The 56,415-nt window shown below is 71.6% G+C and carries 52 protein-coding genes, 2 tRNA genes and 3 pseudogenes (1 of these 57 only partly in view); 27 read left to right on the top strand and 30 right to left on the bottom strand.

The annotated features are described in order from the left end of the window. On the bottom strand, positions 1 to 220 hold the beginning of the coding sequence (locus ABD198_RS18120) for a flavin-containing monooxygenase (RefSeq protein WP_344002588.1). Its footprint begins 1,316 nt before the window's first position; the window shows 220 of its 1,536 coding nt (coding positions 1-220); its start codon is at positions 218 to 220; its stop codon lies beyond the left edge, outside the window. Positions 221 to 397: 177 nt separating this feature from the next. Here ABD198_RS18120 and ABD198_RS18115 point away from each other — a divergent pair, with 177 nt between their 5' ends. Next, positions 398 to 1,063, top strand: a complete 666-nt coding sequence (locus ABD198_RS18115; RefSeq protein WP_344002649.1) for a MerR family transcriptional regulator — start codon at positions 398 to 400, stop codon at positions 1,061 to 1,063. Positions 1,064 to 1,147: 84 nt separating this feature from the next. Here ABD198_RS18115 and ABD198_RS18110 read toward each other — a convergent pair whose 3' ends face one another. Further along, on the bottom strand, positions 1,148 to 1,951 hold the full coding sequence (locus tag ABD198_RS18110; RefSeq protein WP_344002585.1) for an exodeoxyribonuclease III: 804 nt from the start codon (positions 1,949 to 1,951) through the stop codon (positions 1,148 to 1,150). Between the two features lie 69 nt (positions 1,952 to 2,020). On the opposite strand from ABD198_RS18110, the gene ABD198_RS18105 reads away from it, so the two are divergent. Further along, positions 2,021 to 2,512 carry a GNAT family N-acetyltransferase gene (locus ABD198_RS18105; RefSeq protein ID WP_344002583.1) on the top strand — a complete coding sequence of 164 codons (492 nt, stop codon included), beginning with the start codon at positions 2,021 to 2,023 and terminating at the stop codon, positions 2,510 to 2,512. Positions 2,513 to 2,753: 241 nt separating this feature from the next. Further along, complete coding sequence (locus ABD198_RS18100; protein ID WP_344002580.1) at positions 2,754 to 3,050, top strand: GYD domain-containing protein; 297 nt, start codon at positions 2,754 to 2,756, stop codon at positions 3,048 to 3,050. Between the two features lie 77 nt (positions 3,051 to 3,127). On the opposite strand, the gene ABD198_RS18095 is transcribed toward ABD198_RS18100, so the two are convergent. From ABD198_RS18095 to galU, 7 genes are all read right to left on the bottom strand, one after another. Next, positions 3,128 to 3,201: transfer RNA gene (locus ABD198_RS18095), tRNA-Ala, on the bottom strand. Positions 3,202 to 3,271: 70 nt separating this feature from the next. Then, on the bottom strand, positions 3,272 to 4,480 hold the full coding sequence (gene sepX / locus ABD198_RS18090; protein WP_344002577.1) for a divisome protein SepX/GlpR: 1,209 nt from the start codon (positions 4,478 to 4,480) through the stop codon (positions 3,272 to 3,274). Between the two features lie 172 nt (positions 4,481 to 4,652). Further along, positions 4,653 to 5,288 (bottom strand): GNAT family N-acetyltransferase, encoded by a 636-nt coding sequence (locus ABD198_RS18085; RefSeq protein WP_344002575.1) that lies wholly within the window; start codon positions 5,286 to 5,288, stop codon positions 4,653 to 4,655. A gap of 17 nt (positions 5,289 to 5,305) precedes the next feature. Next, positions 5,306 to 5,812, bottom strand: a complete 507-nt coding sequence (locus tag ABD198_RS18080) for a MogA/MoaB family molybdenum cofactor biosynthesis protein (RefSeq protein ID WP_344002573.1) — start codon at positions 5,810 to 5,812, stop codon at positions 5,306 to 5,308. Next, on the bottom strand, positions 5,809 to 6,333 hold the full coding sequence (gene moaC / locus ABD198_RS18075; RefSeq protein WP_344002571.1) for a cyclic pyranopterin monophosphate synthase MoaC: 525 nt from the start codon (positions 6,331 to 6,333) through the stop codon (positions 5,809 to 5,811). Before moaC ends, ABD198_RS18080 begins: the two co-directional genes overlap by 4 nt. An 85-nt stretch (positions 6,334 to 6,418) precedes the next feature. Then, on the bottom strand, positions 6,419 to 7,741 hold the full coding sequence (gene glp / locus ABD198_RS18070; protein WP_344002568.1) for a molybdotransferase-like divisome protein Glp: 1,323 nt from the start codon (positions 7,739 to 7,741) through the stop codon (positions 6,419 to 6,421). Next, positions 7,738 to 8,649 (bottom strand): UTP--glucose-1-phosphate uridylyltransferase GalU, encoded by a 912-nt coding sequence (galU, locus tag ABD198_RS18065; protein WP_344002565.1) that lies wholly within the window; start codon positions 8,647 to 8,649, stop codon positions 7,738 to 7,740. The genes glp and galU overlap by 4 nt, the downstream gene beginning before the upstream one ends. 92 nt (positions 8,650 to 8,741) lie before the next feature. Here galU and ABD198_RS18060 point away from each other — a divergent pair, with 92 nt between their 5' ends. Next, positions 8,742 to 9,356 (top strand): 5-formyltetrahydrofolate cyclo-ligase, encoded by a 615-nt coding sequence (locus ABD198_RS18060; RefSeq protein ID WP_344002562.1) that lies wholly within the window; start codon positions 8,742 to 8,744, stop codon positions 9,354 to 9,356. A gap of 112 nt (positions 9,357 to 9,468) precedes the next feature. Here the strand turns inward: ABD198_RS18060 and ABD198_RS18055 are convergent, their stop codons facing one another. Beyond that, positions 9,469 to 12,321, bottom strand: coding sequence for a penicillin acylase family protein (locus ABD198_RS18055; RefSeq protein WP_344002558.1), 2,853 nt, complete (start codon positions 12,319 to 12,321; stop codon positions 9,469 to 9,471). Between the two features lie 211 nt (positions 12,322 to 12,532). On the opposite strand from ABD198_RS18055, the gene ABD198_RS18050 reads away from it, so the two are divergent. The 9 genes and pseudogenes from ABD198_RS18050 (at position 12,533) to ABD198_RS18010 (ending at position 22,413) form a co-directional block, all read left to right on the top strand. Continuing rightward, complete coding sequence (locus ABD198_RS18050; RefSeq protein WP_344002647.1) at positions 12,533 to 14,044, top strand: potassium/proton antiporter; 1,512 nt, start codon at positions 12,533 to 12,535, stop codon at positions 14,042 to 14,044. Positions 14,045 to 14,354: 310 nt separating this feature from the next. Further along, the gene (locus tag ABD198_RS18045) at positions 14,355 to 15,659 is read left to right on the top strand and encodes an MFS transporter (RefSeq protein WP_344002555.1); all 1,305 of its coding nucleotides are present in this window, start codon (positions 14,355 to 14,357) and stop codon (positions 15,657 to 15,659) included. A 67-nt stretch (positions 15,660 to 15,726) separates the two neighbouring features. Further along, positions 15,727 to 16,029, top strand: a complete 303-nt coding sequence (locus ABD198_RS18040) for an FmdB family zinc ribbon protein (RefSeq protein ID WP_344002551.1) — start codon at positions 15,727 to 15,729, stop codon at positions 16,027 to 16,029. A 91-nt stretch (positions 16,030 to 16,120) separates the two neighbouring features. Further along, positions 16,121 to 16,978, top strand: a complete 858-nt coding sequence (locus ABD198_RS18035) for an S-methyl-5'-thioadenosine phosphorylase (RefSeq protein ID WP_344002548.1) — start codon at positions 16,121 to 16,123, stop codon at positions 16,976 to 16,978. 522 nt (positions 16,979 to 17,500) lie between these two features. After that, on the top strand, positions 17,501 to 18,016 hold the full coding sequence (locus ABD198_RS18030) for a CpaB family protein (RefSeq protein ID WP_344002544.1): 516 nt from the start codon (positions 17,501 to 17,503) through the stop codon (positions 18,014 to 18,016). Between the two features lie 153 nt (positions 18,017 to 18,169). Further along, positions 18,170 to 18,638: pseudogene (mscL, locus tag ABD198_RS18025) on the top strand (large conductance mechanosensitive channel protein MscL). A 285-nt stretch (positions 18,639 to 18,923) separates the two neighbouring features. Then, entirely contained in the window at positions 18,924 to 19,952 is a 1,029-nt protein-coding gene (locus ABD198_RS18020) for a P1 family peptidase (RefSeq protein WP_344002541.1), read from the top strand. Between the two features lie 304 nt (positions 19,953 to 20,256). Next, entirely contained in the window at positions 20,257 to 21,468 is a 1,212-nt protein-coding gene (locus tag ABD198_RS18015) for a L,D-transpeptidase (protein WP_344002538.1), read from the top strand. Between the two features lie 198 nt (positions 21,469 to 21,666). Beyond that, complete coding sequence (locus ABD198_RS18010; RefSeq protein ID WP_344002535.1) at positions 21,667 to 22,413, top strand: DUF6227 family protein; 747 nt, start codon at positions 21,667 to 21,669, stop codon at positions 22,411 to 22,413. Between the two features lie 93 nt (positions 22,414 to 22,506). Here the strand turns inward: ABD198_RS18010 and ABD198_RS18005 are convergent, their stop codons facing one another. Beyond that, positions 22,507 to 22,833, bottom strand: coding sequence for a hypothetical protein (locus tag ABD198_RS18005; protein WP_344002533.1), 327 nt, complete (start codon positions 22,831 to 22,833; stop codon positions 22,507 to 22,509). A 121-nt stretch (positions 22,834 to 22,954) separates the two neighbouring features. Next, entirely contained in the window at positions 22,955 to 24,484 is a 1,530-nt protein-coding gene (locus ABD198_RS18000; RefSeq protein WP_425580502.1) for an MFS transporter, read from the bottom strand. A 42-nt stretch (positions 24,485 to 24,526) separates the two neighbouring features. Between ABD198_RS18000 and ABD198_RS17995 the strand changes: the two genes are divergently transcribed. Continuing rightward, on the top strand, positions 24,527 to 25,504 hold the full coding sequence (locus ABD198_RS17995; RefSeq protein WP_344002531.1) for a helix-turn-helix transcriptional regulator: 978 nt from the start codon (positions 24,527 to 24,529) through the stop codon (positions 25,502 to 25,504). A gap of 170 nt (positions 25,505 to 25,674) precedes the next feature. Here ABD198_RS17995 and ABD198_RS17990 read toward each other — a convergent pair whose 3' ends face one another. Both ABD198_RS17990 and ABD198_RS17985 read right to left on the bottom strand, forming a co-directional pair. Beyond that, positions 25,675 to 26,379 (bottom strand): TetR/AcrR family transcriptional regulator, encoded by a 705-nt coding sequence (locus tag ABD198_RS17990; RefSeq protein WP_425580501.1) that lies wholly within the window; start codon positions 26,377 to 26,379, stop codon positions 25,675 to 25,677. Positions 26,380 to 26,858: 479 nt separating this feature from the next. Next, on the bottom strand, positions 26,859 to 27,857 hold the full coding sequence (locus ABD198_RS17985) for a sigma-70 family RNA polymerase sigma factor (protein ID WP_344002528.1): 999 nt from the start codon (positions 27,855 to 27,857) through the stop codon (positions 26,859 to 26,861). Between the two features lie 192 nt (positions 27,858 to 28,049). Here ABD198_RS17985 and ABD198_RS17980 point away from each other — a divergent pair, with 192 nt between their 5' ends. Further along, complete coding sequence (locus ABD198_RS17980; protein ID WP_344002525.1) at positions 28,050 to 28,571, top strand: GNAT family N-acetyltransferase; 522 nt, start codon at positions 28,050 to 28,052, stop codon at positions 28,569 to 28,571. A gap of 112 nt (positions 28,572 to 28,683) precedes the next feature. Here ABD198_RS17980 and ABD198_RS17975 read toward each other — a convergent pair whose 3' ends face one another. Beyond that, positions 28,684 to 29,445: a dioxygenase family protein gene (locus tag ABD198_RS17975; RefSeq protein WP_344002638.1), complete on the bottom strand. Its 762-nt coding sequence runs from the start codon at positions 29,443 to 29,445 to the stop codon at positions 28,684 to 28,686. Between the two features lie 167 nt (positions 29,446 to 29,612). On the opposite strand from ABD198_RS17975, the gene ABD198_RS17970 reads away from it, so the two are divergent. Continuing rightward, positions 29,613 to 30,128, top strand: coding sequence for a MarR family winged helix-turn-helix transcriptional regulator (locus ABD198_RS17970; protein ID WP_344002522.1), 516 nt, complete (start codon positions 29,613 to 29,615; stop codon positions 30,126 to 30,128). 205 nt (positions 30,129 to 30,333) lie between these two features. On the opposite strand, the gene ABD198_RS17965 is transcribed toward ABD198_RS17970, so the two are convergent. Continuing rightward, a complete protein-coding gene (locus ABD198_RS17965; protein ID WP_344002519.1) occupies positions 30,334 to 31,887 on the bottom strand; it encodes an MFS transporter in 1,554 nt (517 codons plus the stop codon). A gap of 255 nt (positions 31,888 to 32,142) precedes the next feature. Further along, complete coding sequence (locus ABD198_RS17960) at positions 32,143 to 32,796, bottom strand: TetR/AcrR family transcriptional regulator (RefSeq protein WP_344002516.1); 654 nt, start codon at positions 32,794 to 32,796, stop codon at positions 32,143 to 32,145. Between the two features lie 349 nt (positions 32,797 to 33,145). Here ABD198_RS17960 and ABD198_RS17955 point away from each other — a divergent pair, with 349 nt between their 5' ends. Next, positions 33,146 to 34,546 carry a M6 family metalloprotease domain-containing protein gene (locus ABD198_RS17955; protein ID WP_344002513.1) on the top strand — a complete coding sequence of 467 codons (1,401 nt, stop codon included), beginning with the start codon at positions 33,146 to 33,148 and terminating at the stop codon, positions 34,544 to 34,546. Positions 34,547 to 34,667: 121 nt separating this feature from the next. Further along, a tRNA-Arg gene (locus ABD198_RS17950) sits at positions 34,668 to 34,743 on the top strand. A gap of 15 nt (positions 34,744 to 34,758) precedes the next feature. Here ABD198_RS17950 and ABD198_RS17945 read toward each other — a convergent pair. Next, positions 34,759 to 34,926: pseudogene (locus ABD198_RS17945) on the bottom strand (site-specific integrase); the annotation flags it as partial. Positions 34,927 to 35,053: 127 nt separating this feature from the next. On the opposite strand from ABD198_RS17945, the gene ABD198_RS17940 reads away from it, so the two are divergent. The 7 genes and pseudogenes from ABD198_RS17940 to ABD198_RS17910 all read left to right on the top strand — a co-directional run bounded on the left by ABD198_RS17940 (position 35,054) and on the right by ABD198_RS17910 (position 39,646). Further along, positions 35,054 to 35,191 (top strand): hypothetical protein, encoded by a 138-nt coding sequence (locus ABD198_RS17940; protein WP_344002510.1) that lies wholly within the window; start codon positions 35,054 to 35,056, stop codon positions 35,189 to 35,191. A gap of 483 nt (positions 35,192 to 35,674) precedes the next feature. Next, positions 35,675 to 36,319, top strand: a complete 645-nt coding sequence (locus tag ABD198_RS17935; RefSeq protein WP_344002507.1) for a hypothetical protein — start codon at positions 35,675 to 35,677, stop codon at positions 36,317 to 36,319. 27 nt (positions 36,320 to 36,346) lie between these two features. After that, entirely contained in the window at positions 36,347 to 36,736 is a 390-nt protein-coding gene (locus tag ABD198_RS17930) for a hypothetical protein (RefSeq protein ID WP_344002504.1), read from the top strand. A 240-nt stretch (positions 36,737 to 36,976) separates the two neighbouring features. Next, positions 36,977 to 37,795 carry an SAM-dependent methyltransferase gene (locus ABD198_RS17925; protein WP_344002501.1) on the top strand — a complete coding sequence of 273 codons (819 nt, stop codon included), beginning with the start codon at positions 36,977 to 36,979 and terminating at the stop codon, positions 37,793 to 37,795. Between the two features lie 111 nt (positions 37,796 to 37,906). Then, on the top strand, positions 37,907 to 38,638 hold the full coding sequence (locus ABD198_RS17920) for a nucleotidyl transferase AbiEii/AbiGii toxin family protein (protein WP_344002498.1): 732 nt from the start codon (positions 37,907 to 37,909) through the stop codon (positions 38,636 to 38,638). Positions 38,639 to 38,909: 271 nt separating this feature from the next. Beyond that, positions 38,910 to 39,071 (top strand): annotated as a pseudogene (locus ABD198_RS17915) (transcriptional regulator); the annotation flags it as partial. Positions 39,072 to 39,115: 44 nt separating this feature from the next. Then, positions 39,116 to 39,646: a glutathione peroxidase gene (locus ABD198_RS17910; protein ID WP_425580500.1), complete on the top strand. Its 531-nt coding sequence runs from the start codon at positions 39,116 to 39,118 to the stop codon at positions 39,644 to 39,646. 219 nt (positions 39,647 to 39,865) lie between these two features. Here the strand turns inward: ABD198_RS17910 and ABD198_RS17905 are convergent, their stop codons facing one another. The 3 genes from ABD198_RS17905 to ABD198_RS17895 form a co-directional block, all read right to left on the bottom strand. Then, positions 39,866 to 40,057 carry a DUF397 domain-containing protein gene (locus ABD198_RS17905; RefSeq protein WP_167996147.1) on the bottom strand — a complete coding sequence of 64 codons (192 nt, stop codon included), beginning with the start codon at positions 40,055 to 40,057 and terminating at the stop codon, positions 39,866 to 39,868. Positions 40,058 to 40,327: 270 nt separating this feature from the next. Further along, the gene (locus ABD198_RS17900; RefSeq protein WP_167996148.1) at positions 40,328 to 41,185 is read right to left on the bottom strand and encodes a Scr1 family TA system antitoxin-like transcriptional regulator; all 858 of its coding nucleotides are present in this window, start codon (positions 41,183 to 41,185) and stop codon (positions 40,328 to 40,330) included. Between the two features lie 302 nt (positions 41,186 to 41,487). Next, positions 41,488 to 42,243, bottom strand: a complete 756-nt coding sequence (locus tag ABD198_RS17895; RefSeq protein ID WP_344002493.1) for a GOLPH3/VPS74 family protein — start codon at positions 42,241 to 42,243, stop codon at positions 41,488 to 41,490. 235 nt (positions 42,244 to 42,478) lie between these two features. Between ABD198_RS17895 and ABD198_RS17890 the strand changes: the two genes are divergently transcribed. Together ABD198_RS17890 and ABD198_RS17885 are read left to right on the top strand one after the other, a co-directional pair. Further along, on the top strand, positions 42,479 to 45,403 hold the full coding sequence (locus ABD198_RS17890; RefSeq protein WP_344002488.1) for a serine hydrolase: 2,925 nt from the start codon (positions 42,479 to 42,481) through the stop codon (positions 45,401 to 45,403). A 178-nt stretch (positions 45,404 to 45,581) separates the two neighbouring features. Continuing rightward, positions 45,582 to 47,534, top strand: coding sequence for a DUF2062 domain-containing protein (locus ABD198_RS17885; protein WP_344002485.1), 1,953 nt, complete (start codon positions 45,582 to 45,584; stop codon positions 47,532 to 47,534). Positions 47,535 to 47,903: 369 nt separating this feature from the next. Here the strand turns inward: ABD198_RS17885 and ABD198_RS17880 are convergent, their stop codons facing one another. From ABD198_RS17880 to ABD198_RS17840, 9 genes are all read right to left on the bottom strand, one after another. Beyond that, positions 47,904 to 49,022 carry an ADP-ribosylglycohydrolase family protein gene (locus ABD198_RS17880; RefSeq protein WP_344002482.1) on the bottom strand — a complete coding sequence of 373 codons (1,119 nt, stop codon included), beginning with the start codon at positions 49,020 to 49,022 and terminating at the stop codon, positions 47,904 to 47,906. Positions 49,023 to 49,099: 77 nt separating this feature from the next. Next, complete coding sequence (locus ABD198_RS17875; RefSeq protein WP_344002479.1) at positions 49,100 to 49,819, bottom strand: tetratricopeptide repeat protein; 720 nt, start codon at positions 49,817 to 49,819, stop codon at positions 49,100 to 49,102. 195 nt (positions 49,820 to 50,014) lie between these two features. Then, positions 50,015 to 50,566 (bottom strand): hypothetical protein, encoded by a 552-nt coding sequence (locus ABD198_RS17870; protein ID WP_344002476.1) that lies wholly within the window; start codon positions 50,564 to 50,566, stop codon positions 50,015 to 50,017. A 244-nt stretch (positions 50,567 to 50,810) separates the two neighbouring features. Then, positions 50,811 to 51,371 (bottom strand): L,D-transpeptidase, encoded by a 561-nt coding sequence (locus ABD198_RS17865; protein ID WP_344002473.1) that lies wholly within the window; start codon positions 51,369 to 51,371, stop codon positions 50,811 to 50,813. Positions 51,372 to 51,533: 162 nt separating this feature from the next. Then, the gene (locus ABD198_RS17860) at positions 51,534 to 54,119 is read right to left on the bottom strand and encodes a bifunctional FO biosynthesis protein CofGH (RefSeq protein ID WP_344002469.1); all 2,586 of its coding nucleotides are present in this window, start codon (positions 54,117 to 54,119) and stop codon (positions 51,534 to 51,536) included. Positions 54,120 to 54,217: 98 nt separating this feature from the next. Next, positions 54,218 to 54,418 (bottom strand): hypothetical protein, encoded by a 201-nt coding sequence (locus ABD198_RS17855; protein ID WP_344002467.1) that lies wholly within the window; start codon positions 54,416 to 54,418, stop codon positions 54,218 to 54,220. A gap of 190 nt (positions 54,419 to 54,608) precedes the next feature. Then, positions 54,609 to 54,923 carry a DUF6087 family protein gene (locus ABD198_RS17850; RefSeq protein WP_344002464.1) on the bottom strand — a complete coding sequence of 105 codons (315 nt, stop codon included), beginning with the start codon at positions 54,921 to 54,923 and terminating at the stop codon, positions 54,609 to 54,611. 13 nt (positions 54,924 to 54,936) lie between these two features. Further along, the gene (locus ABD198_RS17845; protein WP_344002462.1) at positions 54,937 to 55,185 is read right to left on the bottom strand and encodes a hypothetical protein; all 249 of its coding nucleotides are present in this window, start codon (positions 55,183 to 55,185) and stop codon (positions 54,937 to 54,939) included. Positions 55,186 to 55,329: 144 nt separating this feature from the next. Continuing rightward, entirely contained in the window at positions 55,330 to 56,184 is an 855-nt protein-coding gene (locus ABD198_RS17840) for an LLM class F420-dependent oxidoreductase (protein WP_344002459.1), read from the bottom strand. Between the last annotated feature and the right edge of the window lie 231 nt (positions 56,185 to 56,415).

Below are 56,415 nucleotides of genomic sequence, written 5' to 3'. Positions count from 1 at the left end.
CGGGGTTGGGCGCGAAGGAGAAGGAGTACAGGTGCGAGGGCACGTCGCAGGCACAGCCGGGGTAGCTGTTGTCCCGCCATGTCCCGCCCACGCTGCTCGCCCGCTCCAGGACGACGAAGTCGGTGATCCCCTCGCGCCGCAGCCGGACGGCGGCGCCCAGCCCGCCGAACCCGGACCCGACCACCGCGACCCGTACATGCTCGTGTTCGTGCTCGGCCATCCCGAAGCCTCCACGCATCGCTCAGAACCCTGCCAGTGAACACTGGCACGATGGGGAGAGTAGAGCAGCCGCCTACTCATGGGTAGGGGGTCGGCGAGGAAAGTTACCGGCGGTACGCCATAGGCTTCTGACGTGGCAGAGGGCGAGAAGGCATCCGGTGAACGGCGCGAGTACCGCATGGACGAGCTGGCGCGGCTGGCCGGCATCAGCGTGCGGACCCTGCGCTTCTACCGGGAACGCAAGCTCATCCCGCCGCCCCGCCGCGAGGGCCGGATCGCCTGGTACGACGACCGCCACCTGGCCCGGCTGCGCACCATCACCGCCCTGCTGGAGCGCGGCCACACCCTCAACGGCATAGCCGAGCTGGCCGAGGCCTTCGACCACGGCCGGGACGTCGGCGAGCTGCTCGGCATGGAGCCGCCCACCGACGAGACCCCGGTACGCCTCACCCCCGAGGAGCTGGCCGACCGCTTCGCCGGCGAGGACACCCCGGAGAACCTGGCCGCGGCGATGGACCTCGGCTACCTCGGCACCGACGGCCACCAGATCGTCCACATCAGCCGCCGCCTGCTGGACGTCTCCACCGCCCTGGTCCGCGAGGGCATCCCGCTCGCGGAGGTGCTGCGCGCCGGCAAGGAGGTCCGCACCCACGCCGACGCCCTCGCCGACCTCTTCGCCGACCTGATCCTGCGTCACGCCGCCGAGGAGGCCCTGCACCGCCTGCGCCCCCTGGCCCGCAGCGTGGTGGACGCGGAACTCTCCCTCGCCATGGACCGCCGGCTGCGCAAGAAGCACGAGACCGCCGACGGGCGGGACGACAAGCCCGAGGCGGACGAGGCCTGATCGCGCCCACGCCTCAACGGTCGACTGCGCCACAACGGTCGAACGCGTCTCAACGGCGAACGCGCCACAACGGTCGAACGCGTCTCAACGGTCGTAGACGACGGTCACCGGTGCATGGTCCGACCAGCGCTCGGCATGCGAGGCCGCCCGCTCCACATACGCCTTCACCGCACGCCCCGCGAGCCCCGGCGTGGCGGCGTGGTAGTCGATCCTCCACCCCGTGTCGTTGTCAAAAGCCCGCCCCCGGTAGGACCACCAGGTGTACGGCCCGTCCACGTCCGGATGCAGCGCCCGCACGACATCGACATAGCCGCCGTCGGCCGCGTCGAACACCCGCGACAGCCACTCCCGCTCCTCCGGCAGGAAGCCGGAGTTCTTGGTGTTCCCCCGCCAGTTCTTCAGGTCGGCCTTCTGATGGGCGATGTTCCAGTCCCCGCAGACCAGCACCTCGCGCCCGCCAGCCGCGGCCCGCTCGCGCAGCTCCTTGAGATGCGCGAGGAACTCCCCGAGGAACCGCATCTTCTCGTCCTGCCGCTCGGTCCCCACCTCACCGGAGGGCAGATACAGCGAGGCGACGGTCACACCCGGCAGGTCCATCTCCACGTACCGTCCGCTGCCGTCGAACTCGGCCGACCCGAACCCGACCCGCACCCGGTCCGGCTCCCGCCGGCTGTACAGCGACACCCCGGCCCGCCCCTTCGCGGCGGACGGCGCATGCACGACATGCCAGCCCTCGGGCGCGCGCACCGTGCCGGGCAGCTGCTCCGGCTCCGCACGCACCTCCTGCAGGCACAGCACATCGGCGTCGGTCGCGGCCAGCCACTCCACGAAGCCCTTCCTGGCGGCGGCCCGCAGCCCGTTGACATTGACGGAGGTCACAGTGAACACCCCGGCACGATACCGGCACACTGGACGGGTCCCGCCCCCCACCTCCTGGATTGATTTACGGTACTCAGTATGGACATCCGCCGGGTCCCCTTCGACCACCCCGACGCCGTCAAGCTGAACGACGAGGTTCAGGCCGAGTACCACATCCGTTACGGCGACGGCGGCGACGCCACGCCCCTGGACCCCGCGGACTTCACGCCCCCGAACGGCATCTACCTGCTCGCCTACGACGAGAACGGCACCCCGGTCGCCTCCGGCGGCTGGCGCGCCCGGGACGCCAACGACGAGGGCAACCGCGACGGCGACGCCGAGCTGAAGCGGATGTACGTCATCGAGCAGATGCGCGGCCGCGGCCTGGCCCGCCGCATCCTGGCCGCCCTGGAGGAGGACGCCCGCGCGGCCGGCCGGGTCCGCATGGTCCTGGAGACCGGCACCAAGCAGCCCGAGGCCATCGCCCTCTACACCTCCAGCGGCTACGAGCCCTGCGAGCCCTTCGGCTACTACCGCTTCCACAAGGAAAGCCGCTGCTTCGCCAAGCCGCTCCAGCGGCCCCGCCCGTAGCACCTGCCTCCACCACGCCCTCACCCATCACGTCCTTCAGCGCCTTCGACAAGCCCCTGGACGTACGTCCCCCGGACAAGGCCAAGGTGCTGGACATGACCGGCCTCGACTCATGACGAACACGAAAGGTCACGGGGCGTTGGCGGCCCGCTGCTCGTTCGGGTGCGCACCTCGTGCACGTTCCAGCCCAGGTGTCCAGGCTTGAACCTCAGGAAGAGTCATCTCGTGAAGGTGAAAGAATATGCCGACGTACGTCACCTTGCTGAGCTGGACCGATCAAGGTATCCGAAACTACAAGGACACCGCGAAGCGCGCCGAGACCTTCGGTTCAGCGGTACAGAAGCTCGGGGCGAAGCTCCTGAGTATCTACTGGACCGTCGGTCCGTACGACGTCGTGGCCATCGTCGAGGCGCCTGACGACGAAACTGCCACGGCGGCACTCCTGCAGCTCGGTGGTGTGGGCAACGTGCGTTCGACGACGCTGCGGGCCTTCGGCCGAGAGGAAATGGAGCGCATCATCGACAAGGCGGCCGGCTGACGATCACGCTGTACTTCGCTGCTGTACGACATGACGGAACCCCGGCTGGTGATCACCAACCGGGGTTCCGATGTGCGTGGACCTGAGGGGATTTGAACCCCTGGCCCCCTCGATGCGAACGAGGTGCGCTACCGGACTGCGCCACAGGCCCTTGCAACGAGTGAAACTTTAGCATCCCCGCCGGGGTGCTCAAAAATCCGTTGTTCGAGGTGGGCGGCGGGCTACTCGTTGGCGGCCCGGCGGTGCTCCGCGTCCTCGTACTGGTCGAAGAGCGGGGTGCGTCCGCGCTCGCGGGCGCGGCGGGCCGAGGCGGCGCGGCGGACGTCGCTGCGCGGGTCGGCGTCCTGCCGGTCGGCGGGCTCGGCCGGCTCCGGCACGGTGGGCTCGGCGGCCGGCGCCTCATCCGGTGCGACCGCGCTGGAGCGGGCGGAGCTCCAGATGTCCGGTGCGCCCAGGTCCACGTCGCTGGTGGCGCGCGGGGCGACCGGCGCCGTCACGTACGTCGGCAGCGGCACCGGGACGGGGTCCCAGCTGTCGCCCTGGCCGGGAGGCCGCCGGCGCTCGCGCTGCTGGTCGACCCACTCGGCGTGGTCGGTCTGCTCGACCAGGGCGCGGCGGTCGGCGGCGAGGGCGGACAGACCGGGGTCCGGGGCGGAGCCGGAGGGCGGGCCGTCCTGCGGCTCGGCGGATTCGGTCTCCTCGGCCGCGGGGCGGGTGTGGGGCCGGCGGCGGCGGTCGTGCAGGCGCTGGGCGGCGGCCTCGGCCTGCCTGCGGTCCATCTGGTAGGCGAAGCGGCGCCGCTCCTGGGAGCGGAGGTAGGCGATGTACGCGCTGAGCAGCACGGCGGGCACGCCCGGCGCCCACAGGAAGGCGAGCCCTCCGACGGCCGCGACGATCGCGCCCAGGGTGAAGGCGAGGAAGAGCAGCGTGGTGGTGCGCCGGCGGCGCGCGAGCACCTTGGAGCGCCGGGCCCGCGCCGCGGCGGCCTCCGCCGAGCGGGCCTTCTGGGCGCGCTGGGCCGCCCGCACGGCGCGGTCGGCTCTCTCGGCCCGCTCGGCCGGCGGTTCCTGCCGGGCCGCCGGGACCCGCACGGTGGGTTCCTCGGGGTCGGCCAGGGGCTCGGGGGCGGGCTCCGGGACGGGTTCCTCGGGTCGGGTCTGGGACACGGCGAAGGCCCGGACGTCCACCGAGTCGGTGACCGCGTCCGGGTCGTGGGCGTCGTACTCCGCCTCGTCGGCGGAGCGCGCCCGCAGGTCCTTGGCGTACCGGCGCTCCATGCCCGCCCGTCCGGACAGCAGTCGGATGGCGGTGCTGAAGCGTTCCGTCGGACGAGCCTCGTTGAGCTCGTCCTGCCTACGGAGCCACATCGGCACCAAGTAGGCGGCCCAGGCCCCGACGATGACTGCGTAGATGAGGCCGCTGCTGCTCACACCTCACACGGTAGAGGGGTTTGCATGACGCCATCTGCCAATTCCGCCGGTGTGTCGCACGATCTGGCTGATATTTCGAACGTTTCTTGTGACGCATGCGATCAGCGGACCATCCGGGACGGGAATTCTCCGCCTTCACTCGGTCGCCATCCGATCAATTTCGAACGTTTATTCAATTTCCGGGTTGGTGGCGGACGCCCGGGTCACGCCGCTCGTCGCGGGCCCGCGACCGGTGCCAGCGGTTGAGCAGCCCCTCGGGCACTTCCTCCGCGGTGAGGGCGAAGACGAGATGGTCCCGCCATGCTCCGTCGATGTGCAGATATCGCGGCCGCAGTCCCTCTTCGCGGAATCCGAGTTTCTCCACGACCCGTCGGCTGGGCCCGTTCTCCGGGCGAATGCAGACCTCGATCCGGTGCAGTCCGACGGTCCGGAAACAGTGGTCCACAGCGAGCGCCACCGCCGTCGGCATCACCCCGCGCCCGGCCACCGCCTCGTCCACCCAGTAGCCTATGTGCCCCGAGCACATCGACCCCCAGGTGATCCCGGCGACCGTCAACTGACCGGCCAGCCGCCCCTGGTACTCGATCACGAACGGCAGCATCCGGCCCGCGTTGGCCTCCGACCGCAGATGGCGCACCATCTGACGGTAGGTCGGCCGGTGGGCGACCGGCCCGTTGGGCGTCGGCGGCGGGATGGTCGCCTCCCAGGGCCGCAGCCAGTCGCGGTTGCGCCGGTTGACCTCGCGCCAGGCCCGCTGGTCGCGCAGCCTTATCGGCCGGAGGACGATGTCGCCGTCCACCAGCTCCACGGGCCAGAAGGGCCGGTTCAGGTCGCACCCCCGCTGTCCGCGGCGGGTCCGGGGTGGTCACCGCCGCGCAGCTGGTCGACGGCGTGCCGCAGCAGGGGCTCCAGGACGGCCAGGCCGTCCCTGACGCCGCCGCTGGAGCCGGGCAGGTTCACGATCAGCGTGCTGCCCGCGACCCCGGCCAGCCCCCGGGACAGCGCCGCCGTCGGCACCTTGTCCCGGCCGTGCGCCCGGATGGCCTCCGCGATGCCGGGGACCTCGCGGTCGATCACCCGGCGGGTGGCCTCCGGGGTGCGGTCGGTGGGCGAGATGCCGGTGCCGCCGGTGGTGACGATGACGTCGTACCCGGCGTCGGCGCCCGCGCGCAGCGCGGCCTCCACCGGGTCGCCGTCCGGCACGATCTGCGGGCCGTCGACCTCGAAGCCGAGCCGCTTCAGGCCCTCGGCGATCAGCGGCCCGCCCCGGTCCTCGTAGACCCCGGCCGCGGCGCGGTTGGAGGCGGTGACCACCAGCGCGCGATAGCTCATGCCCTGCTCCAGTCGCCCGACTTGCCGCCCGTCTTCTCCTCGACCCGCACGTCCGTGATGACCGCCTCCTTGTCGACCGCCTTGACCATGTCGATCACGGTGAGCGCGGCGACCGAGACCGCGGTGAGCGCCTCCATCTCGACGCCCGTGCGGTCCGTGGTCTTCACGGTGGCCGCGATCTCCACCGCGTCGTCCGCGACCTCGAGGTCCAGTTTCACACCGGACAGCGACAGGGGGTGGCACAGCGGGATCAGATCGGGGGTGCGCTTGGCGCCCATGATCCCCGCGATCCGCGCGGTGGCCAGCGCGTCGCCCTTGGGCACGCCCTCGCCGCGCAGCAGCTCGATCACGCGGGGCGAGACGAGAACGCGGCCGGTGGCGCGGGCGGTGCGCGCGGTGACGTCCTTGCCGGACACGTCGACCATGCGGGCCGCGCCCGCCTCGTCGATGTGGGTCAGGCGCTGCCGCTCGGTCTCCTGCTCGGCGGTGCCGGGGGTCTCCCCCCGGGATGGCACAGTCATGCTGCTCGGTGCTCCCGGTCCGGGCCCGGCGCGGTCCAGCGCGCGGGCCTGCTGTGCGCGACACGGTACCGCGCGTCGGAGCCGGTCAGCCCAGCAGGACCACCTCGACGTCCGTGCCGGGCGCGACGGACTCGGTGTCCTCGGGGACGACGATCAGCGCGTTCGCCCGGGCGAGCGCGGCCACCAGATGGGATCCGGCGCCGCCCACCGGGGTCACCTTCCCGTCGGCGTAGCGGCCGCGCAGGAACTGGCGGCGGCCCTTGGGGGAGGTGAGCGGCTCGTCGGCGGTGAGGGTGGCCCGGGTCCGGGGCCGGTGCACGTCGGGCAGGCCCATGAGGGTGCGGATGGCGGGCCGGACGAACAGCTCGAAGGAGACGTAGGAGGAGACCGGGTTGCCGGGGAGGGCCAGCAACGGGGTGTGGTCGGGGCCGATGGAGCCGAAGCCCTGGGGCTTGCCGGGCTGCATGGCGAGCCTGCGGAACTCCACGCCGCTGCCCGGCTCGTCCTCGTCCCCGGCGTAGGACAGGGCCTCCTTGACCACGTCGTACGCGCCGACGCTGACCCCGCCGGTGGTGACCATCAGGTCGGCGCGGACCAGCTGGTCCTCGATGGCGTCGCGCAGGGTGTCGGCGTCGTCGGCGACCGCTCCCACCCGGTAGGCGATGGCGCCGGCGTCACGGGCGGCGGCGGTCAGGGCGTAGCTGTTGGAGTCGTAGATCTGACCCGGCCGCAGTTCCTCGTCGGGCTGGACGAGTTCGCTGCCGGTGGACATGACCACCACGCGCGGGCGGGGCCGTACCCGGACGGTGCCACGGCCGATGGCGGCGAGCAGGGAGATCTGCGGCGGGCCGAGCACGGTGCCGGCCTCGAGCGCGCGGTCCCCGGCCTTCACGTCGCTGCCCTGCGCGCGGACGTGGGCGCCCGCCCCGGCCGGGCGGTAGACCAGCACCTGGCCGCCGGCCGCCTCGGGGGCGAGGCTGCGGGCGCGCATGCCGGTGACGGGGCCCTCACCGAGGCCGCCGTCGGTCCACTCCACGGGGACGACGGTCTCCGCGCCGGGCGGCAGCGGGGCGCCGGTCATGATGCGGGCGGCCTGGCCGGGGCCCACGTGCAGCAGCTCGGACTGGCCGGCCGCGACGTCCCCGACGACCTCCAGGGCCGCCGGGTAGGCCTCGCTGGCGCCCGCGACGTCCGCGACGCGCACCGCGTACCCGTCCATCGAGCTGTTGTCGAAGGGGGGCAGGGACACCGGGACTGTGATGTCCTCCACCAGGACGCAGCCCTGTGCGTCGAGGAGGTTGAGTTCGATGGGTTCGAGCGGGCGGACGGTGCTGAGGATGTCGTCCAGGTGCTCGTCCACCGTCCAGAGGTGGTCCGGGCCTGCGGTGCGGGGCGCGGCGGTGCTCAACTTCGCTGCATCTCCTCGGTGACGTAACGGCGGAGCCAGGTCCGGAAGTCCGGGCCCAGGTCTTCACGTTCGCACGCGAGTCGGACAATGGCACGGAGGTAGTCGCCTCGGTCGCCGGTGTCATAGCGGCGGCCCTTGAAGACGACGCCGTGCACCGGGCCGCCGATGCTCTCGTCGGCGGCGAGCTTCTGCAGCGCGTCGGTGAGCTGGATCTCGCCGCCGCGGCCGGGCTCGGTCTCGCGCAGTATCCCGAAGACGGCGGGGTCGAGCACGTAACGGCCGATGACGGCCAGGTTGGACGGGGCGTCGACCGGCTCGGGCTTCTCCACGAGGCCGCCCACGCGGACCACGTCGGCGTCCTCGGTGGTCTCGACGGCGGCGCAGCCATAGAGGTGAATCTGCTCCGGGGCCACCTCCGTCAGGGCGATGACGCTGCCGCCGTACTGCGCCTGCACCTCGATCATCCGCTTCAGCAGCGGGTCGCGCGGGTCGATCAGGTCGTCGCCGAGGAGCACCGCGAAGGGCTCGTCACCCACGTGCGGCGCGGCGCACAGCACGGCGTGGCCGAGACCCTTGGGGTCGCCCTGGCGGACGTAGTGCATGGTCGCGAGGTCGCTGGACTCCTGGACCTTGGCGAGGCGTTCGGCGTCGCCCTTCTTCTCGAGGGCGGACTCCAGTTCATAGTTGCGGTCGAAGTGGTCCTCCAGGGGGCGCTTGTTGCGTCCGGTGACCATGAGGACGTCGTCGAGACCCGCGGCGACGGCCTCTTCGACCACATACTGGATCGCCGGCTTGTCGACGACCGGCAGCATTTCCTTCGGGGTGGCCTTGGTGGCGGGCAGGAACCGGGTCCCAAGGCCTGCTGCGGGAATGACAGCCTTGCTGATCCGAGGGTGCGACTGACTCATGCCGGACACCATATCCGGTGCGATAACTGGGAATCTGTCGCTCCGGTTACTTCCCGCTCATATGAGCATATTGAGACAGTACGAGGACAATCTTGAGACAGAACAAGGGCTCGGACGAGGCTGACAAGCGCGCGTTGCGGCGGCACATCGCCGAGGCGAGGCGCGCCTTGACCGCGGATGACGTGCGGGTTGCGGCGGCCGCGCTGGCCGAGCAGGCGCTCGCCCTGCCCGAACTGGCGCAGGCGCGCACGGTGGCCGCGTACGTCTCGGTGGGGAGCGAGCCCGGCACCCGTGCGCTGCTGGACGCGCTGCACGAGCGAGGTGTCCGGGTGCTGCTGCCCGCGCTGCTCCCGGACAACGACCTGGACTGGGGCCTCTACACGGGCGAGGACTCCCTCGCCTCCGTCAGGCACGGCGGCAGGATGCACCTCTTCGAGCCGGGCGGGGCGCCGCTCGGCCCGGACGCGATCCTGAAGGCGGACGTGGTGCTGCTGCCGGGCCTCGCCGTCGACCGGCGCGGGATGCGGCTGGGCCGCGGCGGCGGCTCCTACGACCGGGTCCTGGCCCGCCTGGAGCGCGCGGGCGCGCGTCCGTCGCTGATGGTGCTGCTGTACGACGCGGAGGTCGTCGAGCACGTGCCCGGGGAGCCGCACGACCGGCCGGTGCACGCGGCGGTGACGCCGTCGGGGGTGCGCAGGTTCGGCTGACCTCCCGGGGCATGCACGAGGATTCCGGGGCCTGCACGAGGAGATGGCCCCGGACATGAGGAAGGGGCCCTTCGGAAGTCCGGAAGGCCCCTTCGTCACTGCGCCGGTCCGCTCAGGGCTTGAGCAGCAGCGTGTCGCTCGTGCTGTCCTGCACCGCCCGGTCGGAGAACGACCACTCCAGCAGCTTGCCCTCGGCCCACTTGTCGGTCTGGTCGACGTAGTGGGCGTTGTAGGCGTGGCCGGAGGCGCCGGTGAGGTTGATCCAGCGGGACTTGTCGAGGTCGCCGAGGTTGACCACCATCCGCATCGACGGCACCCAGACGACCCCGTAGCCGCCGGCCGCGTTCCAGCCGGTGGCGTTGACGGTCGCCTCGCCGCCGCCGAGCTTCCACGGCCCCCGGTTGAGGACGCGCTGCAGCAGGCCCGGGCCCTCGGTGCCCAGGGTCTGGTTCTTCAGGAACAGGCGGTGCAGCCGGCCCCAGCTCCAGGTGTCGATGTCCTTGCCGAGCTTGGCGGTCAGCTCCCAGCGGGCGTCGATCAGGGCGCGCTTGAACAGCTCGTCACGGTTCTCGGCGCCCGGACGGGTGCCCGCCTTGGCGGTCTTCCACCAGTCGCTGTCCTGGTCGTCCATCAGATTGCGGACCACCTCGAACCAGCGGTCGCCGCCGTCCGGCTGCGCCTGGTCCGGCGCCCGCATGCCGCACTCGCGCACTTTGCGGGTCTCGTCGGCGGGACCGGTGGTGTTGACCGGCTCGACCCACAGGCACTGGCCCTCGACCCGCAGCTCCTTGGGCAGCTTGTTGCCGAAGGCCAGCTCCAGGATGTTGCGCCACACGGCGTTGAAGTACGCGGCGGCGGCCGAGTCGGCGTCCTGGGTGTAGTCCCAGCCCTCCAGCAGCTTCTGCGCCTCGCGGACGTCCTTGTCGCCGACGTCGATCTTGAGCAGCTCGGGCACCAGCAACTTGGCGATGGAGCTCTGGTTGTCGAGCTGCATCTGCCGCATGTCGTCGGTGGAGATCTTGCCGCCGTCCTTGATCTTCGACTGGATCAGGTCGGTGATGCGCTGGCTGCGGGCGCCGTAGCCCCAGTCCGTGGTCAGCGTGTACGGGTAGTCCTCGCCGACGACGGCCTGGTTGGCGGTGACGATGTAGCCGCGCTCGGGGTCGTACTCGTAGGGCAGCTCGTCCGGGTCGATCCAGCCGGTCCAGCGGTAGTCGCTGTCCCAGCCGGGCGCCGGGATCGAGCCGTCGTGGCGCTGGGCGCGGGTGGGGATCCTGCCGGGCAGCGTGTAGCCGATGTGGTTGTCGGTGTCGGCGTAGACCAGGTTCTGCGAGGGCACCTCGAAGAGCCGGGCGGCCTCACGGAAGTCGTTCCAGTTCTTCGCCCGGTTGATGGCGAAGACGGAGTCCATGGTGCGGCCGGGGTCGAGGGCGGTCCAGCGCAGGGAGACGCCGTAGCCGTCGCCGCGGTCGGGGGCGGCGTTGTCGACGGTGGCCTTCTTGCCGACCCGCACCAGCTCCTTGCTGCGGTCGGAGAGCAGGGGGCCGTTGTCCGTCTCCCGGACGACGATCTTCTCGTCGGGGCCGCCGGCGACCTTGATGGTCTCCTCGCGCGTCCTGAACGGCTTGATCTTGCCGTCGACCTGGTAGCCGTCGCCGGTGATCTTCTCCAGGTAGAGGTCGGTGACGTCGACGCCGGAGTTGGTCAGACCCCAGGCGATGTCCTGGTTGTGTCCGATTATCACTCCGGGCATGCCCGCGAAGGTGTAACCGGCCACGTCGTACTGGCACTTGGCGGAGACGCTGCGGCAGTGCAGGCCCATCTGGTACCAGACGGACGGCAGCGAGGCCGACAGGTGCGGGTCGTTGGCGAGCAGCGGCTTGCCGGTGATGGTGTGTTTGCCGGAGACCACCCAGGAGTTGGAGCCGATGCCGTCGCCGTTGACGCCGACGGCGGTCGGGAGGTCCTTCATGACCTCCTGGAGGCCGGTGAGCTGACTCTCCAGCGCGGACCCGCCGGTCCCGCTTCCCGCACCGGTGCCGGTACCCGTTCCGGCGCCCGTACCCGTACCCGTACCCGTGCCCGTGCCGGTCCCTGCTCCCGTGCCGCTACCGGTACCGGTCCCGGTGCCGGTGCCGTTCCCGGTGCCCGTGCCGCTCGCGCCGTCTCCCTGCTCGTACGCCTTGGTGAGCTCGTTGTACTGGCCCTCGCGGATGACCGGCTTGTTCCGGCTGTAGGGGTACGCCGGATACAGGTCGGCGATCTGCTTCGGGCCGAGGCGACTGGTCATCAGGGCGCGGTCGATCTCGTCCTGCATGTTGCCGCGCAGGTCCCAGGCCATCGCCTTCAGCCAGGCCACCGAGTCGACCGGGGTCCACGGGCCGGGCTTGTAGTCGTTCTCGAAGCCCAGCGCCGCGTACTCCAGGGAGATCTCCTCGCCCTCCTTGCCCTCGAGGTAGGCGTTGACCCCCTTGGCGTACGCCTGGAGGTACTTCCTGGTCTGCGGCGAGAGCTTCTTCTCGTACTCCTCCTGGGCGATCCGGTGCCAGCCGAGGGTGCGCAGGAACTCGTCGTTCTCGACCTGGCCCCTGCCGAACATCTCCGACAGGCGCCCGGCGGTCAGATGCCGGCGGACGTCCATCTCGTAGAACCGGTCCTGCGCCTGGACATAGCCCTGCGCCATGAACAGGTCCTCGTCGGAAGAGGCATAGATCTGCGGAATGCCGTTCCCGTCCCGTTTCACGTCGACGGTGCCGGTGAGACCCTGCAGAGTGATCGAGCCCTTGGTCTGCGGGAAGGAGGCACGCACGGTGCTGATGGACCAGTACGCCCCGTAGGCCACACCGCCGATCAGGGCCAGCACCAGGACGAGCACGATCAGGCGGAGTTTGCGCCCTTTTGTTCTGCTTTTCCTGCCGGACGTGCCGGGCTGCTGACCCGTGGAGGCGGTGGTATCGGTGGGCATCGCTGTCCTTGCTGTCCTAACGCGAGCGGCAGGTCGGGCTGTTCTTCTGTGTGAGCGCTGGAGCAACGATATGCGGAGGGCCCCGTACCTCTGGACGGGGAGTCGGGAACCGGACCGCACCGGCGTTCGACGCCGCCCGCGCGAGCATCGGGAAACGGCCGAGAGTTAGGTAACCTAACAAAGCAATTCGCCCGGGAGAAGGGAAGGTCCGCTGACCATCCACCACCTCAACCAGCTCCTGTTGGTCTGCTCGCTCGTCCTGCTCGTCGCCGTGGCAGCGGTCCGGATCTCCTCGCGCAGCGGGCTCCCCAGCCTGCTCGTCTACCTGGGCATCGGCATCGCCATGGGCCAGGACGGCATCGGGAACATCCAGTTCGACAATGCCGAGCTGACACAGGTCATCGGGTACGCGGCCCTGGTGGTGATCCTGGCCGAGGGTGGTCTGGGCACCAAGTGGAACGAGATCAAGCCCGCCCTGCCCACCGCCTCCGCGCTGGCCACGGCCGGCGTCGCGGTGAGCGTCGGCGTCACGGCCACCGGCGCGCACTATCTGATCGGGCTCGAGTGGCGGCAGGCGCTGATCATCGGCGCGGTGGTCTCCTCGACGGACGCCGCGGCCGTCTTCTCGGTGCTGCGCAGGATCCCCCTCCCGTCCCGGGTGACCGGCACGCTCGAGGCCGAGTCCGGCTTCAACGACGCGCCCGTGGTCCTTCTGGTGGTGTCCCTCTCCACGGCCGGGCCGGTCGACGACTGGTACGTCATGCTCGGCGTGATCCTGCTGGAGCTGGCCATCGGCGCCGCGATCGGTCTCGCCGTGGGCTGGCTGGGCGCCTGGGGGCTGCGCCGGGTGGCCCTGCCCGCCTCGGGTCTGTACCCGATCGCCGTGATGGCCATCGCCGTCGGCGCCTACGCGGCCGGCGCCATGGCCCACGGCAGCGGATTCCTCGCCGTCTACCTCGCCTCGATGGTGCTGGGCAACGCCCGGCTGCCGCACTGGCCGGCCACCCGCGGCTTCGCCGAGGGGCTCGGCTGGCTCGCGCAGATCGGCATGTTCGTCCTGCTCGGCCTGCTGGTCACGCCGAGCGAACTGGGCGACGACGTGGTGCCCGCGCTCGTCGTCGGACTGGTGCTGACCATGGCGGCCCGCCCGCTCAGCGTGATTTTCTGCCTGCTGCCGTTCCGGGTGCCCTGGCCGGAGCAGGCGCTGATGTCCTGGGCCGGGCTGCGCGGCGCCGTGCCCATCATCCTGGCGACGATCCCGATGGTGGAGGGCGTCGAGGCCAGCCGGAAGATCTTCAACATCGTCTTCGTGCTGGTGGTCGTCTACACCCTGATCCAGGGACCGACCCTGCCGTGGGTGGCCCGCAAGCTGCACCTGGGCCAGGGCGACGAGGCCGCCGACCTCGGCGTGGAGTCCGCGCCGCTGGAGCGGCTGCGCGGGCATCTGCTGTCGGTCGCCATCCCCAAGGGCTCCAGGATGCACGGCGTGGAGGTGGGCGAGCTGCGGCTGCCCACCGGCTCCGCCGTCACCCTCGTCGTCCGCGACGGAAAGTCCTTCGTCCCGAGCCCCTCGACCGTGCTGCGCCAGGGCGACGAACTGCTGGTGGTCGCCACCGACCCGGTACGCGACGCCACCGAGCGCCGCCTGCGCGCGGTGGGCCGCGGCGGCAAGCTGGCGGGCTGGCTGGGGAACGACGACGAGGGCGGTGGACGGCGGTCTTGAGGGGTGCGGGTCGGGGGCGGTGGCCTTTCGGCGTCCGGTGCGACGGCGAGGGCTGCGAGCGGCGCCTCCTGAGCAGCCCGGCTCGGCGGCCGGAGCTGCAGGTGGCGTTCTCGGGCGGTCGGGGGTCCCTGTACCATGCGGGGGACCCCAGATCGAACCAACTCTGCCTGATGCAGAGCTGGCGCGACCGTATGGCGGCCGGGCGCCCTGAGCTGTGGCACCGGTATCTACCGCAGTCAGCGCAAGAGGACAGCTCTCGGCGCGCCCGTAATCCGGGCCTGCGCTACCAGGCGGCAGAAAGGCACGGGCCGTGGCATCCACGGTCACCACGTCGAAGAAGTCGAAGATGCAGAATTCGGCTGCTGCCACCTCCCGTCCGGGATACGGCCGGCTGCTGCGCACCCGCGGCGCCTGGACCTTCCTGCTCCCCGGCTTCGCGGCACGTCAGCCGTTCGCGATGCTCACGCTCTCCATCGTGCTGCTGGTGCAGCACACCACCGGCTCCTACGGCGCGGCCGGCGCCGTCGCGGCCGTCACCGGCGTCTCCATGGCGCTGTTCGCCCCCTGCAACGGGCGGCTCGCCGACCGGTACGGCCAGCGCGCCGTGCTCGTCCCCGGCGTCGTCGTGCATGCCTCGGCGGGCCTCGGCCTGACCGCGCTGGCGCTGGCCGGTGCCCCGCTGTGGGCGCTGTTCGCCGCGGCCGTGCCCACCGGCGCCTCGGTGCCGCAGATCGGCCCGATGGTGCGGGCCCGCTGGGGCGTGATCCTCAAGAACCCCCGGCTGATGACCACCGCCGCGGCCTTCGAGTCCGTCACCGACGAGCTGACCTTCGTGGTCGGCCCGCTGCTGGCCACCGCCCTGTGCACGGCCGTCGACCCGGCCGCCGGCCTGGTCGCCGAGGCCTCGCTGACCCTGATCGGCGGACTGCTGTTCGCCACCCAGAAGCGCACCCAGCCCGCGGTGGGCGTCGACGGCGGCGCGCGCGTGGAGCACGGCTCCGCACTGCGCGTCCCCGGCGTGCGGGTGCTGATCGTGACCTTCCTGGGCATCGGGTCCGTCTTCGGCGGCATGCAGGTGTCGCTTGCGGCCTTCACCCAGTCGATCGGCGAGCCCGGCCTCAACGGCGTCCTCTACGGCATCTTCGCCACGGGCAACATGCTCTCCGGCATAGCCTGCGGCGCCATCGCCTGGAAGATCACCCCGCAGCGGCGCCTGGTCCTCGGCTACACCGCGCTCGCCCTGACCGCGTCCGCCCTGTGGACCGCGCACTCGGCACTGCTGCTCGCCGGGCTGGGCCTGCTGGCCGGCATGTGCATCGCACCGGCCCTGATCACCGGCTACACGATCGTCGAGGAGCTGGTGCCGGCCGGCGCCCGCACCGAGGCGTTCACCTGGCTCACCGGCGCCGTCGCGCTCGGCCAGGCGGCCGCCGTCACCCTCGCCGGCCAGCTGGAGGACCGCCTGTGGACCGGCGCCGGCTTCCTGGTGCCGATGGGCGGCACCGTGCTGACGCTGGTGACCCTGCTGGCACTGCGGTCACGGCTGGTGCCGGGCCCGCGCGGGCGCACCGTGGCACGTGGCGTCGGTCACCGCACGCCCCTCGCAGTGGACTGAACGCAAGGAATGAGTCACTATGGTTCGTCGTTAGCACTCATCGAGTGAGAGTGCCAGGAGGAAGACAGTGCCCACCTATCAGTACCAGTGCACCGAGTGCGGCGAGGGCCTCGAGGCGGTGCAGAAGTTCACCGACGACGCCCTGACCGAGTGCCCCAGCTGCAAGGGCCGCCTGAAGAAGGTGTTCTCGGCGGTCGGCATTGTCTTCAAGGGTTCCGGCTTCTACCGCAACGACAGCCGCAACACCTCCTCGAGCAGCTCTCCCGCCTCGAAGTCGTCGAGCTCCTCGTCGTCCTCGGACTCCGGGTCGGGCTCGTCCTCCTCCTCGTCCTCGACGAGCAGCAGCTCCACCAGCACCACCGCCGCCTGAGGCGCAAGGCTCACAGGCACAGCCTTCCGGACCCTGTCGTCCTGCGACGACGGGGTCCTTGGCGTTTGCACGGGCCGTTAGGGTTCGGGGCATGGCGAACACGGCGAACGCTTCCGCGCCCGCGGCCGAGATCGGTGTGATCGGCGGCTCCGGCTTCTACTCCTTCCTCGACGATGTGACCGAGGTCCAGGTGGACACCCCCTACGGGGCGCCCAGCGACTCCCTCTTCTTCGGCGAGGTGGCCGCCCGGCGGGTCGCCTTCCTCCCCCGGCACGGCCGCGGTCACCATCTGCCGCCGCACCGGATCAACTACCGGGCCAACCTCTGGGCACTGCGCTCGGTGGGCGTGCGCCAGGTCCTCGGGCCGTGCGCGGTGGGCGGGCTGCGCCCCGAGTACGGGCCGGGCACGCTGCTCGTCCCCGACCAGCTGGTGGACCGCACCAAGTCCCGGATCGGCACCTACTTCGACGGGCTGCCGCTGCCCGACGGCACGGTGCCGAACGTGGTGCATGTGTCGCTGGCCGACCCCTACTGCCCGACCGGCCGTGCGGCCGCGCTGAAGGCCGCGCGCGGGCGGGACTGGGAGGCGGTCGACGGGGGCACGCTCGTCGTGGTCGAGGGGCCCCGCTTCTCCACCCGCGCGGAATCCCTGTGGCATCAGGCGCAGGGCTGGTCGGTGGTGGGCATGACCGGCCACCCGGAGGCGGCGCTCGCCCGCGAGCTGGAGCTCTGCTACACCTCGCTGACCCTGGTCACCGACCTCGACGCGGGCGCGGAGACCGGGGAGGGCGTCTCGCACGACGAGGTGCTGCGGGTGTTCGCGGCGAACGTGGACCGGCTGCGAGGAGTGCTGTTCGACGCGGTGGCGGCGCTGCCGGCGAACGAGGAGCGGGACTGTCTGTGCACCTCGGCGCTCGGGGGGATGGATCCGGGGTTCGAGCTGCCGTAGGGCGGCGGTGAGTTAGCGGGCGCGGGCGGTCCGGAGCCCATTGGGGACCGTGAGGGGCTGACGGGGCGGGGAGCCGGGGCGGCCCGGAGAGCTGGAGCTCCGTGAGCTGGAACGGCTCCGTGGTCCCGAGCGCTCAGCGAGCTGGAGCGGATCGGAGAGCTGGAGGTCCGTGAGCTGGAACGGCTCTGGGAGCCGGAGCGGCTCGTTCGGGTGAGCGGGTTTTCCACAGGCCGGAGGGTGTCCACAGAGCCCGGCGGAGATCGGCGCGAGGCCTCATCGTGGGGATCGCAAGCCGGTCTCCGTCACCAGGTGGTGGTCCTCATGTCACTCCGTCAGTCCGCTCGCCCGACCTCGCGTCAGCCCTCTCCTCAGCCCTCTCCTCGGCCCGCCCCTCAGCCCTCTCCTCGGCCCTCTCCCTGGTCCTCTCGTCAGTTCTCGGCGCCCCTGATCTCGCCCAGCGCCTCCGCCGCCGGCACCCCGGTCTCCGGCCCGCCCGGCGCCGGGGTCCCTCCCACGTGCGAGGTGCCGCACTTCGCCCCGGTGCGGGTGCGCGCCGGCCTGCTGGGGTCCCCCGCGCTGGCCCGGCACCGCAGGCGGGCCGTGGCGGTGGGCCTCGCGGTGACGGCGGCGGCGCTGGTCGCGGCCGGGCCACGGGACAGCACCGACCGCTCCCGGGGTCATCCCGAGCGGACACCGGCCTCCCGCGCGGCCCCGGCGGCGACCGGTGAGCGTGCCCCGGCCCGGGCGGCGCGCACCGCCGCGGCGATGGTCACGGCACCGGTGCGGATCTCCGACGCGGCCACGGTCCGGCTGCTGCGGCCGGGGGACCGCGTCGACGTCATCGCCGCCGAGGAGACGGCGACCGGAGGCGAGGCCCGCGTGGTGGCACGCGGGGCGCGGGTGTCCGAGGTCCCGGAGCCGGTGGCGGAAGGGCCGGAAGAGAGCGGTGCCCTGGTAGTCCTCTCGGTACCGCGCCCCGTGGCGGCCGAACTCGCCGGCGCGAGCGCCACGGCACGGCTGGCGGTGACCCTGTGCTGAACGCCCCTGTCGCCGCCGTCCCGAACACCCCTGTCCCCGCCCGGCCGCTGCATGTCCCTTCCGAGCGACCCGATTGGACAGGCCCGCACGGCGTTGACGTAGGTTGCGGAGCGTTTTGCTGCACGCACCGCGTATGTGAGATGGGGCCCCGAGGTGAGCGAGAAGAAGGAATCCGTGTGGCAGGGCTTCAAGGCCTTCCTGATGCGCGGGAACGTCGTCGATCTGGCCGTCGCCGTGGTGATCGGCGCCGCGTTCACCAACATCGTCAACGCGGTCGTGCGGGGCGTGATCAACCCGCTGGTCGGCGCCTTCGGCACCAAGAACCTCGACAGCTACACCTCCTGCCTGAAGGGGCCCTGCGAGGGCACCGGCGACTCGGCGACGGGGGTGCGGATCCTGTGGGGTTCGGTGCTCGGAGCCACACTGCAGTTCCTGATCACCGCGGCGGTCGTCTACTTCCTGATGGTGCTGCCCATGTCGAAGTACCTGGCCAGGGTGGCCGACCGCAGGAAGGCCAAGGAGGGCGCGAAGGAGCTCGTCGAGGGTGACCGAGCTGGAGGTGCTCAAGGAGATCCGCGACGAGCTGGTCGCGCAGCGGCAGTCGGGACGCGGAGAGGCGTAACCGGGCGCCCGGCTCAGATGTGGTGGGGCGGCTTCTCGTCGAGGAAGCGCTTGAGATCGGCCGCGCTGTCGCCGGACGGTGCCTCGCCCCACCCTCGGTCGGTGTCGTCCGAGGTCTGCTGGTCCAGCGGGTCGTCGAAGACCAGCGCGGGCTTCGGCTCGCGCGGCTCGGGTCCGGGGGCGGTGCTCATACGTCCCAGGGTACGGCCCCGCCGGCGGGTGGCCGAGGCGGCGGCCGGCGTGTAAACAGCGCCTGGCCGTCCGGGGCGTGCACCACACTGAGCGCATGACAGTTGACGCACTGACCGATGTGGCCGGCCTGCGGGTGGGGCACGCGACGCGCAGCGGCGGCGGATGGCTCACCGGCACCACGGTGGTGCTGGCGCCCCAGGGCGGGGCGGTGGCCGCCGTGGATGTGCGGGGCGGCGGTCCCGGCACCAAGGAGACCGACGCGCTGGATCCGCGGAACCTGGTGCAGAAGGCCGAGGCGATCGTGCTGACCGGCGGCAGTGCCTACGGCCTCGACTCCGCCTCCGGGGTGATGGCCTGGCTGGAGGAGCAGGGGCGCGGTGTGCGGGTCGGCGCCGACCCGAAGCATGTCGTGCCGGTCGTACCGGCCGCCTGCGTCTTCGACCTGGGCCGGGGCGGCGACTTCCGGGCCCGGCCGGACGCGGCCCTGGGGCGCGCCGCGGTGGAGGCGGCCGCGGCGAGCGAGCCCGGGGCACCGGTCGAGCAGGGCTGCGTGGGCGCCGGCACCGGAGCCGTGGTCGGCGTGATGAAGGGCGGGGTCGGCACGGCGAGCACGGTGCTGAAGTCGGGGTTCACGGTGGCCGCGCTGGTGGTGGCCAACGCGGCGGGGTCGGCGGTGGACCTGGAAACGGGGGTGCTGTACGGGGAGTTGGCCGGGGGCCGGGTGCGCTATCCGGAGGAGAAGGTGCACGCGGCGGCGCGGCGGCGTCTGGAGGAGTCGGCCGAACGGAACGCGCCGCCGCCGCTCAACACCACGCTCGCGGTGGTCGCCACCGACGCGGACCTGACCCAGGCGCAGGCCCAGAAGCTGGCGGGCACCTCCCACGACGGCATCGCCCGCGCCGTGCGCCCGGTGCACCTGCTCAACGACGGTGACACGGTCTTCACCCTGGCCACCGGCCGCCGGCACCTCGACCGCGCCGACCCGCTGGCGCTGAACGAACTGCTCGCGGCGGGCGCGGACATGGTGACCCTCGCCATCACCCGGGCGGTCCGGGCGGCCACCCCGGTGTCGACGCCGGGCGGCGCGTGGCCGTCGTACGAGGAGCTGTACGGCACCGGCTGACGCCCGGTCGCCCCACGCCGGCTCTCCTTCGGGGCCTGCTGCCCTCCCCTCGGGCTGTCTCACCCGCCGACCGACTGCCCCTCACGCGGGCGGGCTTGCACCCCGGCTGCCCCGCGCACCATCTCCCGCACACCCCGACTGCCCTCGCACGAACCCTCGTTCATACGCTCGGCGGGCGGAATGTCGCGGTTCTGTCACCGTGATGTCGCTGGTCGGGGCGCGGCGGAACCCGGGGCGGGGCCGGCGGGCTCTTGGTTCACGTACGTGTGCGGATCACTCACATCGACCGAACCTGGAGCAGCCCGTGACAACGCCGGACATTGCAGCGCGGCGCGTGGTGGCGGCGTGTGCCGCCCTGCTGGTCGGCGCCCTCACCCTCACCGCCTGCGGGGGCAACGCGAACGCCGACAGCGACAAGGGAGGCGAGGGAGGTGACGCGAAGGGCGCGACGATAGCGATCTCGGCGAAGGACGGCTCGACGGGCGCCTCCATCAACTCCACCGGGGTGAAGGTCACCGGCGGCCGGCTGACCGACGTGAAGATGACCGTGGCCGAGACCGGCGAGGCGGTGCCCGGCGACCTGACCGGCGACGGGCGCGCCTGGAAGCCGAAGGAGCAGCTGGAGCGCGGCACCAAGTACCGGATAGCGGCCACCGCCAAGGACGGCGAGGGACGCACCTCCAAGGCCGGGTCGGAGTTCACCACGGTCAGCCCGGCGAACAGCTTCATCGGCACGTACACGCCGGAGCACGGCTCGACGGTCGGTGTCGGCATGCCGGTGTCGTTCACCTTCGACAAGGCGATCACCGACAAGAAGGCCGTCCAGTCGCACATCAGGGTCACCTCCAGCAGCGGGCAGAAGGTGGTCGGGCACTGGTTCAACTCCCAGCGGCTCGACTTCCGTCCGAAGGAGTACTGGAATTCCGGCTCCAAGGTCACCGTGAAGATCGACCTGGACGGTGTGGAGGGCGCGAACGGCGTCCACGGCGTGCAGAAGAAGACGGTGACCTTCACCGTGGGCCGCTCCCAGGTGTCCACGGTGGACGCGAACACCCAGACCATGACGGTGGTGCGGGACGGCAAAACGATCAAGTCGGTGCCGATCTCGGCGGGCGACGCGCAGCACTCCACGTACAACGGGCAGATGGTGATCTCGGAGAAGTTCGTCCAGACCCGGATGAACAGCCAGTCGGTCGGCCTCGGTTCGGAGTACGACATCCAGGACGTGCCGCACGCCATGCGGCTGACCACCAGCGGCACCTTCATCCACGGCAACTACTGGTACAACAAGGGCAACCCGCCGTTCGGGCGGGTCGGCGGCAGCCACGGCTGCGTCGGACTGCAGGACGTGCGGGGCGCCCAGGGCGACACCCCCGGCAAGTGGTTCTACGACAACTCCCTCATCGGGGACGTGGTGATCGTCAAGAACTCCCCCGACACCACGGTCGCGCCGGACAACGGGCTCAACGGCTGGAACATGGAGTGGAGCGAGTGGGTCGCGGGCAGCGCCGTCTGAGCCGTCCCGCCCCCCGCCGCACCCGTCAAGTACGCGCCGGACGGCCGGAACTGACGTCGCCTCGGGCCGCCCGGGAACCCACCGGGCGGCCCGTTCGTCTTTCTCCCCGCACGTTTTCTCGGATCCCGGACATGATGTCCGACCGAGGGGCTACGGTATGCACCCACAAGGTGACATGCAGCGACGCCGGGAGAAACCTTGAGCGTTCCGTACGAGACGGCAGCGTACGATTCCGCCGACTCGCCCGAGTCCCCCAAGGAGCACCTCGCACGGCTCCTCGGCCGCACCCTGAACTCCTTCGAGCTGCCGGACGAGACGATACGGCGCCTGGACTGCGCGCTGGCGCACGACACCTCGCTGCACTCGGCGCACCACAGCGCGGGCCTGCACCGTGAGACCTACCGCCACACCTGGCTGCTGTCCGACGGATCGGCGCTCACGCTCTGGGAGCTGGTCCACAACACCGCGCCGGGCGGCGAGTCCCAGCACGAGGTGTACGCGGACGAGGAGGAGCTGCGCGCCGCCACCGCCCGGCTGCCGCTGCCGGCGGACGCCCCGGACTTCGAGCTGCCGGTGACGGTGCAGCTGACCATGGTGCACGCGCCCCGGTACGCCTACGCGCCGGACGACTCGGCGGACCACGCCCGCCGTTTACTGCGCAGGGCGGAGAACGCCGACCGGCCGGGCGCGGAGACGGCCGCGCTGCTGAGCAGGGCGTTCGCGTACCAGATCACCCAGGCCTTCGGCCGGCCGCGGCATCCGGGGCGTCCGGGGCTGAACCTGTCGCTCTACGAGCACGCGTTCCTGCTCCGCGACGGTGCGGAGGTCTCGCTGTGGGAGGTCGAGCACACGGCCACCCCGGACGGGCGGCACATGTGCGAGGTGTATGTCACCGAGGACGCGGCCCGGGACGCGATGGAGCGAAGGGCCGCCCGGATCTTCTGAAGGCCCCGCCCCGAACCGCGGGCGGCCGTTCTCGCCCTGTCGAGTGTTGTTGCCCTGCCAGCCGAGGGGGCCCTGCCAGCCGAGGGGGCCCTGTCAGTCCTCCTCGTGGCGGCCGCCGCCCCGGAAGCGTCGCACCAGGCCCGCAAAGGCATCGCGCTCCTCCGGAGTGAGACGCACCGCCTCCGCGAGCGGCCCCGTACGCCGCTGGCCGGGGATCACGGGCATCCCGGGGCCGGTGTGCCGCACCCGCTGCGGGGCGGCCGCCGCGTACTGCACCGCCCGTCCGCGCCGCCCGCGCCCGGAACGGCGTCCCAGGCCGCGGCGCCATACCGCGACCAGTCCCGCCGTGCAGGCGAGGGCGACCAGGGCGAGAAGCCCGGCGCCCGCCACCCCCCTCGAGATCGAGTCGTGCTCAGGCATGCGCCCCAGTACACACCCGCGGTCCGGGATGTGTACCCCGGACCGTGAGGAGCGTGATGTATCTCGCAGTTGGTGCGAACCCGGCGTAGGGGATCCCGTGCCCGCGGTCGATGTCGTGTGCTCAGGACACCAGTTCCGGCTTCTTCTCCGCCACCGGGGCGGTGGCCTCGTCCGGCCCGGCCCCTTCGACATGCTGCGCCGGACGCTTCGGCAGCGCGAACATCAGCAGGAAGATCAGGCCCAGCACCGCGGCCACCCAGCCCAGCGCGTACTGGAAGCCGTCCGCGTAGGCCGGGCCCACCTCGGCCGGGGTGAGCCGGTCGTCGATCACCCCGAAGAAGACCACCGACACCAGGCCGAGGCCCAGCGCGTTGCCCATCTGCTGCACCGTGTTGATCAGCCCGGAGGCCGACCCGGAGTGCTCCCGCGGCACCTCGGAGAGCACGGCGTCCGTCAGCGGGGCCACGATCAGGCCCATGCCGGCGCCCATGACCACCAGCGGCAGCGCCATCTGCCAGGAGGTGATGCCCATGCCGTAGCGGTCGGACTCCCAGATGTAGAGCAGCACTCCGGCCGCCATCACCAGCGCGCCGGCCTGGAGCACCTTGCGTCCGAAGCGCGGCACCAGCAGCTGCACCGACATCCCGGCCGCCGCGGAGACGGCGATGGAGAACGGCACCCCGGTCAGCCCGGCCCGCAGCGCGCTCCAGCCCAGGCCGATCTGCATGTACAGCGTCCAGACCAGGAAGAAGACGCCGAGCACGATCCCGAACACCGTCTGCACGGCGATGCCCGCCGCGAAGCTTTTCACCCGGAACAGCGACAGCTCGATCAGCGGGGAGCCGTCCCGGGCGCTCTTGCGCCGCTCGTGGGCCACCAGCACCGCCAGGATCAGGGCCGCGCAGGCCATCGAGACATAGCCCCACACCGGCCAGCCCAGCTCCTCGCCGCGGGTGAGCGGGTAGATCACCATCAGCAGGCCCAGCGTCACCAGCGCGACGCCGACGAGGTCGAGCCGCAGGGCGCGCGGGGCCTTGGACTCGGTGATGAACCGGCTGCCGAGGATCAGGCCCGCGATGCCGACGGGCAGGTTGATCAGGAAGATGGGCCGCCACTCCAGACCGAAGAGATTCCACTGCGTGAGCAGCGCGCCGAGCAGCGGACCGGACACGGCGCCGAGGCCCACGATCGCGCCGAACAGCCCGAACACCTTGCCGCGTTCGTGCGCCGGGAACGTCGCGTGCACGATCGACAGCACCTGCGGCACCATCAGCGCCGCCATGGCACCCTGCAGAACGCGGGAGACGACCAGCATCTCGGGGTTCACGGCGAACCCGCACAGCGCGGAGGCGAGGGTGAAGCCCCCTATGCCGATGAGGAAGATCCGCTTGCGGCCGTGGATGTCGCCGAGCCGGCCACCGGTGATGAGCCCGGCCGCGAAGGCCAGCGCGTAACCGGCGGTGATCCACTGCACCTGGCTGAAGGTGGCGCCCTCGGCGCGCTTGATCGAGGGAATCGCCACATTGACGATCGTGACGTCCACGAGGTCCATGAAGGCCGCCGTCATCACGATGGCCAGAGCGAACCAGCGGCGGCGGTCGCCCACGGGCTGTGTCTCGGTGAGGTTCATGCCGCTGACGCTATCGGTCATGTAGGTCAGATCATGTCCTAGATCTGGGGCATCCTCGTTTCCATGACGACCGACACCCCGGCACGGCTGCTTCAGCTCCTCTCCCTCCTCCAGACGCCCCGCGAATGGCCCGGCGGCGAGCTCGCCGAGCGGCTCGGGGTCTCCCGCCGCACGGTCCGGCGCGACATCGACCGGCTGCGCGAGCTCGGTTATCCGGTGCAGGCGACCATGGGCGCCGAGGGCGGCTACCGGCTGGTCGCCGGCAAGGCGATGCCGCCGCTGGTGCTCGACGACGAGGAGGCGGTGGCGATCGCGGTCGGCCTGCGCGCCGGCGCCGGGCACGCGCTCGAGGGCGTCGACGAGGCATCGGTACGGGCCCTGGCGAAGCTGGAGCAGGTGCTGCCCAGCCGGCTGCGCCACCGGGTCGCCGACCTCCAGGCCGCGACCAGCCCGCTGACCAGCGGCGACGGCCCGACCATCGCGCCCGAGACGCTGACTGTGATGGCCTCCACCATCGCCGGGCACGAGCGGCTGCGCTTCGCCTACCGCGCGGCCGACGGCACCGAGTCCCGCCGGCTGACCGAGCCCTACCGCCTGGTGTCGACCGGGCGCCGCTGGTACCTCGTCGCCTACGACCTCGACCGCGCCGACTGGCGCACCTTCCGCGTCGACCGGGTGAGCGACCCGTTCGCCACGGGCGCCCGCTTCACCCCCCGGGAGCTGCCGACCGGCGACGCGGCGGAGTACCTGCGGCGCTCCATGCACCGCAACCAGGACACCTACGACCTGGACATCACCTTCGCCGCACCCGCGCAGACCGTCGCCGCCAGGCTCCCCGGCTGGCTCGGCACACCCGAACCCCTGGACGAGCAGAGCTGCCGGCTGCGCACCACGACCACCGACGCCAAGGACTGGATGGCGGTGCGCCTGGCCATGCTGGGCTTCGACTTCACGATCAACTCACCGGCGGAACTGGCCGACGCGGCCGTCGAGTTGGGTGACCGTCTACGGAGAGCGGCGGCGGGGGTCGCGACGGGCTGAATGCGGCGGCGGGGGCCCCGACGGGCTGAGCACGGCGGCGGGGGCCGCGACGGGCTGAGCACGGCGACGAAGGCCGCAACGAGCTGTGCCCGACGGCGGGTGGCCCCCGGGGGCGCCGGCCCTTCGGGGAACGGCCGGACGAAGGACGAGCGGCCGGGCGTCCGCCCCCGTCACTCCCCGCCGCTCGCCAACTCCTCCCAGGGGAAGCCCCGTAGGCATCCAAGGTTCCGCAGGGCGAGTCCGGCAGGCCCCTGTGCCCCCTCCGCCGGCGCCTCCCCCGCCGCCCACGCCTCGACCGCCGTACGCACCGCCGCGCTCGCGACGGCCGCCGCGTACCGGAGGCGGGCCGACACGGCAACGTTGTCGGAGCCGTCAACGCTGCTGGAGCCGTCGGCGAGTTGACGTCCCGTCACTCTCCGGGCCAGCACCTCCGCCAGCTGCCGCTCCGAGGCCTGACCGACCTCCGCCCAGACCCGGCGCAGCGCGGGCTCCGACCCGGCGAGCCGGATCAGCGTGCGCATCCACTCCCAGGACCCCGCCGAGACGCCCACCCCGGGCGTCAGGGTGTGCCGCACGGCCGCTGCCAGCGCCTCCGGCACGGAGACCCCCGCCGGTGCCGCCCGCACCGCTTCCGTCCAGCGCCGGGCGCCGGCCTCGTAGAGCGGGGCGACGGCCTCCTCCTTGACGGCGAAGTACCGGTAGAAGGTGCGCGGGGCGATGCCCGCGGCCTGGGCGATGTCCTCCGCGCGGGTGGCCCTGAGACCCCGCCGCACGAACAGGCCGGCCGCGGCACGGGCGATGGCCATGCGGGTCTCGGCCTTGCGTCGCTCGGTGAGCGACAGCGCTGGAGGAGTCGGAGGAGTGGTACTGGTCACGCCCGGCAGGCTATGCCCATGTGGCACAATCTGCCATCTGGCGGGCCACCCCGGGGTTCAGGTCCGGGGTGACCCGCCCCTCCAGGCACGCACCAGTCCGGAAACGGACATGAAGAAGCCGGGCCCGGCGCCCGGGGGGAAGAGCGCCGAAGCCCGGCTGGGAAGTCCCGGCGCCGGGGGGGGGTTGTGCGTCGGGACGTGGTTCTCGGGGCCGTGAGCGAGCACGGCCACGGGGGTGGGACCTGAAGCCCGGGACCCGGCGCGGACGATGCCGAACCGGCCCGAACTCCCGGTCTTGGAAGACTTGTTCCCGGAGCTGTCGATTTGAAGCGACGCGGAACGGCCAATGTTTGCGCGGTCTTTCGCCACCCGGCGTACGCCGTGGGTGGCATGCCGCCCCTCGGAGGGGGACGCTCCGGAGCGGGCGGTGAAGGGTTTTCTGCGCGACCGGCCGCCGTCCGCCGCACGACGCGGCGGCGTCACGCCGCCGCGTCGAAGCCGGTGTCGCGCGCCAGCTTCTTCAGCTCCAGCAACGCGTGCTTCTCGATCTGGCGGATGCGCTCGCGGGTCAGGCCGTGCTCCTTGCCGACCTCGGTCAGCGTGCGCTCCCGGCCGTCCTCGATGCCGTAGCGCATCTTGATGATCGAGGCCGTGCGCTGGTCGAGGCGGCCGATCAGGTCGTCCAGCTCCTCGCTGCGCAGCAGCGTCAGCACCGACTGCTCGGGGGACACGGCGGAGGTGTCCTCCAGCAGGTCGCCGAACTGGGTCTCGCCCTCGTCGTCGACCGACATGTTCAGCGAGACCGGGTCACGGGCCCAGTCCAGCACATCGGTCACCCGCTCGGGCGTGGAGCCCAGCTCCTCGGCGATCTCCGCCGGCTCCGGCTCGCGGCCGTGCTCGCGGTTGAACTCGCGCTGCACACGGCGGATGCGGCCCAGCTCCTCCACCAGGTGGACGGGCAGGCGGATGGTGCGGGACTGGTCGGCTATCGACCGCGTGATGGCCTGGCGGATCCACCAGGTGGCGTAGGTGGAGAACTTGAAGCCCTTGCGGTAGTCGAACTTCTCCACCGCACGCACCAGGCCGGCGTTGCCCTCCTGGATCAGGTCCAGCAGCGGCAGACCACTGCGCGGGTAGCGGCGGGCGACGGCGACGACCAGACGGAGGTTGGAGCGGATGAAGATGTCCTTGGCCCGCTCGGCCTCGTCGACCAGGGCCTGGAGCTCCTCACGGGTGGCTCCGGCCTTGTTCTCCTCGTAGCCGTCGAGGATCTGTCGTGCGAACACACCCGCCTCGATGATCTTTGACAGCTCGACCTCCTTTGCGGCGTCGAGCAGCGGTGTGCGCGCGATCTCGTCGAGGTACATGCCGACCAGATCACGGTCTGCGATCTCGCCGCCATGGGCGCGAACACTGCTTGCCGTGTCGACCGTCTCGCCGGTGGCGGACTGACGACGGGCGACGGCGCGGGTTGCCATGCGTGCTCCCTTGCGATGGTGAGGTCAGCGGGCGGTCCTGCGGACGCTGGGCACTGCTCAGGTCTTCTTCGGACTCTTCTCGGGTGCCCGGCATCCGAACGAAACAACGACTTGAATCGGGACAGAATTCCCAAGCCGACCCACAATTTTTGTGATCATGCAGTACCCTGTCCGGCCACACGGGGAGGCGTGATGCCGTCTGAGCTTGCAGAGGTCCAGGTCAGGCCGGGGTGCGAGGGGGATCTGCCGGCTCTCACCGAGCTGTACAACCACTACGTACGTGAGACGCCCATCACCTTCGACACGGCGCCCTTCACTCCGGAAGAGCGCCGCCCTTGGCTGCTCTCCCACCCCATAGACGGGCCGCACCGCCTGATGGTTGCCACAGGCCCCGATCCCGGGCAGCGGATCCTGGGCTATGCCACGTCCAGCCCGTTCCGGCCCAAGCCCGCCTACGGCACCTCCGTGGAGACGACGGTCTACGTCGCCGCCGACGCCGGCGGCCGGGGCGTCGGCAGGCTGCTCTACAAGGCCCTCTTCGACGCCCTGGCCGGGGAGAACCTGCACCGCGCCTACGCGGGCATCACCCGGCCGAACGAGGCGTCGACCCGGCTGCACGCGCGCTTCGGCTTCCGGTACGTCGGCACCTACCGTGAGGTGGGGTACAAATTCGGCCGCTACTGGGACGTGGCCTGGTACGAGAAGGAGCTGTGAGGACGCCGGGCCGCTGAATCGGACTCGGCATCCGAGCCGCCCCGACCGCCGAGCCGCCCGGACGGTTGAACCGGACCGGACCTCCCAGCCACCCGTTCCGCCGGCACGTCCCTCAGCCGAACTGCACCGACCGCTTGGCCAGCCCCATCCAGAACCCGTCGATCACGGACTTCTGTTCCCCGAGATCACCGGCCGCGTCGGCGGCCCCCATGGTCACGAAGAGCGGTGCGAAGTGCTCGGTGCGCGGATGGGCGAGCCGGCCGGCCGGTGAGGTGTGCGTGAAGTCGAGCAGCGCGTCCACGTCGCCGGACTCCAGGGCCCGGCACCCCCAGTCGTCGAACTCCGCCGACCAGGTCGGGATGCCGCCCTGGCGCAGTGCGGCGAGGTTGTGGGTGAAGAAGCCGGAGCCGATGATCAGCACACCCTCGTCGCGCAGCGGCGCCAGCCTGCGCCCGATCTCCATCAGCCGGACGGGTTCCAGGGTCGGCATGGAGACCTGCAGGACGGGGATGTCGGCCTCCGGGTACATCTCGACGAGCGGGACGTAGGCGCCGTGGTCGAGGCCCCGCTCGGGCACGTCCTGGACGGGGAGCCCGGGGGCGCGCAGCAGCTTGCGCACCGAGTCGGCGAGCTCCGGCGCGCCGGGGGCACCGTAGGTCACCTGGTAGTAGTGCTCGGGGAAGCCCCAGAAGTCGTAGACGAGCGGGACCCGGGTGGTGGCGCCGAGGGCGAGCGGGGCCTCCTCCCAGTGGGCGGAGACCACCAGGATCGACTTCGGGCGGGGCAGGGCGGCCGACCAGGCGGCCAGCTCACCCGGCCAGACCGGGTCATCGGCGAGCGGCGGCGCGCCATGGCTGAGGTAGACGGCGGGCATGCGCTCTGCGGTCTCGCTGGTCATGGCGGCGGCTCCCTCCGGGCGGTGCCGGACTCTCGCGAAGCAGTCCCGGACCTCCGCGACTTACTTCAACTCTAAACTTTCTCCCTTCCGACCGTACGCCCCGTTTGTTTAAAGTTCAAGCAGTGTCGCCGTAGAGTGGATGCATGAACACCGCACCCGCATCCGAACCCTCCGAGGAACCCCGCTGGCTCACCGACCGGGAGCAGGGCGTCTGGCGCTCGTACATCGAGGCCACGACCCTCCTGGAGGACCACCTGGACCGCCAGCTCCAGCACGACGCCGGCATGCCGCACATCTACTACGGCCTGCTGGTCAAGCTGGCCGAGTCCCCCCGGCGGCGGATGCGGATGACGGAACTGGCCATGCACGCGAAGATCACCCGCTCGCGCCTCTCGCACGCCGTGGCCCGCCTGGAGAAGAACGGATGGGTGCGCCGGGAGGACTGCCCCTCCGACAAGCGGGGCCAGTTCGCGGTGCTCACCGACGAGGGCTACGAGGTGCTGCGCCGGACCGCGCCCGGCCATGTGGAGGCCGTGCGCCAGGCGGTCTTCGACCGGCTCAGCCCCGAACAGCAGAAATCCCTCGGCGAGATCATGCGGATCATCGCCGAGGGACTCCAGCCCAAGGAAGCGGGTGCGGACCTGCCCTGGCTGCGCTGAGCGGCCGGGGCAGGTCCGCGGGGAGGCGTACCGGACGAGGCGTCCCCTCCTCGCTCGGTACGCGGGGCCCGGGTCGGTCCGTGAGGCCCGAAGGGGTTCCCCCGAGGGGGTGATGCCAGCGGATCCGTGGATCCGCTGATCCGTGGATCCGTGGATCCGTGGATCCGCTGATCGCTGGATCCGTGGGTCAGCGGGGGCGGGTGGATCAGTGGGCGACCACCGGCACCGCCACCTCGTCCTCCTCGGCGGCCTCGGCCGAACCGGCGACCGCGGTGGTGCCCGGCCGGCCCGCGTTGACGAAGGTCAGCGCGATCGCGGCGGCCAGGACCAGGATGCCGACGGCGAACCAGATGGCGCTGGTGTAGCCGTGCACCATGCCCTGCAGCTGGACCAGCTGTTGCTGGGACCGGCTGGTGGCGCCGCCGATGTGGTCGGCGACGTAGGCCGTGGTGGCCGACGCGGCGATGGTGTTCAGCAGGGCCGTACCGATCGCGCCGCCCACCTGCTGCGAGGTGTTGACCATCGCGGAGGCGACACCGGCGTCCCGAGGCTCGACGCCCAGGGTGGCCAGCGACATGGCCGGCATGAACGCCGTACCCATGCCGAGACCGAGCAGCAGCATCGCCGGCAGCAGCAGGGCCGCGTACGAGGAGCCGATCTGCAGCTGGGTCAGCAGCAGCATGCCCAGCGCGGCGACCAGGAAGCCGGGACCCATCAGCAGCCGCGGCGCGACCCGGGTCATCAGGCGGGTGCCGATCTGGGTGGAGCCCGTGATCATGCCCGCGATCATCGGCAGGAAGGCGAAGCCCGTCTTGACCGGCGAGTACCCCTTCACGACCTGCAGGTAGTAGGTGAGGAAGAGGAACAGGCCGAACATCGCGATGATCGCCAGGCCGAGCGACAGGTAGACCCCGCCGCGGTTGCGCTCGGTGATCACGCGCAGCGGCAGCAGCGGCGCCTTGACCCGCGACTCCACGGCCACGAACGCCAGCAGCAGCACGGCGGAGGCCACGAACATGGCGACCGTCACCGAGTCGCCCCAGCCGTCGGACTCGGCCCGGGTGAAGCCGTAGACCAGCGCGACCAGACCCAGGGTGGAGAGGATCACGCCGGGTATGTCGAGCGGCGAGCGGTTGCGGCCGCCCTTGGGCTCACGGATGACGAAGTACGCCCCGGCCGCGGCGACCACGGCGAACGGGATGTTGACGAAGAACGTCCAGCGCCAGTCCAGGTACTCGGTGAGGAAACCGCCGAGGATCAGACCCACGGCACCACCGCCACCGGCGATCGCACCGTAGATGCCGAACGCCTTGGCGCGCTCCTTGCCGTCGGTGAACATCACCGCCAGCAGCGACAGCGCGGCCGGCGCCAGCAGCGCGCCGAACACACCCTGCAGCGCGCGGGAGCCGAACATCATCGCCTCGTTGGTGGCCGCGCCGCCCATCGCGGAGGCGGCGGCGAAGCCGGCCAGACCGGTGACGAAGGTACGCTTGCGGCCCCACAGGTCGGCGATACGGCCGCCGAAGAGCAGCAGACCGCCGAAGGCGAGCGCATAGGCGGTCACCACCCACTGGCGGTTGCCGTCCGAGATGCCCAGGTCCTGCTGGGCGGAGGGCAGGGCGATGTTCACGATGGTGGCGTCCAGGACCACCATCAGCTGGGCGAGCGCGATGAAGACCAGCGCTTTCCAGCGGTTGGGATCAACTGCTTGGACGGCGCTCCGTGCGCTGTCCGGGATCTTCGAGGCTGAAGAAGACATGGGGGTACCCACTTCGGAACTTCGTGACGGAAATTTCGGGACTGGTAAAGAAAAGCGCGTACTGCGGTAGCGGCCCGTCGGCTGTGCCCGTGCCTGTGACTGTGTGCGGTGGCTGTGACTGTGTGCGGTGCCTGTGGCTGTGTGTGGCTGTCGGGGTCTGGGTGGGCGCTCTGTCGGGGTCTGGGTGGGTGCTGTGGTCAGATCGGCTTCGGACTGATCCGTGAGTCGTCGCCTCCTGGCCGACTCATCTGCTCGTCAGCCCTGGCGCAGGTCCTCCATCGTGACGGCGGTTCCCGGCAGGACGGACGGGGCCGGGGCCCGCATGCCGTCCAGGAGCAGCTGCACATGCCGGTGGACGAACCGGTTGAAGCGTTCGAGACTCTCGCATCCGGTACCGGCCGGAGGCCGGCTGAGCTGCGAGACGCCGACCAGCAGGTCGCCGAACTCCACGTCCTCACGGAGCCGGCCGGCCGCCTTCGCGCGGTCCATCAGCCGTGCAACCAGGCTCTCGACCCGCTCCCGCGACTCCTCCAGGTCGGGGTGGTGCTGGTCGAAGGTGCTGGAGACCATCGGGCACAGCGCGCTGATCCGCTCGTCGGCGGCGGCGTGCGCGAACCGCTCCAGGGCCTCGAACGCGTCCCCCGTCTCGGCGAGCGCCTCCTCGGCCGCCCGGGCCGTGCGTTCCATCACGGAACAGACGACCTCGCGGACGAGCGCGTCGCGATCGGGGAAGTTGCGGTACACCGTGGCGTTGCCGACGCCGGCCCGGCGCGCGATCTCGTCGAGCGGCACGTCGGGCCCGTGCGCGACGAACATCTCACGGGCGGCGGTGACGATCCGCTCCCGGTTGCGCAGGGCGTCGGCACGCGGCCGGGGCGCCTTGCGCGGTACTGGGGTGGCGGTCTGCACGGTGCGCTCCTGTGGTCGTTGCTTCAGTACGAGCTGCTGCTCTTGTTGTCTTGTTGCTGCTCCGCGGTAACTGCTTCCGCGGTTACTGCTTTCTGCGTGTTCTGTGTGCTTCTGTGCGACGAACCGGGGAGCTGCTCCCCGTTTCGCGCGGACACAGGACTAAACGGGGAAGGGCTCCCCGGTTATTTCCCTCCTGCCGAAAAATCTCCTTGTGACCTGAATCACAAGCTCGGCGGCACGGAACCCCACGATCGGCCCGCCCAGCGAGCGAGCGCGCATCCGGCGACGCAGGGTGATCGAGAGGGTGCAGCCGGAGACCGGCGGCTGCCGTGTGGAGCGGAGGGTCTTCATGCAGCCGCAGCCGAGCAGACGCGCCATATCCCCGCGCCGCGTCGCCGCCCTGGCCTGCATGACCGCCCTCACCCTCGCCGTCAGCACCTCGGCCGGCAACGGCCGTCTCTCCCCCGCCACTTCGGCCGCCGGCGCCGGTTCCGGAGCCGCCCCGAACGTGCTGTCCCGCACCACCGCCCATGCCCCCTGCCTGATCAGCAGCTCCCGCGAGGTCGAGATGTCCGAGGGCATCCCGACCTCGTCCGGCTACGCCCGCTCCACCGGCACGGTCCGCGCCCTCACGCTGATGATCGACTTCTCGGACGCGCCCGGCGATGGCGACGCCCTCGACCGCTACCGGGAGTTCTTCCCGAAGACCCAGGAGTGGTTCCGCACCAGCTCCTACGGCCGGCTCGACTACCGCCCCGAGATCCCGATCCCCGACTGGCTGCGCATGCCCAGGTCGTTCCGGGCCTACGGGATAGAGCGCGGAGCCCCCTTCGACCCCGGCTACCGCGACCTGGTCCGCGACATCGTGAAGGTGGCCGACCCCGAGGTGGACTTCCAGGAGTACGACCTGCTGAACGTGCTGGTGACGCCCAACGCCGGCCCCTCCGCCCTCGACACGGTCCTGTCCGTCACCTTCGCCGGCAACAACCAGGCCCCCACCGCGGACGGCGTCCCCGTCGCCAACGCCTCCTTCGTCTACTCCCGCCAGGACGACGGCTCCGGCACCTACGGGCAGACCGGCTACCGCGTGCTGCCGCACGAGAACGGCCACGTCTTCGGCCTGCCCGACCTCTACACCGCCGAGGGCGGCGGCGCGGTCGGCCACTGGGACATCATGAGCGAGGACTGGGGCGCCAACAACGACTACCTCGCCTGGCACAAGTGGAAGCTGGGCTGGCTGGACGCGTCCCAGGTCCACTGCGCGGCCGAGGCGGGCACCCGCGACTACACCCTCACCCCGCTGGCCCACCGCGGCGGCCCCAAGCTCGTCTTCATCCCCCTCGACGACCGCACCGGCTACGCCGTCGAGGTCCGCACCCGGGCCGGCAATGACGAGGCCGTCTGCCGCCCCGGCGTCCTCATCTACAAGGTCGACGCCAACGTCGACACCGGCATGGGCCCCATCAGGGTCTACGACGCCCGCCGCGAAACCGGCGGCTGCACCCGCAGCCCCAACGTCCACGCCGAACTCTCCGACGCCCCCTTCCGCAAGGGCCAGAGCTTCATCGACCGCAAGGCAGGCGTACGAGTGAGCGTCGTGGACGAACCGGACACGGCCGCGGAAGCAGACGTGGAACCGGCAGCAGACCACGGCAACGACAACCGCCCGGCGGCCCGGGACCCCCAGGCCCCCCGCCCCGGCGACCGCTTCCGCGTACGGGTGTCCCGAGACGAAGCCCTGGACGACTGACGCGCCCGCCCCTTGGCCGCCCTCTCCCGATCTTGCTGCCATAACCCCCAGCCCCCACCGCGCCCGATCCGGTACCCTGACGCCTGTGGTCCTCCACGACCACAGGCCACCACCAGGCCCTGCCTTCGTAGCTCAGGGGATAGAGCACCGCTCTCCTAAAGCGGGTGTCGCAGGTTCGAATCCTGCCGGGGGCACCAGCACATACGGCCCGGACCGATCATGGTCCGGGCCGTTTGACATCCAGGTCTGACATCCAGCCGGACCACGCGGAGGCCGACGGGCTGGGCGACGCGGGTGAAGGAGCGATAGACGTTCCGCGGCTCGACCGGGCGCCCGGTGCGGGTGGTGAAGACGTAGTCCGACTCCTGCCACTTCTCCCCTTCAAGGCCCGTCACACAGGCTGAGTTACAACTTTCTGCTGGCTACTGGTTCAAGCCCCGGCTGCGCTCCGCTCCGCCGGGCGCGCCGCGACGGTTACAACTGTGGGAGGCCCCTGACAACGTCTCCATGGCTGCGGTCGCCCTGGCGATCAGCGGAGGCGGCGCACTCAGCTCGTTCGAGACGACCGTTCTCCTGACCGTCGACGAAACCATGGATGCCCTGCGCAATGCCGGGCAAGTCCAGTACCGGGCTCCCGGCGCGTAGCGGTCCAGACGGTTGGCGGCTGCTGGGTTCAGACATCGAGACGACCGCGACAAGATCCGTCGGTTCCGTCGTCGACGCTGATATGACCCCGGACCGATCATGGTCCGGGGCCTTTGACATCCACTTCTGACGGCACCGGCACATCGGACTGACCGCCCGGAGCGTGGCCGAGGCCGGAGTCGGCGGCCAGGCGACACGCATCGTCGCCTCCGAAGCCGCCCGATTCCTGCGCGCCGGGCCCCTGGCCCACTGCGCCAACCCGGAGGTCCTCAAGTCCTGAGGGCTGCGCTCTCGGCCGGCACGGCCTCACCGTGGTGAGGTCGACGCTCAGGACTTCCTCAAATCCGTTGTCATAGGGACATGTTCACCACAAGATCGGTACGGCCGCGTTGATCAACGACCGCCTGACCAGCAGTCATGTGACGCGACGCGGCTGCATGCCCGACCAGCATGCTGAACGACAACGGAACATCAGGGGGAGACGTGACCACGTCATTCATCGCCGCTGAGCACTCGGCCAGAAGCAGCAGTGACCAGTGGCGCAAGAGGGTCCGCGACGTCGCGGCCCTCACGGCGGCCGCGGTGGCCCTGGGCGTAGCGGCTCCGCTGGCGAACGCCACGGGCGCGGAGCGAGCCGCCTCGGAGATGCCTTCGGTGAGCATGGCGGCGGAGACGGGTGCCGGCCTGGGCGCGCTGGAGAGCCTGGACGAGGAGGCCGCCTTCGCCGGTCTGGAGGAGGCGCTCCGCGCCGTCAGCGAGATCCCGGACGACGTGCTGCAGCAGGGGCAGGAAGCCACCGAGCAGTGGCTCGAGGCGCGCCTCGGGGAGAGGGCCGGCGAGGGCCGTATCCAGGCATTCAAGTTCAACGCCGGTGGCTGCGCCCGGGGCATTCTGCTGGCCGTCGGCTCGAACCTGCTGGCCATCGGGAAGATCTACAAGGTCAAGAAGGCCATCGACAAGCTCGGCGGCGTCAAGCAGGTCGTCAAGAAGATCCAGGACAAGAAGAAGCGCGGCAAGAAGAGCTTCAAGAAGGCGATCATGGAGGTCTTCGAGGAGGCCGGAACCGGCATCGGAGCCCTCGCGGCCGAAGTCCTGGGCGTCGACCAGGTCATCAAGAACTGCTGGTAGGACGGCCGGAGAAGGAGGAGACGGACGATGCACACGGTCGCGACGGTCCTGCAGTGGGCCTTTCTCGTCGTCGGCTTCGCCGTCCTGGGTGCCGCGCTGGTGAGTTCGGTGCGGATGAAGCTGGCGGGGGCCGGTTTCGGCAAGGTCGTCGAGAACCTCGAGGACCGCTGGTTCGGCGCCGGTTCGGTGCTGCTGGCGCTCCTCGCCGGGACGCTGGCGATGACGGGTGCCGGGCGGCTGTCCGGGCACGGTGTCGGAATCGACCAGGCGGCCCTGGTCGTCTTCCCGCTCGCCCTGGTCGCGGCGTTCGCGGTGCGCAGGCTCACGGCGGGCGGCGGGCGCGGGACCGCCGTACGGGCCTCGGGGCTGGTGATCGCCCCTGCCCTCCTCGGCGCCGTCATGTCGGCAGCCGGCTGATGTGAGAAGCGCGCCCGGCTGCATGCGACGCACGTCCGGCCGGCGTGTGGTACGCGTCCGGGTGGCGTCGGCTCGCAGCGGCAGAGGCGAGCCGACGCCACCCGGGCGGGCCATGCGGCGCCACCGCGTTCGCCCGGCTCCCGGCCTTCTTCCTGCACAACTAGCGGTGTCAAGAGCCAAGTTCACGTAGGTTGGTGGGCTGGTGCACCCGGTCGCCGTTCACTCACAGGAGGCTCAGCCGTGTCGGAGGACATCGCTCAGGACAGTGCCGGTTTCGAGACACGGGCGCGGATCGACACGTCGAGGCCGCACTCGGCGCGGTTCTGGAACTACTTCATCGGCGGCAAGGACAACTACAAGATCGACCGTGAGGTCGGGGACCAGATCAAGGAGATCTTCCCGGGGCTCGTGGACGTGGCGGTCTCCAGCCGCAAGTTCCTCGGGCGGGCCGTGCGGTATCTCGCCGGTGAGCAGGGGATCCGGCAGTTCCTGGACATCGGCACGGGGCTGCCGACCGCCGACAACACACACGAGGTGGCGCAGCGGGTCGCCCCGGACTCGCGGATCGTGTACGTGGACAACGACCCGATCGTGCTGGCGCACGCCCAGGCCCTGCTGACCAGCACACCCGAGGGCAAGACCGCGTACATCGACGCCGACATGCACGACCCGGACAAGGTGCTGCGGGCCGCCGCCGAGACGCTCGACTTCTCGAAGCCGGTCGGGCTCATGATCCTCAACACGCTCGGCCATGTGGACCCGTACGAGGACGCACGCGCCCTGGTGCAGCGGCTGATGGCGCGGCTGCCGTCCGGGAGCTACCTGGTGATCTCCGACAGTACGGCCACCAGCGAGCCCATGATCGCGGCCGCGGAGGCGTACCGGAAGAGCGGGGCGGTGCCGTACTACGTGCGCGCCGTCGAGGAGATCGCCGGGTACTTCGACGGGCTGAAGCTGGTGGAGCCGGGCGTCGTGCGGGTGCCGGAGTGGCGGCCCGAGGACGAGGAGAGCGGTCCGGCCGACCTGGATGCGTTCTGCGGCGTGGCGCTCAAGGAGTAGCCCCGCCGAGTGGCTACGCGACGATTTACGGCGACTCCGGCCCGCTGAGGGGCCTCACCCGTCCGCCCCGCCGTCTCCGCAGGTCGGCGGGGTGCGGGCGATAATCAGGGCATGGCCTCAGCGGGACCGGTTGCCGGGACGAACGCCGTGCACGAGCGGCTGCGGGCGGATCTGCTCGCCGTCGGCGCCCCGTACGGGCTGGTGCTGGCCGGGGGCGACGCGGTGCGGGCGCACGGGCTGGCGGAGCGGGTCAGCCGGGGCGTGGACCTGGCCACCGAGGACGCCGCGCCGATGGGTGAGATCGCCGACGCGGTGCGGGCGGGGCTGGAGGCCCGCGGATGGGTCGTCGGGGAGGTGCAGGCGGACCCGCTGGCGGCGCGGCTGGTGGTGCGCGAGGCGGCGGACGGCGACGAGTGCCCCGTGGACCTGCGGAAGGAGATGCTGTGGCGGCCGCCGGTGATGACGGAGGCGGGGCCGGCGCTCTCCCTCGAGGACCTCGTGGGTACGAAGGTGAGGGCGCTGGCCGACCGGGGGCTGCCCCGCGACCTCGTCGGCGTCCACGCCGTGGCCGACCGCTGGAGCCATCTGGAGCTCGAGGAACTCGGCCGCCGTCATGCCCCCGACACCTTCGACCTCGCCGAACTCCAGTCCCGCCTCACCGGCACCGACTGGCTGGACGACAGCGAGTTCCGCAGGCAGGGCCTCGACTTCCCCGCCGTCGACGAACTCCGCCGCTGGGCCCAGCAGTGGGCCGACGACATCGCAGAACGCCTCCTGGAGGGCGAACCTCCGGAGGAGGAAGAGGAACAGGAGAACGGGGAAGAGCCGCCGGAGCCGGACTGACCGACTGACCCCGACACACCCAGCCGCGCGCAGATTGTCGTGCCTCAACTGGAGCAACGTCTCTGCAGGTCAGCACACTGGTGTCATGATCACCGGGTTCTTTCCCGGGTTGCCGCATGTCATCGACTCGGGGGCTGTTCTCGTGGCGTTGGGTGTGGGGGTGCTGGCGCGGTGGGGGGTTCGGGTGTGGTGGGGGAGGAAGCGGGGGAGGGGGAGCGGAGGGCCGCCGTGACGGTGAGGGAGGTCAGGGCGAGGAGGGGCGCTGGTCGTGCGGAGCGGCTGGGCGGCGGCGCTGGACGGCCTGGGGCCGGGGACGCGGTGGCTCCGTGAGAACCGGCTCCAGGTGAACCGGCACGAGTTCCCGCCGCGTGAGATCTCCGGCGCCGAGCTGGTGTTCGTGCCGGTGACCGCGCAGCGGGTGGGATGGGTGACCTGAACGCCTGGGGGGCGTTCATATAGCGCGGCTAGCATCCGGGCATGACGAATGCCATGACGCATGCGGAGAACAGCGAGAACAGCGGTGCCTCTCCCCTGGATGTCGAGATCGGTGCGCTCACCGGTGGTCCGGCCGAGCTCGGGCAGTACGCCGGGCGGGTCGTCCTGGTGGTGAACGTGGCCTCCAAGTGCGGGCTGACGCCCCAGTACGAGGGGCTGGAGCGGCTGCACGAGCGGTATGCCGAGCGGGGGTTCACCGTGCTCGGGGTGCCCTGCAACCAGTTCCTCGGGCAGGAGCCGGGCAGTGCGGAGGAGATCGCCGAGTTCTGCTCGGCGACGTACGGGGTGACCTTCCCGATGACCGAGAAGATCGAGGTCAACGGGGTGGGCCGGCACCCGCTGTACGAGCGGCTGGTCGGTCACGCCGACGCCGGGGGGCACAGCGGGGACATCCGCTGGAACTTCGAGAAGTTCCTGATCGGCCGGGACGGCCGGGTCGTCGCCCGGTTCGCGCCGCAGACCGAGCCGGAGTCGGCCGAGGTCGTGGCGGCGGTGGAGAAGGCCCTGGGCTGACTCGTCCGCCGGGATGTCCGTGTCGCCGGGCGGGACGACGACCGTCCGGCGACAGGGGGGCCGACAGAGGGGAGCGAGGCAGGCGCGGGAGCGGTGACACGGGTGTCGGCGGGACGTGCTGCGGTGCTTGCTGGGCACAAGCCGAGCCCTCTCGGCAAGGACGGCGAACTCGTCGAGAGGGCTCTGTCGGTGGTGCTTGAGGGTCTTTCGCCGCCCGGGCTAGGACTTGACCGCGGCCACGAACGCGCTCCACGCGTCCGCGGGGAACGCCAGCTTCGGACCCTCGGGGATCTTGGTGTCGCCGAGTTCCAGCGCTTCCTCGGTGGTCGACCTGACCATCACGCACGCGCCGTTGTTGTTTGTGTAGGAGGACGTCGTCCACGTTTCCGTGGCGCCCAGACGAATTGCCATGTTCGCTCCGTAGCCAGTTACTGAGTTGCGTCACCGGGCTGCGCATTCCGGCAAGGACCCGCAGAACGGATTGCGCCAACCTCGACTCGTGGTTGGCGTGATCGACGCTACTCGCCACCCTCCTCTTTCGGGACAGTCCTTCACTCAACTAGGGACATATTCCAGGCGAGTCTTCCATTTTGGCACGGTGAGGATGTAAGGTTCGCCCCGCACCGCCCAGCAGACGGTAGTTGCGCCCGGCAGACGTCAGCGGCGCCCGGCCGGCAGGGCTCAGCGCGCGTACTCCTTCGCGATCCGCTCGACGAGCCGGCGCGAGGCCTCCACGTTCAGCGACTGGGCCCTCAAGTGCTCGTACATCACGGTGTACTTCTGTACGTCGTGCGGCTTCTCCAGGTACAGGTCGCTGGTGACGCCCTCGATGTAGACCACGCTCGAGTCGGCCGCGTCGGCGAACTCCAGGATCGAGTACTGGCCGTTGATGCCGGCGTGCGCGCCGACCTCGAACGGCAGCACCTGCACGGTGATGTGCGGCAGCCGGCTCATCTCCAGGACGTGCTCCAGCTGTTCGCGCATCACCTGGCGGCTGCCGACCACCCGGTGCAGCGCCGCCTCGTCCAGCACCACCCACAGCCGCAGCGGGTCCTTCTCGGCGGTGATACGGCTCTGCCGGCGCAGCCGGACCTCGACCCGCTTGTCGTTCTCCTGCTCCGACGCCTCCGGCGAACCGCCCTGGATGATGGCCTCCGCGTAGGCGCGGGTCTGCAACAGGCCGGTGATGATCTGGGGTTCGTAGACCCGGAGCGACTCCGCGTCGGTCTCCAGGCCGATGTAGACGCTGTACGGGATGTCGCCGAAGGCGTGCCACCAGCCCTGCTGACGCGAGTCCTTGGCCATCTGCATCAGGGACTCGACGATGCGCTGATCCTCCACCTCGTAGACATTGCACAGGTCGCGGACGTCGCGCTGGCTGATGCTGCGCCGCCCGTTCTCCAGACGGCTGATCTTCGACTGCGACACCAGCAGCCGCTCCGCCACTTCCTCCGCCGTCATGCCCTTGAGCTCGCGGAGCCTGCGCAACTCCTGGCCCAGCCGGCGTCGCCTGACGGTGGGATTGACATTGGACGCCACGGGACGTGCACCTCCGGCTGCGTGCCTCGTACTCGTACTCGTACTCGCACTTCGTACTTCGTACTTCGTACTTCTCGTGCTTGCTCTGCCACTTTGCGTATCTGCTGTTGAGCAGATTGCCACCAAGAGGTCCGCTGCCGCTGGGAAACGGTCGATATTCGACGAGTACACGCCAGTTCACGGGGTCGGCCGCACGCGGGACTGTAGCCTGCGGGCACGCCGAGCGGGGCGGAGAGAGTCCGTGCATTCTCTCCGCCCCGCTCGGACAGCGGCTCCCGTGACCGGGTCTGTGCTGCCGTGCCTCAGTGGGCCGCGGCTCGCGCCATGGATCCGCGGCGCGGTTGTGTGGGAACACCTCGTGCAGGGTCCGCCGTGCCCCGCCGGCCGCCCGGGGCGGGCTGCCTGCCGGCGGCGGGGCTGCGGCGCGGCTGCGAGGCCACACCGTTCTGGACGTCCATCACGGCGTGCGCCACGAGGCCGCCCATCGGGTCGTGCCGGATCAGATCCCGCAGCCGGGAGCGGGACGAACGTCCCTCGTTCCCCGGATACAGGTGTTTGCCGAGGCCGACCGCGTGGGCCAGGGCGGCGAGCGCCGCGGTCCGCGGGTCCGGCGGCACACCGGTACGGATCGCGGCGTCCAGCCGGGCCCTGATCTCCCGGCTGATCTCGGTGTCCGTCGCCTGGTAGCGAGTCGTCGGCAGCACCCCGCACATCTGTCCGGCCACGGCCTGCACCATGCCGCACCGCTCCAGATGCGAGAGGTAGGTCTGGCGGAGCCCGAGACGCGGCCCGCCGATCCAGTGGACCGCGCGCACCGGGGCGCCGCGCCGTCGCAGCAACTCCAGTGCGTGGTCCAGTGTCGGATCTCCTGTCGGCCGTGGTACCACCACGGCGATACGATCCCCGTCTGGGGCTATCCGTCCGGCCAGCGCCAGCTCCACTAGCTGTGCTCCGGCCAGACCGAGGTCGAGCGACTGCGGCTGTGCAGTGGTACCCGTGGCCGGGTCCAGTGCCAGCAGCAGAAGCTCCTCCGGAAGTGTTCTGCGGCTCCTGCCCATCCATGCCTCCCCGCGTGGATGAATGACAGGGTGACCCCTCTCACATTGGTCTGTCGAGGGTGCGTGACCGGTTCGTAAGGGAACCGGTAGGTATGTCGTTCTCGTCTACCGCGTGGGGTAGGCCCGCACACAGGACACTGGTACATGGTTCGGACAGCGCTCCGAGGCGTTGCCGGGCGGGCGGTTCACGGTTCGGTTGGCGCACACGTGCGTGCGGCACATGGAGGAGGCATCGGTGGCGGGCGAGTCCCCCGACAAGTCGAAGCAGCGCGAGTCGTCGGCAGGAACGACGTCGGGGAGCGCGGGCCCGGTTCCCGAGGCGAGAAGCTCCACGGAGGCGCGTGACCCGCGCCTGGCGGTCGCCCGCGAGGCCGCTCCCGCCAAGTCCGCGAAGTCCGCCGAGGCTCGGCCGAGGGTCGACACGGCCACCCAGGTGCTGTCGGTACGGCCGCGGAAGGGTTCCGACGGCGATACGGGCGACGGTGCGCAGAAGGCCGGTGACGCGGACGCGGGGTCTGCGAAGACGCCGTCGAGCGAGGAGCAGCACGAGGCTGCGACCAACGGCGACGGGCGCCTGCGGGACGCGGTCGCGGCGTGGGTCCGGGGGGCGGACTCCGGCGAGTCGACGTCCGGGGCGTCCGGGGCGTCTGGGGCGTCTGGGACCTCTGAGGCGTCTGAGGCGTCTGAGGCGTCTGACGCGGAGGACGGTGCGTCCGCTGAGGCCGGTGCGAACGGCGAGAAGAGCAAGGGCCGGGCGGCCGACGAGGACGACGGCGTTGAGGGCGACGCAGCCGACGACGCCGAGCGCTCGGCTTCCGCCCGGGCGAACGACTCCGCCGGCGGCGACTCCGAGGCCTCGCACGCAGAGGGCGCCGCAGGCGGGGACCGCGAGCGCACGGCATCCGACAAGGCGGGCCGGGCCACCACCCCGTCCGGGAGCGACGCGTCCGACGAGACGGCCAAGGCTGCCGATGCCGGAGCGCAGGACGCGAAGGGCGCCAAGGACGCACCGGACGTGGACCGCGCCGATGCCACGGACGCACCGGCCGCCGCGGGCAACGGCGGCGGGCACGCCGCCTCCGGCACGGCGGCCGCGAGGGCTGCCGCTGCCGGAGCGAAGAGCGCCACGCATGCCAGGGACGCCCAGGGCGACAACGACGCCAAGGACGCGCCCGCCGTCGGCGCCAAAAACGCCACCCCGGCCGGGGACGCCGCATCCGGCAAGGCGAAGGCAGCCGGCCGCGACGTCGGCGCCAAGGCCAAGGCCGGGCGTGACGACGACGGTCCCAAGAGCACCTCCACCCAAGGCACCCGCTCCCCCGGCGCACCCGCACCCAAGAGCACCCCCGCCCAGGGCACCCGCTCCCCCGGCGCACCCGCACCCAAGGCCACCCTTGACCAGAGCTCCCGCTCCTCCGGCGCGCCCGCGTCCAAGGGCACCCCGGGCAAGGACGGCGGCGTAGCCGAGGGCTTGGGCGGCCCGAAGGGCGACTCGGGTGGCAAGGGCGGGAAGGCCGAGCGGGCGGTCGATCAGCCGACCGCCGTGTTCAAGACCGTCCGTTCGGGGCCGGCGCTGGACCAGGCCACCACCATGCTCCGGGTCGACCGCTCCGATCAGAGCCAGGGCGAGCGTGCCTCGAAGCCGGATCAGAAGCCGGATCAGAAGCCGGATCAGAAGCCGGAGTCGAAGCCGCAGTCGGGCTCGAAGCCGGGGTCCGGGTCCGAGGCCGGGGCCGAGGCCGAGCGGACCAGCAAGTTCGTCGCGCTGAAGTCGCTGGACGACCCCGGCGTCCGCAAGCCCGCCCGCACCGAGCCGTCCGCCGCCGAGGCCACCACCGCGCTGCCGCAGATCGGGCCCGAGCGCACGGCCCAGCAGCCGCTGCCGCCGAAGCCGCCGCTGGATCTGCTCGCCGAGCTGACCAACACCCCGCCGCCGCCGGACACTCCGCTGCGCACGGCCGTGCGGCGGGTGAAGATCTGGACGCCGCTGGTCCTGCTGCTGGTGATCATCTTTGCGGTCGCGCAGGCCGTGCGCCCGCTGCCGGAACCCACCTTGACCGTCACCGCGGAGCCCTACGTGTTCGAGGGCGACAAGGTGCGGCTGCCGTGGCCGGGCGAGGGCCAGGGCTGGATGCATGTCGACGGGGTCGGCTCGATGGACCACTTCGGCGAGCAGAAGCCGGTGGCCATCGGGTCGGTCGCCAAGACCATGACCGCGTACGTCATCCTGCGGGACCACCCCCTCAAGCCCGGGGAGGAAGGCCCGAAGATCAAGATCGACGAGACGGCGGAGAAGGAGGGCGGCTACAACAAGGACGGCGAGTCCACGCTGGACACCGTCAAGGCCGGCGACGAGCTCACGCTCAAGCAGGCCCTGTCCGCCGTCATGATCCCCTCCGCCAACAACATCGCCCGGCTGCTGGCCCGCTGGGACGCGGGCTCCGAGGCGGCGTTCGTCAAGAAGATGAACGACACCGCCAAGGAGCTCGGGATGAGCGACACCCGCTACACCGACCCCTCGGGCCTGAAGGAGACCACCGTCTCCACGGCCGAGGACCAGGTGAAGCTGGGGCGTGCGGTGGTCAAGAACCCCGCTCTGGTGGCCATCACCAGCGCGGCGAGCTGGACCGACCCCTCCGGCAAGTACTGGACGAACTACAACGAGCTGCCGTACCGGATGGGCGCCATCGGCATCAAGACCGGCAGCACCACGAAGGCCGGCGGCAACCTGCTCTTCGCCTCCCGCGAGGAGGTCGACGGGCGGACGGTGACGGTCGTGGGCGCGATCCTCGGCCAGCACAAGCCGAAGATCCTCGAGACGGCCAACCGGGTCAGCCAGACGGCGCTGGAGGCCGCCGAGGACGCGCTGATCTCGGCGAAGGTCGTGAAGAAGGGCACAGTGGTCGGCTATGTGGACGACCAGCTCGGCGGCCGTACGCCGGTCGTGGTCACCAAGGACGTCTCCTCCGTCGGCTGGGCGGGCCTGAAGGTGAGGATGTCCTTCGCCCCCGGCTCCGTGCCGCACAGCGCCGAGGCCGGCACCGAGGTCGGCACGCTGACCGTCGGTGACGGGTCGAGCAGCGCGGTGAAGGTGCCGGTGGCCCTGAAGGAGGATCTCGTGGAGCCCGGCTTCACGGACAAGCTGACGCGCATCGCCTGATCCACGCTGTGACCTGCGCTCTCCCGCTGCCGGCCGTCGCCCGTCGCGGACGACGGCCGGCAGGGGGTCTGCTAGCGTCACGAAACGGGCAGGTCGCGGGCGACCGGACGCAGTGGGAACGGCTGCGGACGACACGCGGCAGCCGATACGGAAGACGGGACACGGGGAGTGCCTTCAGGTGGCCACAGCGGAGCCGACACACGCCGACGACTCCGGTCCGGGCACCGGACGACCGGAACCCGGGCAGGGGCCTGACGGTCCGCGAATAGGCGTGGACGAACGGGACTCCGCGGTGGACGGGGGCGCACCGGACAGAACCGTCCCGGAGCGTGAGCGTGAGGCTTCGGGGCGGCCCGCCGACGACGCCCCTTCCGTGACCGGGGAAGCTGCCCGCGGCTCCCGTTCCCGGGCCGCGTTCCTCGCGTTGCGTGCCCGCATGCTGCGGCACCCCGTGCTGTCGGTCACCGGGCTCGCCGGAGTGCTGCACATCGTCTGGTTCTTCACGTTCGCCAACAGTGGCGGGGACCTCGCGGCGCAGGACGCCTGGGCGGAGTTCGTCGGCCGGCATCCGGACCGGGCGTACAACCTCGCCTGGTACGGCGGGATGCACCCGGTGTCGTACAGCGTGGTGTCGCCGTACCTGATGTCGCTGCTCGGTGTGCGGACGACCATGATGATCGCCGGGACCGCCTCGGCGGGGCTGCTGACGCTGATGCTGATGCGCAGCCGGGCGGTCCGCAATCCCCTGTGGGCGGCGCTGGCCGGGGTGTTCGCGCTGCTGTGCAATGCCGCCTCGGGGCGGGTGACGTTCGGCCTGGGCACGATGTTCGCGCTGGGCGCGGTCGCGGTGGTGTTCTGCTGGCCGCACAAGTGGCGGTACAAGCGCTGGGCGAAGGCGCTGTGCGCGGCCCCGCTGGCGGCGCTCGCGACGATGGCCTCGCCGGTGGCGGGGCTGTTCGTGGGTCTGGTGGCGGTGGCGCTGTTCCTGCAGAAGCGGCGGCCGGGGGCGTGGGCCCTGGGTCTGGCGCCGAGTGCGGTGGTGGCGCTGTCGGCGTGGCTGTTCCCGTTCTCGGGGACGCAGCCGATGATCTTCGGCTCGGTGATCATCCCCCTGGCGTTGTCGATCGTGGTGTACCTGGTGGTGCCGCGGGGGTGGCGGACGGTCCGGCTGACGGCGGCGGTGTACGGGCTCGGGGTCGTGCTGGTGTGGCTCATCAGCTCGCAGATCGGGTCCAACATCACCCGGCTGGCGATGCTGTTCGCGGGCGTGGTGCTGGTGGCCGCGCTGCCCTACACGGTGCCGAAGTCCCGCAAGTGGTACACGATCGTGGTGGCGTTCGCCGCCTTCGTCGGGTGGATCGGCTTCAAGTCGGTCGACGACATCGTGCACACCACCCCGGCCGCCTCCTGGGCGCGTGAGCTGGCGCCGCTGGTGAACGAGCTGCAGGAGGTCGGCGCCGAGCGGGGCCGGGTGGAGGTCGTCCCGGCGCGCTCGCACCGGGAGGCGTCCGCGCTCGCCCCGTACGTCAACCTGGCGCGCGGCTGGAACCGCCAGGCGGACATGGAACGCAACCCGCTGTTCTACGACGACACCCTCAACTCGGCGAACTACCACGAGTGGCTCAAGCGCTGGGCCGTGCACTACGTGGTCCTGCCGAAGGACGAGCCGGACGGCGACGGCGGCCAGCGGGAGCGGCAGCTGGTGCAGCGGGGGCTGCCGTATCTGAAGCAGATCTGGGGCGACGCCAACTGGCAGCTGTTCGAGGTGATCGATCCGACGCCGCTGGCGGAGCCGAACGCGGTGGTGGAGCGGGCCGAGCAGGGCGAGATGACGATGCGGGTGGAGAAGGCCGGGCGGATCCTGGTGCGCATCCCGTACTCGCCGTGGCTGAGCATCGTCGACGAGGAGGGCAGGAAGCTGGAGCCCCCGCAGGAGACGGAGGTCTCCAAGAACCGCCCGGAGGGTGAGCCGAGGACGTTCGAGAACGTCAACGGCTGTCTGATGGAGACGGAGGAGGACGCCAACGGCGACCGCTGGACGGTGCTGCTGGCGCCCAAGCCGGGCACCTACCGGCTGGCCGCCCCGTACACCCTGCCGCGCGGCACACCCTGCCCGGAGGAGCTGCGCTGACGGCGCGGCGTTCGCGCGGTCCGGCCGGCTCCGGGGGGCATGTGGTGCTGCGGGCGCAGCTGTCCGCGCTGCTGCGGGAGAGCGCGCGGGGTGCCGAGCGGTTCGACGCCCGGAATCCGCGGGGCTCCTGGCGCGCCTTCGCCGCGTTCGCCTGCGTCGCCGAGCAGTACGGCTACCGGTACGAGGGCCTGTCCCCGCTCCCGCCGAAGGGCAGCCCGGACCCGTACTTCGCCTTCGGCCGGCTGCCGGACGCCGCGGAGCGGGCGGCGCGCACCGCCGCCCGGTTTCCGGACGCCCTCGGGGGCGGCCCCTTGCCCGGGATGCGGCCCGGCGGACGCCGGCTGCGTCCGCTGCGGGCCGGGGTGCCGGTCAGGCGCCGCGGGGGTAGCGGGCGAGCCAGGCCGGGGAGGAGGCGGCGGGGCTGTGGAGGGCGGGGCCCTGGGTCATCTCCATGGCGAAGTCGTCGGCGAGTTCCAGGATGGTGGGGCGGCCCTCCAGCTCGGCCAGCCAGGCCGGGGGCAGGGCCGTCTCGCCGTGCAGGGCGCCGAGCAGACCGCCGGTGAGGGCGCCGGTCGCGGCGGAGGGCCCGTCGTGGTTGACGGACAGGCACAGCGAGCGCCGGACGTCCTGGCCGACCAGGGTGCAGTAGACGGCGGCGGACACGACGCCCTCCGCGGTTCCGGCGCCGATCAGACCGCTCACCCGCTCCGGGGTGGGCATGCCCTGCCGCACCGCGCCCAGCGCCTGCTGCAGCGCGTCGGAGACCGGCTGGTGGCCGGGGCGGGTGGCCAGCAGGGCGAGGGTCTGCTGCACCGCCGCGTCCAGGTTCTCGCCGCGGGCCAGCGCGTGCACGGTCACCGCGTACGCGGCCGCCGCGAGGCAGGCGACCGGGTGGCCGTGGGTCTGGGCGGCGCACTCCACGGCCAGCTGGGCCACCAGCTGGGGCTCCCAGCCGACGAGCAGACCGAACGGCGCGGAACGGGCCGCCGCCTCCGGGCCGGCCTCGCCGGGGTTCTTCGGCGCGTCCGGGGTGCCCATGGTGTCGTCGCCGAGGCCGACCAGCAGCGCGCGGGCCGGGTCGCGGCGGGCGTACAGCCACTCCTCGCGGGCCAGCCAGCCGTCCTCCTTGCGGCGCTCGTCCGGGCCCCAGTCGCGCTGGGTGGTGGCCCAGCGCAGATAGGCCCGGTGCAGATCGGTCGGCGGATGCCAGGCGCCGGTGTCGCGGCGCACCTGGGCGCGGATCAGACCGTCCACGGAGTACAGGGTCAGCTGGGTGTGGTGGGTGACGGCGCCCCGGCGCCCGTACGCGGGGACCATGTCCACGAGGCCCTCGGCGCCGTGCGCCTCGCGGATCGCCGCGACGCTCATCCCGTCCACGGGCGCGCCGAGCGCATCGCCGACCGCCACTCCGAGGAGCGTCCCGCGCACCCGGCTGCGGAAGTCCTGCTGCTCGCGACGGCCCCACACGGGCCCGGCAGTGGCACCCACCCAGACCTCCCAGGCACCGTCCATACGTACGACGCCCAGCACTCTAATCGAATGCGGAGGTGCTGCTGAGGGGGCGTTCAGGCCGATGGCGGAGGAGGTGGTTCCGCGGGTGGTTCCTCGCCGGGGACGCTGATCGCCTCCCGCTGGACCCGGGCCCACTCGTAGTGCGGTTTCAGCTGCAGGGCCCGGTCGAGGTCGGCCAGCGCCTCGGCGGAACGGCCCAGGTGATGCCGGGTCACTCCCCTGCTCGCGTACGCCGAGGCGTACTCGGGGTCGAGGGCGAGGGCGCGGTCGTAGGCGGCCAGGGCCTCCTCGTGGCGGCCGGCGGCGCGGAGCGCGTCCCCGCGTTCGCAGTGAGCCCAGGGCGAGTCGGGCTGGAGGCCGACGGCGCGGTCGAGGTCGGCCAGCTGGCGGCCGGGGTCGCCGAGGGCGCGCCAGACGCGGGCGCGGCGGATCAGGGCCCACGGGTAGTCGGACTTCAGGCCGAGCGCGCGGTCGAGGGCGGCGAGCGCGGCGTCCGGGTCGCCGAGGGCGAGACGGGTGGCACCCAGGGAGGCCCACGCGTAGTCGTGCGCGGGGTCCAGCGTCACCGCCCGCTGCAGGTCCCGCAGGGCCTTGTCGTGGTGGCCCAGCGTGCGGAGGTACTCGCCGCGCAAGGAGAGGCAGCCGGGGTCGTCGGGGGTGAGGGCGAGCGCGCGGTCGAGGTCGCCGACCGCCGCGGCGTACTCCCCGCGAACGGCGCGTGCGACGGCCCGGCTGCGGTGGGCGCGCGCGACGACCCGGGGCGCGAGGTCCACGGCCGGCTCGTCGGTGCGGGGCGCGGTGACCGGGTACGGCGGATGCGCCGGGGGGTAGGGCGGCGGGGGCGGGTACGACGACCAGGGCGCGCCGGCCGTCCCGGAGGCGGTGGCGCCCGCGGGGACGCCGGGGAAGGGGCCGGTGGTGTTCGGCGGGTACGTCCGGGGCGCCCAGCCGGGGGCGTCCTGGGCGGGTCAGCGTGCCCGCAGGCCGGAGCGCAGCCGGTCGGCGCCCTGGGCGAGCTGGGTGGGGTCGATCGCGCCGGTGAAGGCGCCGATGCCCGGGACGAGGCCCAGACCGACGAGCCCGGCGCGGGCCACGGTCATGCTGCCGGCGGAGGGGCCGCCTGGGGCGGGGTCGAGGGCGGCGAGGGCGGCGGTCTCCGCCTCGTGCCGCCGCTCGCGGTGGGCTTCGAGGAGGCGCTCCAGCTCCTTCAGCCGCCGTCCCTGCTCGGCGAACTGACGGCTGATGACCGCGAGCGCCTCCGGGACGCTGCTCGCCGCGCGGTCGTCGACGCAGGCCGTGAGCGCGCCCCGCTCGCGGGCGATCTGTTCGAACTCGCCGATGAGGTAGGTCTTTCCGATGCCCGTGGTGCCGTGCACATGGAACAGGAAGCGGTGGCGGGCGTCCCCGGGCGGGATGTCGAAGTTGGCCCGGAACGACTCGCGTTCGGCGCTGCGGGCGACGAGGGCGGCGCTTCTGCGCCGCTGGACCAGCTGCTGCATCGACAGCTGTGCATCCGCCACCGAACACCCCTTCCGCACCGTGAAGTTGACGTGACCCATTGTGGCTCAGGATCGCTCGTCGGGCGGTTGAGGTGCGGGGGGAGGCGGGAAGGGAAGGTGACATGCCGACTGCTGCTGCCTCTCGCGGGGCGCTGCCCCTGGCCGCGACCCTGCTCACCGCGTCCGTCGCCCTCTACATGGCGCTGGTCTCCTTGGGGACTCCTCCGGCTGACCCCGCCCGGTACTCCACCGCTCGCCTGCTCGGCTACTCGACCACGCGGACCGTGGTCCCCGCCGTGCCGAAGGCCCACAGCGCCTTGCCGTCGGCCTTGCCGACCCGGATGCCGCCGGTCTTGGTGCCGGAGGCGGCCGGCGGGGGCGAGGAGCCGTCGACGGCGTTGGAGAAGGCGACCGAGACGCCGGACTTCACGGCGAAGTACATGATGTGCTCGACCTCGACGCCGTCGCTGCCGGTGGTGGCCTCGGTGCGGGTGCCGATGGTGTAGGTGCCGGGGTCCGGGGTGACCGTGCCGGGCCACACCTTGAAGGTGCGGCGGGGGGTGTCGCTGGCGTCGACCAGCCAGACCCGCTGGTCGCCGAGGGAGTAGACGATGCGGCGGCCGGTGCCGGAGCCGGCGGGCACGGCGGGCGGCTCCTCCGGCTTGGACGGCGGTTTCGCGTCCGCCGTCGCCGACGCGCTGGGCCGGGTCGCGGACGCGGTGGGCTTGGTCCCCTGGTCCGCCTGCACGGCCAGGACGGCCACCACGGCGATCGCCCCCGTGGTCAGCCCGGTCACCCAGGCCCACGAGGGAAGTCGGGCAGACACCGGTACGCATCTCCTCGGTCGGGCACAGTCCGACCCCCCGCGAGGGGGGTCGGATCATCCTACTGCCAGCCCGAGCCCCTGCTTCCTGCCAGCCCGATCCCCTGCTTCCTGCCAGCCCGATCCCCTGTTTCCTGCCCGCCCCCCTCCCCCGGTCCGGCCTGGTCAGTCCAGCACCGGCAGCAGCTCGGGCAGGTGCCCGTCCGAGGCCTCGGCCGCCCTGCGGCGCTCCTCGGGGACCTCGCCGTAGAGGGTGGTGCGGGGCCGCGCCGGGCGGCCGGCCGCGCGGGCCACCGCGATCAGGTCCTTGACCGACTTGTAGGAGCCGTAGGAGGAGCCCGCCATCCGGGAGATCGTCTCCTCCATCAGCGTGCCGCCCAGGTCGTTGGCGCCGGAGCGGAGCATCTCCGCGGCACCCTCGGCGCCCAGTTTGACCCAGCTCGTCTGGATGTTGGGGATGTGCGGGTGGAGGAGCAGCCGGGCCATCGCCGTCACCGCGCGGTTGTCGCGGACCGTCGGGCCGGGGCGGGCGATGCCGGCCAGGTACACGGGGGCGTTGGTGTGTACGAAGGGCAGGGTGACGAACTCCGTGAAGCCCCCGGTCCGCTGCTGGATCCCGGCGAGGGTCCGCAGGTGGCGCAGCCAGTGGCGGGGCTGGTCCACATGGCCGTACATCATCGTGGAGGAGGAGCGGATGCCCAGCTCGTGGGCGGTCTCGACGACCTCGATCCAGGTCGACGCCGGCAGCTTGCCCTTGGTGAGGATCCAGCGGACCTCGTCGTCGAGGATCTCCGCCGCCGTGCCCGGGATGGTGTCCAGGCCCGCCTCCTTCGCCGCCGTCAGCCACTCGCGGATGGACAGGCCGGTGCGGGTGGCGCCGTTGACCACCTCCATGGGCGAGAAGGCGTGCACATGGATGCCGGGGACGCGGTCCTTCACCGCCTTCGCCAGGTCGAAGTAGGCGGTGCCGGGCAGGTCGGGGTGGATGCCGCCCTGCATGCACACCTCGACCGCGCCCACGTCCCAGGCCTGCTGGGCCCGGTCCGCCACCTGCTCCAGCGACAGCGTGTAGGCGTCGGCGTCGGTGCGGCGCTGGGCGAAGGCGCAGAAGCGGCAGCCGGTGTAGCAGACGTTGGTGAAGTTGATGTTGCGGGTGACGATGTACGTCACGTCGTCACCGACCGCCGATTTCCGGACGTCGTCGGCGATCCGGCACAGCGCGTCCAGCGCCGGGCCGTCGGCGTGCAGCAGGGCGAGCGCCTCGGCGTCGGTGAGCCGGGTCGGGTCGTCGGCGGCCGTCGCCAGCGCCTGGCGGACGTCGGTGTCGATGCGCTCGGGTGCCATGCCGGGGGCGGCCGCCTCGCGCAGGGCGCCCCAGTCGCCGTACACCTCGTCGAAGTCGTCGCGGCGGTCGGCGCTGCGGCCCTCGGTGTCGATGGTGCGGTGCAGGTCGGTGCGGCCGGTGGCGGTGAACGCCTCGTCCGGCTCCTGCCAGGGCAGCCCCCTCGGCTGCGCGTCCGGGCGGGCCAGACCGGTTTCCGGGTCGGCGAGCGCCGCCACGTGCGGGCGCAGCCGCGGGTCCAGCCAGGGCTCGCCGCGCCGCACGAACTCCGGGTAGACGCAGAGGCGTTCACGCAGTTCGAAGCCGGCCGCCGCGGACCGCGCGGCCAGCTCCTCGATCTGCGGCCAGGGCCGTTCGGGGTTGACGTGGTCGATGGTGAGCGGGGAGACGCCGCCCCAGTCGTCGATGCCGGCCGCTATCAGCCGCTCGTACTCGGCGTCGACCAGGTTCGGCGGCGCCTGGAGGCAGGCGGACGGGCCGAGCACATGCCGGGCGACGGCGACGGTGGCGACCAGCTCGTCGAGTTCCGCGTCCGGCATGCCGCGCATCGCGGTGTCCGGCTTGGCGCGGAAGTTCTGGATGATCAGCTCCTGGATGCCGTGGTAGGTCCGGGCGATCCGGCGCAGCGCGAACAGCGACTCGGCGCGCTCCTCGTAGGTCTCGCCGATGCCGATGAGGATGCCGGAGGTGAAGGGGACCGAGGAGCGGCCGGCGTCCTCCAGCACCCGCAGGCGCACGGCGGGCTCCTTGTCCGGGGAGCCGTAGTGGGGGCCGCCGGGCTCGGACCACAGGCGGGTCGCGGTGGTCTCCAGCATCATGCCCATGGAGGGCGCGACCGGCTTGAGCCGCTGGAAGTCGGTCCAGGTCAGCACGCCGGGATTGAGGTGCGGCAGCAGACCGGTCTCCTCCAGGATGCGGACGGAGACGGCACGGACGTAGGCGAGGGTGTCGTCGTAGCCGTGCGCGTCCAGCCACTCGCGCGCCTGAGGCCAGCGGTCCTCCGGCTTGTCGCCGAGGGTGATGAGGGCTTCCTTGCAGCCGAGGGCGGCACCCTTGCGGGCGATGTCCAGCACCTCGTCCGGCGACATGAACATCCCGTGGCCGGCGCGGCGCAGCTTGCCGGGCACGGTGACGAAGGTGCAGTAGTGGCACTTGTCCCGGCACAGCCGGGTCAGCGGGATGAAGACGCTCTTGGAGTACGTGATGACGCCGGGCCGCCCGGCCGCCTGAAGGCCCGCGTCCCGCACCCGGGCGGCCGAGGCCGACAGGTCCTCCAGATGCTCGCCCCGGGCCTGGAGCAGCACCGCCGCCTCGGCCACGTCGAGCGAGACCCCGTCCCGGGCCCGTTTCAGGGCTCGACGCAGGGAGTTCTCGGTGGGTCCGGATCCGGAGGTCGCGGCATTCGTCATCCTCCGAGCATACGATCGCCCTGATCCGACGGGCATGAACGCTCCGTACCGCTTCCGGCCACTCGCGCAAGGCCGCACTGGCCACTCTGCGGGCTTCGTCAGTGGAAGGCCAGCCAGCCGAGGCCCAGGGCGCAGGTCGGACCGGCGGCGGCCAGGGCGGCCGGGCGGTGGCGGTGCAGGGTGATCCAGAGCAGGAAGGCGGTCAGCAGCACCGCGCCCGCGCCGTGGTTGCCCTTGGCCGCCGCGGCGACCTGGCCTTCGAGGGTCCATGACGGCGGTCTCTCAGGACTGCCTCGCACAACACGCCGGTTTCGAGAGGACTTTTGCGAGTGGCGACCTGCGGAAACGTGATCGCTTCGGGGGCTCTCGCAGAACTCTCACAGATGGTCATTTATGAGAATCACCGTCCGCAACGACCGTCACGCACAGCTGCTCGTCACTTGGCGGCAGCTTCGGGAGCGGGACCCGGAAGCGGAATCACTGCTACCGCTAATCGCTGTTCCGATGTTCCTCGGCCGGGCCGCCGGTCGTGTCGGTCGTCTGTTCGTTGACCCACCGCTGGGCCTCCGCGAGGTTCGCGGCGGTACCCGCGGGCTCGTACGAGAATCCGTTCCACTCCTCCAGCGCCCTCGGCTCGTCCGGCCGGAGGTGGCCGGCGCCGCCGTGGAGGGGGCGGTGCCGGCGGTGCACGTCCATCGGCGAGAGGCGGCGCTTGTTGTACGCGGCGAGCGGGTCGTCGGCGTTCACGCGTGGGACGGCGCGGGACGGCTGGTTCGGGGGGCCGGGTCGGCGGTGCTTGCCCATGGGCTCGATGGTCTCAGGCGGCGATCGTGGTCGGGCGGGCGGCGGTGAGCTCGGTCGCCCGGGTCCTCACCTCGTCGACCGCGGCGGTCCCGTACGGGCGGGCGGCGTCGAGCAGGGTGTTGAGGCGGGAGGCGACGAGGGTGGAGTCGGTGCGGGCGGCGTCGTCGAGTGCCTGGTGGGCCGCGGCGGCGCCGCGCTCCGCCTCGCCTTCGTCGAACAGCGCGGCACGGCGGCAGCGAAGCGCGCGTCCGCGACGATGCATGGCAATACGTCCATCAGTTGGCCGAACTCAGCGCTGTGGTACAGGGTCCAGCTGTCAGCGTCGGGGCAGGGTCACCGGACGGCCGAGCTGAACGTCTGGACGTGACCCGACCAGTGACCGGCTGGCTGCCGCCGCCGGAAACGCTCACCGGCCTGCGATGTACTGCTCGTACGCCTCCAGCGCCTTGAGTACCTCGCTCTCCCCCGCCGACGGCAGCTGGACCACGACCTCCTCGATGCCGAGGTCGGCGTAGTGGGCGAGCTTGCCCGGGTTCGGGTGGACGGCGTAGGGGACGACCTGGAGGGCGTCCGGGTCGCGGCCCGCGTCGGCCCAGGCGGCGCGCAGCTTCGGCAGGGACTCGGACAGGCCCCGGCCGCCGATGGGGAGCCAGCCGTCGGCGTACTCGCAGATGTGGGCGAAGAGCTTCGGGCCGGCCGTCCCGCCGACCAGGGTGCGCGGGCCGGTCACCGGGCCGCGCGGCCGCTGCACCGGCTTGGGGTGAGCGTGGCTGGCCCGGACACTGCAGAACTCGCCCTCGTAGGCGGTGGGTTCGTCGGCCCACAGCGCCCGCATCAGGGCCATCCGGTCGCGCACCAGCGCACGCCGGGTGGGCCAGTCGACGCCGTGGTCGGCGGCCTCCTCGACGTTCCAGCCGAAGCCGACGCCGAGGGTGAGGCGTCCGCCGGACAGGTGGTCCACGGTGGCGATCTGCTTGGCCAGGACGATCGGGTCGTGCTGGGCCACCAGGGTGATGCCGGTGCCGAGCCCGAGCCGCTCGGTGACCGCGGCGGCCTGACCGAGCGCGACGAAGGGGTCCAGACAGCGGCCGTACTCGCGCGGCAGCTCCCCGCCGCCCGGGAACGGCGTGGTCCGCTCCACCGGGATATGGGTGTGCTCCGGCAGATACAGGCCCGCGAACCCGCGCTGCTCCAGCTCACGCGCGAGCCGGACGGGGGTGATGGTCTCGTCGGTGAGGAAGATCGTGACGGCGATACGCATGCACCATCCCTACCCCGCACGCGATCCTTTCCCCGCACGCACCGGAAATCCGCCGATCCCCTTGCCTTCCACGGCAGTTCACCGCTCACTACAAAGGTGGCACGCACCACCCGTGTCCCACCCCTGCACCACCCATGTCAGGTCGGAACCACAGTCAGAGGCTGTTGTCGTTCCGATCTTGAGGGATGCGTTTCGAACGGGAGTCTCGATCGGGTGGTCACGGACCGCTGG

Source organism: Streptomyces thermocarboxydovorans (assembly GCF_039524635.1).
Lineage (GTDB): Bacteria > Actinomycetota > Actinomycetes > Streptomycetales > Streptomycetaceae > Streptomyces > Streptomyces thermocarboxydovorans.
Note: the sequence above shows the minus strand (reverse complement) of the source record. Positions and strands in the feature narration are given on the sequence as shown.

Coding starts and splice junctions, on each gene's coding strand:
- ABD198_RS18035 (WP_344002548.1), top strand. CDS start 16,121: ATGGCGAACACGGCGAACGCTTCCGCGCCCGCGGCCGAGATCGGTGTG.
- moaC (WP_344002571.1), bottom strand. CDS start 6,333: ATGACTGTGCCATCCCGGGGGGAGACCCCCGGCACCGCCGAGCAGGAG.
- ABD198_RS18105 (WP_344002583.1), top strand. CDS start 2,021: ATGGACATCCGCCGGGTCCCCTTCGACCACCCCGACGCCGTCAAGCTG.
- ABD198_RS17955 (WP_344002513.1), top strand. CDS start 33,146: ATGCAGCCGCAGCCGAGCAGACGCGCCATATCCCCGCGCCGCGTCGCC.
- ABD198_RS17975 (WP_344002638.1), bottom strand. CDS start 29,445: ATGCCCGCCGTCTACCTCAGCCATGGCGCGCCGCCGCTCGCCGATGAC.
- ABD198_RS18080 (WP_344002573.1), bottom strand. CDS start 5,812: ATGAGCTATCGCGCGCTGGTGGTCACCGCCTCCAACCGCGCCGCGGCC.
- ABD198_RS17970 (WP_344002522.1), top strand. CDS start 29,613: ATGAACACCGCACCCGCATCCGAACCCTCCGAGGAACCCCGCTGGCTC.
- ABD198_RS17980 (WP_344002525.1), top strand. CDS start 28,050: ATGCCGTCTGAGCTTGCAGAGGTCCAGGTCAGGCCGGGGTGCGAGGGG.
- ABD198_RS17940 (WP_344002510.1), top strand. CDS start 35,054: ATGGCTGCGGTCGCCCTGGCGATCAGCGGAGGCGGCGCACTCAGCTCG.
- ABD198_RS17910 (WP_425580500.1), top strand. CDS start 39,116: ATGACGAATGCCATGACGCATGCGGAGAACAGCGAGAACAGCGGTGCC.
- ABD198_RS18100 (WP_344002580.1), top strand. CDS start 2,754: ATGCCGACGTACGTCACCTTGCTGAGCTGGACCGATCAAGGTATCCGA.
- ABD198_RS17985 (WP_344002528.1), bottom strand. CDS start 27,857: ATGGCAACCCGCGCCGTCGCCCGTCGTCAGTCCGCCACCGGCGAGACG.
- ABD198_RS17995 (WP_344002531.1), top strand. CDS start 24,527: ATGACGACCGACACCCCGGCACGGCTGCTTCAGCTCCTCTCCCTCCTC.
- ABD198_RS18005 (WP_344002533.1), bottom strand. CDS start 22,833: ATGCCTGAGCACGACTCGATCTCGAGGGGGGTGGCGGGCGCCGGGCTT.
- ABD198_RS17840 (WP_344002459.1), bottom strand. CDS start 56,184: ATGCGTATCGCCGTCACGATCTTCCTCACCGACGAGACCATCACCCCC.
- ABD198_RS18055 (WP_344002558.1), bottom strand. CDS start 12,321: ATGCCCACCGATACCACCGCCTCCACGGGTCAGCAGCCCGGCACGTCC.
- galU (WP_344002565.1), bottom strand. CDS start 8,649: ATGAGTCAGTCGCACCCTCGGATCAGCAAGGCTGTCATTCCCGCAGCA.
- ABD198_RS17905 (WP_167996147.1), bottom strand. CDS start 40,057: ATGGCAATTCGTCTGGGCGCCACGGAAACGTGGACGACGTCCTCCTAC.
- ABD198_RS17965 (WP_344002519.1), bottom strand. CDS start 31,887: ATGTCTTCTTCAGCCTCGAAGATCCCGGACAGCGCACGGAGCGCCGTC.
- ABD198_RS17930 (WP_344002504.1), top strand. CDS start 36,347: ATGCACACGGTCGCGACGGTCCTGCAGTGGGCCTTTCTCGTCGTCGGC.
- ABD198_RS17895 (WP_344002493.1), bottom strand. CDS start 42,243: ATGGGCAGGAGCCGCAGAACACTTCCGGAGGAGCTTCTGCTGCTGGCA.
- ABD198_RS17850 (WP_344002464.1), bottom strand. CDS start 54,923: ATGGGCAAGCACCGCCGACCCGGCCCCCCGAACCAGCCGTCCCGCGCC.
- ABD198_RS17845 (WP_344002462.1), bottom strand. CDS start 55,185: ATGCATCGTCGCGGACGCGCGCTTCGCTGCCGCCGTGCCGCGCTGTTC.
- ABD198_RS18000 (WP_425580502.1), bottom strand. CDS start 24,484: ATGACCGATAGCGTCAGCGGCATGAACCTCACCGAGACACAGCCCGTG.
- ABD198_RS18115 (WP_344002649.1), top strand. CDS start 398: ATGGACGAGCTGGCGCGGCTGGCCGGCATCAGCGTGCGGACCCTGCGC.
- ABD198_RS17860 (WP_344002469.1), bottom strand. CDS start 54,119: ATGACGAATGCCGCGACCTCCGGATCCGGACCCACCGAGAACTCCCTG.
- ABD198_RS18020 (WP_344002541.1), top strand. CDS start 18,924: ATGACAGTTGACGCACTGACCGATGTGGCCGGCCTGCGGGTGGGGCAC.
- ABD198_RS17920 (WP_344002498.1), top strand. CDS start 37,907: ATGGCCTCAGCGGGACCGGTTGCCGGGACGAACGCCGTGCACGAGCGG.